Source organism: Clostridioides sp. ES-S-0190-01 (genome assembly GCF_020658275.1).
Taxonomy (GTDB): domain Bacteria; phylum Bacillota; class Clostridia; order Peptostreptococcales; family Peptostreptococcaceae; genus Clostridioides.
Genome location: NZ_JACVWA010000023.1, coordinates 57,672 through 115,342, shown reverse-complemented (window position 1 = coordinate 115,342; position 57,671 = coordinate 57,672). Strand labels below are relative to the sequence as shown.

Genomic DNA, 57,671 nt, shown 5'->3' with positions numbered 1-57,671 from the left:
GAAAATTAACAGTCTTATTTGAAGAACCGTTTTGGATAGGTATATTCGAAAGACAAGATGGTAAAAAATATGAGGTGTGTAGGGTAGTTTTTGGAGCAGAACCTAAGGATGTAGAAGTATATGAATTCATACTTGAAAAGTTCTTTTCATTAAATTTTGGAAGTATCAAATTGGATAAAAATGTATCTAAAGACAATATTGGATATAAAAGGATGCAGAGAAAAGTAAAAAAAGAACAGTCTAAAGAAACTATAGGAACTAAAGCGCAAAATGCTCTTAAGCTTCAACATGAAGAAAGAAAACAAGATAAAAAAATACTAGCTAAGTCTAGAAAAGAAGAAGAAAAAGAAAGACTTTTTACTTTGAAACAAGAAAAAAGAAAAGCCAAACATAAAGGTCATTAATTTAATTGGTTAGATTTTTATGAATTGCTAGATAAGAGGTGTATAAAATTAAAAAATTTATACACCTTAAATTATTAATAAAAATAGAATTATTATATTTAAAAATCACTTTAAAGCATATAAAAATAGAATAATAACAATTGTAGTAATATTATAAATGGTATCCCAAGTGTAAATTTAATATGCTTAGTTTTATGTCTAAAAGAATACATTCCAATGATAGAACCGATGCTACCTCCAATTATTGCTATGGCAAGAAGGGTAGTTTCTTTTATTCTCCATTTATTTTTTATTGCTTTTTTCTTATCAATATACATTGAAGATAAACCAATAATATTAATAATTATAAAATATATAGAAATCAAATTTTTCACAATATTACCTCCATAAGACGTATAATAAAAATATATTATACATTATAAAGCAAGAATATTTTTTTTAAAAGCGTAATCTATAATTACTATATATAAAATATTTCATAAGAACTAATATTGTATTAATTGGAAAATTTAAAAAAATTAAACAATTGCTAAAATAGGGGGTATATTTATAAGACATAAAGTGATAAAATTTACTTAGAAAATAATGTAAAATAACAGGAGGACAAGGCAAAATGAAATTCATAGTAGAAAAAGAAGTATTTGATAAATTAGAAAATGTATGTTTTGGTGTAGTAGTTGCAAAAGGAATAGACAATACTAAAGAAATTGAAAGAATAAATAATCTTTTAGATATAAGCATAGACAGAGTAGAAGAGTACTTTAAAGATAAAAAGGTAAAAGAAGCAGAAGAAATTATACCATACAGAGAAGCATTTAGAAGTTTAGGGATGAATCCAAATAAATTTATGAGTTCGATAGAAGCAATGACAACAAGAGTTGCTAAAAATAAAAAGCTTCCACATATAAATCCTATTGTAGACTTAGGAAACTCTATTTCTTTAAAATATCTACTTCCAATGGGTGCACATGATATGGATTTTAGAGATGATGATGTATTTGTTAGATTTTCAAAAAAAGGGGATAAATTCATTCCATTTGGAGAAACTGAAGTTGAGTTGATGGAAGAAGGAGAATTAATTTATTCTGTTGGAGATATGGTAAAAACTAGAAGATGGATATGGAGACAAGGTGAAGAAGGAAAAATTACAAGTAGTTCAAAAAATATATTTTTCCCTATAGATGGTTTTACTAATGCAAATTTAGATCAAGTAATGAGTGCAAGAGAAGAGTTAGCAAAATTATTAAAAGAAATATTTGATTGTGAAATTAAAGTAGGGTTCATAGATAAAGATAACTTAGAAATGGAGATATAAGAAACTGTATCCAATACTTATTTTAAAGTATTATGTCTATAATTACTTAAGGATATTTAAATAAAGAGAGGTCGTAGTAAATTTGAAAAAAACTATAATAAAGAATATAAATCCATTGGTTGAAAGTAAGTTTATGGGACTTTTTGAAATTGAGTATAAAAATAAGCTAGATGAAGATAAGATATGGATGGTAGCATCAAGAAAAAGCAGTGAACAACTAAAAAGTATTTATCTTGAAAATAAAGAAGATAGTGCAGATGCAGTTGCAATAGTAGGTCTTCATAAAAGTAGTAAAAAATTAATTTTAATAAAACAATTTAGAGTACCCATTAATGGATATATATACGAATTGCCAGCAGGTCTTATCGATAAGGGTGAATCTATAGATATTTCTGTTGAAAGAGAACTTAGAGAAGAAACTGGGCTTACTCTTTTAGAAATTCAAAAAAATAAGAGTAATGAGAAAGTATATCTATCTCCTGGTATGAGTGATGAATCGATTGCATTTGTTTACTGTATATGCGATGGTAATATAACTGATGAATTCTTAGAACCAGATGAAGATATTGAAGCTATTTTAGTTTCACAAGATGAAGCAAAAGAAATTTTACAGAGTAATCATAAGATAGATACAAAAGCATTTTTAATTTTACAAATGTTTGTAAGTTTAGGAACTAAATTATTTGAATAATTATACAAAAAAGAGATTGTATTATGTAAGTGAGTAAAGTATAAAAATTTATTTTATTCATATAATGATATAATCTCTTTTTTGTTTTATTTTTTAAGATGTAAAGTAATCAATACAAAAATTTAAGGGTTATTTTTAGGTAATTTTTAGATGTTTTTGTATTGAGAGATAATCTTTTAATACATATTGTATTTTCAAATATAGATATAGTTTAAAAATTCAAAAAAATGGTGGTGAAATATGTCCCAAGGGACATTGGGCAAAATACGTCCCTCCAGCCTCTTTATATTAAAAAGTATATACTAAATAAGGGTTAAAAGAGATAAAAATGATACACTAATTGTCTTTTGACAATAAAAAAACACAGAATTTAATTATTTAATCTAGAAAAAGTATTGAACAAATGAATTATTTAGTGTACAATAATCATGTAAAAACATAGTAATGGAGGGAGACATTTCATAATGAAAATTAAGGTAGGAATGAACGGATTTGGAAGAATAGGAAGAGCTGTGTTGAGAATAGCTCAAGAAGAATTAGGAGATAATATAGAAATTGTAGCCATAAATGCAAGAGCAACAACAGAGTCTTTGGCACATTTATTTACATATGATTCATGTTACGGAACTTTTAGAGGTGAGGTAGAAGCAAAGGATGAAGATACACTAATAGTAAACTCTAAAGAAATAAAAATACTGAGATACAATGACCCGGAAGAATTACCATGGAAAGAGTTAGGGGTTGATATAGTTATAGAATCAACAGGATTATTTACACAAAGAGAAAAGGCAGAAAAACACATTAAAGCAGGTGCAAAAAAAGTAATAATAACAGCTCCAGGAAAAAATGAAGATATAACTATAGTTGTTGGAGTTAATGAAGAACAATATGATAATGAAAAGCATAATATAATCTCAAATGCATCTTGTACTACAAATTGCCTAGCACCATTTGCTAAAGTATTGGACGAAAAATTTGGTATAGTAAAAGGTTTAATGACTACTGTACATTCATATACTAACGATCAAAGAATATTAGATAAGAGCCACAAAGACCTGAGAAGAGCGAGAGCAGCGGCTGAATCTATAATACCTACCACTACAGGAGCAGCAAAAGCTGTGTCAAGAGTATTACCACAATTAGAAGGAAAATTAAATGGTTTTTCACTTAGAGTGCCAACACCAACAGTTTCACTTGTTGATTTAGTATGTGAACTTAAAGAAAACGTTACAGTTGAGCAAGTGAATTCTGTATTAAAAGAAGCTGCTGAAGGAGAATTAAAGGGTGTTTTAGGATACTGTGACAAACCACTTGTTTCTATAGATTATAGAGGCGATTCAAGATCATCTATCATAGATGCTCTGTCCACAATGGTTATAGAGGATAATATGGTCAAAGTAGTTTCATGGTATGACAATGAATGGGGATATTCCTCAAGAACTGTTGATTTAGTAAAATATATAGCTGAAAAATTAAAATAATATATAACTAAAAAAAAATTTTTGAAAAAAATTTATAAAAATAGAAAAAAAGATTATGAAAAATATTGAAGGAAAAAATTTTTCATAATCTTTTTTGATTAATATAAAAGTTATAAGTTACAACTTGTTATTAGATATTAGGTCGTTAGAGGAGGTTATATCTATTTAGTAAGAAATTGTATCATTTTATATATGAAAGATAATATGTCGAAAACTTGCAGAAATCTGAAAAATTTTTATTATTGGAATACTGGTTTTCATTTTATTTATGATAAAAAAATGACAAATAAAGTTGCAAAGAGTAATATTTATAAGTATAATTAAAAAAGAGAAAAGGTTTTGTTAAGCTTTACAACAAAAGAAAAGAAGGGATGATTCAAAATGGAGAAGTTAACAGACAGGAGACAGGTTAAGGCAGTAAGCATGGAGACATTCGTTTTCATAATATTACTAATAGTTGGATTTGGCTATGTTGGTAGTATTATGGGCGCAGGAATGATGTTTAAAGTAATAATGAGTACAGCACATGCTTTACTATTAGAGACAGTTTTCTTAATTATGGCTATGGCAGTTCTTGCAGGCGCATTAAGCGCACTACTTTCAGAGTTTGGAGTAATAGCATTAATTAATAAAATTTTCGCTATATTTATGAAGCCTTTATACGGATTACCTGGTGCTAGTATAGCAGGGGCTATAACAACTTATTTATCAGATAATCCAGCTATTATACCTTTTGCTAAAGATAAAACATTCACACAGTATTTTAAACAATATCAAGTTCCAGCACTATGTAATTTAGGAACAGCTTTTGGTATGGGACTTATCTTAACAACGTTTATGATATCTCAAGGTACAGAATATGTATTGCCAGCATTGATTGGTAACTTAGGTGCAGTAATAGGTAGTGTTGTAAGTGTTAGAATAATGTTGACATTTACTAAGAAGTTCTATAACTATAATCCAGAAGAAGATAAAGCAGCAGGAACATTAGAGAAAAAAGCTGAATTTAGAGAAATAAGAGAAGGAAATGTGTTCCAAAGAGGCCTAGATGCTATTCTTGAAGGTGGTAAGATGGGTGTAGATATGGGAATGGCTATAATCCCTGGTGTCCTAGTAGTATGTACATTAGTTATGCTATTAACTTTTGGACCATCTACAGACCCTGCTACAGGTCAAGAGGTTTATACAGGAGCTGCATATGAAGGAATAAAATTACTTCCAGTTCTTGGGGATAAGCTTGGATTTATATTAGAGCCATTATTTGGATTTACATCACCAGAAGCAATAGCATTCCCTATAACTTCATTAGGAGCTGTTGGAGCAGCAATGTCTTTAGTTCCAGAATTTATAAAATCAGGAGCTATAACTCCTAATGATATAGCAGTATTTACAGCAATGGGTATGTGTTGGAGTGGATATTTAAGTACACATATTGGTATGATGGATGCATTAAATGCTAGACAATTAGCTGGAAAAGCAATTCTTTCTCATACAATAGGTGGTTTATGTGCAGGAGCAGCAGCTCACTTTATATTTATGCTCGTATCATAAATATGATAAATAGAAGTAATTAAAATAAAAATAATATACAAAAAAATGGTTGTCTATATGCAATAAGGAATTGTGTACTGACAACCATTTTTTTTGAATGAAGATATTTTATAATATACGAACATTAAATTGGTATTAGAGTTAAGTTATATTTATGTAAAAAGTAACAAAAATCTGTAGAAATTTATGACAAAATTTAGTACACTAACTATATGTTCTTATTTAAAATTTAAAGGTATTATTAGAAATTACCTAGTAGAGTAAGCTTGATTAATAAAAGAATCATAAAATAAAAATATTAATCATAAAAATTATAAAATAACTTACTTAAAATAAAGCCATAGAACTTACAAAAATTAAAAAAGCATATAAGTATGGAGGGGTACAATGGACGAATTATTTCATATAGGAATTGATGTAGGTTCTACAACAGTAAAGGTTGTGGTACTTAATAATAACAATATAGTTCATAAAGAATATAAAAGACATTATTCTGATGTGAAGAAATCAGTTAAAGAAGTACTAAATGGAATATACGAAAAATTGGGAGATATAAATGCAACCATTATAATAACTGGTTCAGGAGGAATTGGAATCTCAAAAAAACTTGGGGTAAAATTTGTCCAAGAAGTTATATCTAGTACAAAATCAATAGAATATTTCCATCCGGAAACTGATGTTGTTATAGAACTTGGAGGAGAAGATGCAAAAATAACCTATTTAAGTGGAGGAATAGATCAAAGAATGAATGGTATATGTGCAGGTGGCACTGGAGCATTCATAGACCAAATGGCTTCCCTTTTAAAGACAGATGCTAGTGGTTTAAATGAATTAGCTAAAGGCTACAATGTTATTTACCCAATAGCCTCAAGATGTGGTGTTTTTGCTAAAACAGATATTCAACCTCTTATAAATGATGGAGCTAAGCAGACTGATATAGCAATGAGTATTTTTAATGCAGTTGTCGTACAAACAGTAAGTGTTCTTTCTTGTGGAAGAAAAATAGAAGGCAATGTTGCATTTTTAGGTGGACCATTGTATTTTTTATCTGAACTTAGAGAAGCTTTTAAAAGAGTACTAAATTTAAAAGATGAAAATGTAATTTTCCCAGAAGATGCACAGCTTTATATTGCTATTGGAGCAGGATTATTATCAGTAGATGAAGATAGTATAAAACTTAAATCTCTAATAGAAAAACTAGACAATATAAAAAATATTGAAGATGGAGAAGTAAATTTATTAGAACCTTTATTCAAAGATAAAAACGAGTATGAAGAATTTTTAAGAAGACATGAAAAAGAAAAAATAGATTATGTAGATATAAATTCAATTAAGAAAAATTGTTATCTAGGAATTGATGCAGGTTCTACTACTACTAAGGCTGCGCTTATTGATGAAGATGGGAATCTAGTATATTCTTACTATAATAGTAATGAAGGGAATCCACTAAAAACAACAATCAAGGTCATAAATGAAATATATGATATATTACCAAAAGACGTTAAAATCTTAAGTTCAACTGTAACTGGATATGGAGAGGGACTTATTAAAAAAGCATTAAAAATAGATAATGGAGAAATAGAGACTATAGCACATTATAAAGCTGCTAAATTTTTTAATAAAGATGTAGACTTTATACTTGATATTGGTGGTCAAGATATGAAGTGTTTAAAAATAAAAGAGGGTGTAATTGATAATATAATATTAAATGAAGCTTGTTCATCAGGTTGTGGTTCATTTTTAGAGACATTTGCAAGTTCTTTATCTATGACAATCGAAGAATTTGCACATGAAGGTATCTATTCTCAAAGCCCTGTCGATTTAGGTTCAAGATGTACTGTGTTTATGAATTCGAGAGTAAAACAATCTCAAAAAGAAGGGGCAAGTGTTGGAGATATATCAGCAGGCTTATCTTATTCTGTAATAAAGAATGCTTTATTTAAAGTAATAAAAATCAGAGATTTAAATGAGATTGGAAATAATATTGTTGTACAAGGTGGAACATTTTATAATGATTTAGTACTTAGAAGTTTTGAAAGGTTAATTGGCAAAAATGTAATTAGACCTAATATTTCTGGAATTATGGGTGCTTTTGGTTCAGCTCTTATAGCTAGAGAGAAGTATGAAAGTGGATATCAAACATCTTTATTATCTAAAGAAGAATTGAATAGTATAAAATTAGAATCAAGTGTAATTAGATGTAAAGGATGCTCAAATCATTGTCTTCTTACAATAAACAAATTTTCTGATAATGAAATTTTTATTTCAGGAAACAGATGTGAGAAGGGAGAAGCTATTTATGGCGATAAAAAGATAGGTTTAGAAAAGAAAAACCCCATAAATCTATTTAAGTATAAATATGATAGGATTTTTAAATACAAACCATTAGAAAAAGATAAAGCAAAAAAAGGAGAGATAGGAATACCAAGAGTATTAAATATGTATGAAGATTATCCATTTTGGTTTACATTTTTCAATGATATGGGATTTAGAGTTGTACTTTCAGATAGGTCATCAAAACAATTATATGAAACTGGTATAACTAGCATTGCTTCTGAAACAGTGTGTTATCCTGGGAAATTAGTTCATGGTCATATAGAAAATTTAATTTCAAAAGGAATAAAGAATATATTTTATCCTAGTGTAACCAATGAAAATAAAGAAGATTTAAGTGCAGATAATTATTATAATTGTCCCGTTGTAATATCCTATTCTGAAGTAATAAAAAATAATGTGGAAAATATAAGAAACAAAAATATAAATTACATAAATCCATTTATAAGTCTAAATGATAAGGAAAAGTTGAAAAAGAGACTTCATGAGGAATTATCAAGACGTTTTAATGGTATAAATATAACTAAGGAAGAAATTAATCATGCAGTTGATAAAGCGACTGATGAACAAAATTCATTTAAGATGGAGATGCAAGCAGCAGGTGAAAGAGCACTTAAGGAGATAAAAGAGAGAAACTTAAAGGGAATTGTATTATGTGGTAGACCATATCATATAGATCCAGAAATAAATCATGGAATGCCAGAGCTTATAAATTCTTTAGACATGGCAGTACTTACTGAAGATTCTATATGTCACTTAGCAAATATGCAAAGACCACTTAGAGTTGTAGACCAATGGGTCTATCATTCAAGATTATACAAAGCAGCTAGTTTTGTAAGAGATAAAAATTATTTAGAATTGGTTCAACTTAATTCATTTGGGTGTGGTTTGGATGCAGTAACTACAGACCAAGTTCAAGAAATACTTAATGAAAAATCTAAAATATATACTATTATAAAAATTGATGAAGGTAATAATTTGGGAGCTGCAAAGATAAGAATGAGGTCTTTAAAAGCAGCTATGTTTGAGAGAGAAAGTAAAAATATAGATGTAAAAAATATGAAAGTAGATAGAATACAGTATGCAAAGAATAATCAAATAACGAACAAACATACTATATTAGCACCACAAATGTCACCTATACATTTTCAATTCCTTGAAGAAGCTGTAAATCTGAGTGGATATAAGATAGAAATTTTAAAAGATACAGATAGTAGTGTTATTGAGGAAGGTTTGAAGTATGTAAATAATGATGCTTGTTATCCAGCTATAATAGTAGTAGGTCAATTAATAACAGCATTAAAGTCTGGAAAATATGATTTAAATAATACATCTGTTGCAATAACTCAAACTGGTGGCGGTTGTAGAGCTACAAATTATATTGGATTTTTAAGAAAAGCTATGTATGATGCAGGGTTTAAAGATGTTCCAGTTATTGCACTTAGTGTAAATGGAATAGAAGATAGTGGGATAATGGATAATGTATCTCTAAAATTAATCAATAGACTTTTTATGTCTGTTGTATATGGAGATTTATTGATGAAAGTACTCTATAGAGTGAGACCATATGAGAAAGTTATTGGAAGTACAAATACTCTATATGAAAAATGGGTTGATATATGTAAAAAATCTCTAGTCAAAGCTAAAATTTCTGTATTTACTAAAAACATAAAAGAGATAGTAAATGAGTTTGATAACCTAGAGATATTAGATATTAAAAAACCTAAAGTAGGTTTAGTTGGAGAAATATTAGTTAAATTTCATCCAATTGCAAACAATAATCTAGTGAATATATTAGAGCGAGAAGGTGCTGAAGCAGTTGTACCAGACCTTACAAATTTCTTTTTAAGTTGTGCGTTTAATACTATTTATAAACACACTCATTTAGAAGGAAGTAGAAAAAGTAGAATGATAGGAGAAGCCTTTATATACATAACAAGTATATACCAAAGAGTATATAAAAAAGCACTTGATAAAAGTAAAAGATTTTACGCTCCAGGAAATATAAAAACAGTTGCGAAAAATACAGAACCAGTAGTATCATTAGGAAATCAAACTGGAGAAGGATGGCTTTTAACAGGTGAGATGGTTGAATTGTTGAATGAAGGTGTGGAAAATATCATTTGTATGCAACCTTTTGGATGTTTACCTAATCATATAATTGGTAAAGGTTCTATAAAAGAATTAAAAAGATTATATAGGAATGCAAATATAATTCCTATTGATTATGACCCTTCTGCAAGCGAGGTGAATCAGCTTAACAGGATAAAACTTATGCTTTCTAAAGCTTTTAAAAATATAGAAGATTAATGTTTCACATATTGAAAATTTATAGCTATCTAAATAAATTTCTATTGTATAACAATTATAAAAAGAGTTACTCTATTTTTTAGGGTAACTCTTTATTACTTGAAAAATTATATGTATACTAATATAAAAGGGGGGACGTTATATGAATTTAGTATATGATGTTTATGAGTCTAAAATAGGAAATTTGTACATATTGAGTGAAGATGGTTTTGTAGTTAGTTTAGATATAGGAGATGAAAAATTTAATAATTTAAAAGAAGAATATATTAAAAAAGGAATAGATATAAAAAGAAGTGAAGAAGATTTAAAAGAGGCAATAAATCAGATAGATGATTATTTTAATGGAAAAAGAAAAACATTTGATTTGAAAATACGTGTTGATGGTACTGAATTTCAAAAGTCTGTCTATGAAGAAATGTTAAAAATACCTTATGGAAAAACACTCTCATACTCAGAAATAGCAAAAAATATAAATAATCCAAAGTCTGTTAGAGCAATTGGACAAGCAAGTAAAAGCAACAAAATTCCAATAATAATACCTTGTCACAGAGTTGTTGGTAAAAATAATATTGGTGGATATATGGGGAATCATTCTGACTTAAAAAAAATACTATTAGATTTAGAAGAAAATAGTTAAATTGGTTAAAAGTGATTTTTTTGTTAATATTTGATATAATTATGTTAGAAGAGATTTTTAATTTACATTGATAAGGGGGAGTTTTAATGTGCAATAAAGTTATAGCATCAAAATACCATGAAAAAGGGTTTAATTGTGCAGAGTCAGTTATAAAAGCATATAATGAAGAGTTTAATACAGATATACCAGTTTGTTTAGGTAGTGGATTAGGTTCAGGTTGTGGAGTTGCTAGTTTATGTGGTGCAGTAAATGCCTCAAATATAATAATTGGATATGTAAGAGGTAGAAACCATGAGGGTGAAAGTACTAAAGCTAAAGCATATGCTAAAGATTTGACAACAACAGTAAGAAATGAGTATGGTTCAGAGTTATGTATAGACTTAAAGAAAGATTTAGTTGCTTGTAGAGAGATAATGGATTTTGCATATGATACTTTAAAAGAAACTTTAAAAAAGGAACTATAATAAATATAAGTTATATAATATATTTATTAAGTCTATTTATTATATAACTTATTAGTTACAAATAAAACGCAATGAACTTTAAAAGAATATTAGATTTTTATATTATGAAGACGCTCAGAAAGGAGCGTCTTTTTGCTAGTATAATTTAGAAAAAAATTATATTACTTATTAACAGAATTTAAATGACAATTGAGTATTAACATGCATTGATGTAAATCAGCTTGATTAACAGATAATATTTATATAGGTATCGCAATTATTTCTATTTATTTTTTGTTATGTTATACTCAGCTTAAATAAATATTTGTTACAAAGGAGATGAAAATATTGGAAAATATTGATTTACTTATTAAAGAATTATGTTCAAAAAATCATACTGAAGCATATAAAACTTTTTTATTTCTAGAAAATGAAAGTAAAAAATCAAACATTACATACTGTTTTTTTGATTATTTTCTAGAAATGATTAATAATGAAAGTTCATATATTCGTACAAGAGGATTGTTGTTAATAGTTGCAAATGCTAAGTGGGATACTGATAATAAAATTGAAATGAATATAGATAGTATACTAAGTCACATTGTGGATAAAAAGCCTTCTGTATCGAGAAATTTTATTCAGTCATTACCTAATATCATAAAGTATAAGAAACAACTTATTCATCGTATAAGAGCGGAATTAAGTAATGCAGATATAAATATTTATAATGATAATATGAAGTCATTAGTAGAAAAGGACATAAGAAATACATTATCTAACCTTGAGTAATGATATATTATCCAAATTTTACGGGTTGCCATCATTATTAGTGATTAATTTTTTTTGACAATAGCAAGAAATGTGAAAATAGCTAAGACAGAATTAGGTACAATCATACTAGAAGGTTACTAATTTTTACAGATAAGCCAATTATGGAAATTTCACTATTTGCTGGATATGAAACACAACAATCATTTACAATTGGATTTAAGGCTATGTTTAAATGTAGCCCACAATCATTTAGAAAAAAAGGAGATTTTCATCCTGTACAATTAAAGTTTACTGTTGATGGAAAAGAAACTTTGAGAGGTGATAGAATAATGGAAGTTAAAATGGTTGAAAATGACAAAATTCTTTTAGTAGGCTATAAAGGAAATACACGACTAGGTTTTTCTGTTATAGGTGAATGTGCAAAATATAGTTTTTACCTTTAAAGCAAAGAGAGAAGATAGCTTACAACCTGTTGTAGATTATGCTTATAAAGAATGGTTACCTCAGTCAACATGCCAGTTAAATGAAAATGCTAAATATGATTTTGCGAGATATGGAGAATTAGTTGATAAGGATGGTAAAAGTTTGATTGAATTTTGGGTTCCAATTTTATGAGTGCCATAATATTTTGAATATATATACTAAATAAAAGTAGTAAAAATCGTTGTAATGAGTAAAAGCTTTATATGTTAAAAGAGAATATACATAATCTAATGGTAGTTTTGAAATAACAAATTAAAGCTACCATTTTTATTTTGAAAAATCATTTAATGAAATAGATTTAGTTTATTAAATATATTATTTATAAGATTATAATAATATGTTGTTAAAGAAAATATTTAATAAATTAAATGTTTTCTTTGACAATGTACATATATGAATGATAATATCTAAATGAATAAAAGCTATGGTAATAAAATGATTTCTTAAAATCTATTTTAGGTATTATTAATAAATAAAAAATTATAAAATACATAATGTCTCTAACAAACGATGATACTAGAATGATACTGTTTTTATAAGAAATTATAAAATACATAATTAATAAAAATAATATATTGAATTATATAATAGATTGGGTTTTACTAAATAAAAAAGAAATGAAATCCCCATGTTATTATACAAAAGCAAAGGTGGGAATAAAAATGAAAGAAATTGATGATTCTATAACATCAGAATATTTAAGCTATGGTATCAATGAAGATATTAGTATCTATGAAGGTAGATTTTGTATATATTTAGATAAGAAATATAGATGTAATGGAAAAATTTATTATAAAATGACACCTCCAATATCCATAAGTTTTAAAGCAGATATAGGTTGCATTGAAGATATAGAAAATGAAGATGAGAACTTAGTTTTGGACTATGATAATGCTATTCTTGAAGTCTATGGTTATAAGATTATTTCTATAACAATAAACACTCTAAGTGATTTTGTGATAGAAGGATATATCAATGATGATTGTATAAAATCTAAAAACTCTTATGTTGAACATGTAGATTTTAATATAATAAACTTAGATAAAATACCTGGAAAACTTATAAAATACAATGATAAGGTATATGCAGGTAGAATTGAATTTGATATAAATGATTATGTTGTTACTATAGATAAACGGTATGATTATAGAAAAGAATTGAAGTCAGATTTAAAGTCTAAATCTGGTGCAATAATAACTCATATAGGTAGGATTAGAAGAAAAGATGGTAGAATTTTTAGAACTAATAATACAATAAATCTTTTAGATAGAATAGCAACAGCCTTGAGTTTTATGTGTGGCAGATATGTTGGATTTTGTTTGGCAAAAGGATATAGAAATGGTAATGAAGTTTATAGAATTTGGAATGAAAATCAAATAACACCTTTTAGATATGTACCAACATGGTCAGATACGCTGTCGAATTATCATAATATAGAAAAATATATAAGTCTCATGTGCAAAAAATTAGAAGATTTTTATTATGGTTCTGCGATAAAGAGTGTCGTTGATTGGTATATAGAGTCTCTTGGAAGTGTGACTATGGAAAATAATATAATATCTGTACAGATTGCACTTGAAACTTTGTCATATGTAGTGCTGGTAGAGCAAAATAAGGTGCTTACAGATGAAACTTTTGACCATAATTTGGCATCTAAAAATATCAGACTTCTACTTGATATATGTAAGATACCATATGGTAAATATGAGTTAGACATATTTGATAGCATGATAAAAAAGAAGTTTGATGATGGAATAGATTTAGTTATTTATTTAAGAAATAGTATAGTTCATCCAAGTAGAAAAGCTCATAGAGCTACACTAGAAGTTGAAGACATTTGGAATATCATTTCAATAGGAACAAGATATATTGAGCTTGTTTTGCTTTTTATTTTGGGATATAAAGGAGAGTATTCTAATAGATTGGTAGAACGATGCTATGGTGAGGTAGAAGTTGTACCTTGGAATTAGATTTTTATATTTATTTTAAAATATATATTGACAGATATTGCCTTATGATATAAAATCAATATCATAAATAAGAATTCAAAACAACATTAAATGCGATGAAAAGAAATAGTAAAAGTAGGTAATCTTAAACAGAGAGTTTCCGATTGGTGAGAGGAGCAATAGATTTTACTTTGAACACATCTTTGAGCAGGACTCTGAAAGAGTAAAAATACTTTACTAGGAGTTTCCCGGTATCCTTGCATCCGTTATAGTGCTAGAGTATAATTTTTATTGTACTTAAAGAGGTTAGTGTCGTGAGGCATTAATGAACAGAGGTGGAACCACGAGATTTAACTCCCGTCCTCTAGCAATAGCTAGAGACGGGAGTTTTTTAATATAATTTTTTAAGCGCGCAGAGAATTATATTGCAATAGATACATTTTTTCTGAAATAATCAAAATATTTAAAATTTAAAAATTTAAAAGACGAGGGAGAATATTATGAAAAATATATTAAAAAAATTAGGATTATTTACAATTATGTTAGGTTTAGTAAGTGGAATGGCAGGTTGCTCAAAATCAGATAATGAAAAGGATAAAGATGCTTCAAATGCATCAAAAAAAGAGGTAATTGTAGGATTTGATAATACATTTGTACCAATGGGATTTTTAGATGAAAAAGGAGAAACAGTGGGATTTGATGTTGATTTAGCAAAAGAGACATTTAAGAGACTTGGAATGGAAGTTAAATTTCAACCAATAGATTGGTCAATGAAAGAAACAGAGTTAAATGATTCAAAAACTGTAGATGTATTATGGAATGGATATTCTATAACAGATGAGAGAAAGAAAATAGTATCATATACAGAACCTTATTTACAAAATAAACAAATAATAGTTACTTTAAGTGATTCAAAAGTAAATACAAAAGCTGATTTAAAAGATAAAGAAGTTGGAACTCAACAAGGTTCAACAGCTCTTGATGCAGTAGAAAAAGATAAAGATTTTATGAATAGCTTAAAGGGTGGAGCACCAGTTCTTTATGATACTTACGATAAAGCACTTAGAGACTTAGAGATAGGTAGAACTAGCGCAGTTGTTGGTGATGAAGTTTTAATTAGATACTATATGGGACAAAAAGGTGAAGATAAATATAAAGTATTAAAAGAAGATTTTGGATTAGAAGATTATGTTGTAGCAACATCTAAGGAAAATCCAGAACTTTGTAAAAAAATAAATGAAACATTAAAAGAAATGAAAAAAGATGGAGTTTTTGACAAAATTTATGATAAGTGGTTTAAATAAGAGATAAGTTAGCTGTTAAGAAGGGGGCACTAAAGGCATGTTACAAGGTTTAGAAATAGTTATAGCAATGTTTTGTATAACATTAATAGTATCAATTCCATTGGGGATTGGAGTTGCATTTTTAAGATTATCAAAAAATAAATTAATAAGTGGTATTACACAATGTTATATATTAATAATGAGAGGAACACCTTTACTTTTACAAATGATAGTCATATTCTATGGTTTACCTCTTATAGGAATTGTATTTGACAGATTTACAGCTGGAATAGTAGCTTTCTTCTTAAATTATGCAGCATACTTTGCAGAAATATTTAGAGGTGGAATACAATCAATAGATAGAGGTCAATATGAAGCTTCAAAAGTACTAGGGTTTGACAAATTTACGATGTACAAGAGAATAATATTTCCACAAGTTTTTAAAAGAATACTAGCACCTATTTCAAATGAAGTAATTACATTAGTAAAAGATACATCTTTAGTATATATATTAGGATTAAATGATATTTTAAGAATATCTCAAATAGCAATGAATAGAGAAGCAAGTTTGTTACCACTATTTGAGGCAGGAGCAATATATCTTATATTTGTAGCTATACTTACTAAGGGATTTGAATTACTTGAAAAAAAATATTCTTATTACAGATAAAGCTACAATAATTATAGGAGGAGGTTTTTTATATGTTGAAAATCAGGAATTTAAATAAATCATTTAAAAAAAATAAAGTGCTTAAAGATATTTCTTTTGAACTAGAAGAAGGTCAGATTGGAGTTTTGCTTGGTAAATCTGGTGCAGGGAAGACCACAATATTAAGATGTATAAATGGTCTTGAAGAATTTGATAGTGGAGAAATTATAATAGATAATGAAATAATAAAAAGTAAGAAAGACATGGCAAAAATACGTGGTAAAATAGGTATGGTTTTTCAAAACTTTAATCTATTTCCTCATATGACTGTCCTTGAAAATATAATTGAATCTCCAGTTAATGTTTTTAAAGTCCCTAGAGAGGAAGCTGAAAATAGAGCTAAAGAACTTTTGAGACTAGTTGATTTGGAAGAAAAATTGAACTCATATCCATTTGAGTTGTCAGGAGGACAGCAACAAAGAGTTGCAATAGCTAGGTCTTGTGCATTAATGCCAAAAGTTCTTTGTTTTGATGAGCCTACTTCTGCACTTGATATTGATACTATTCAAAAAGTAGTAAATATAATGAATAGGCTTAAAGATAAAGGCATGACTATACTGATAATTACACATGATGTTGTATTTTCAAATAGTGTTGCTGATAAGATTATAAGTATAAAAGATGGTATAGTTGAGGATATTCAAATAAAAGAAAAAATTGTTTAAATTTTTAAAAACGGAATTTATATTGAAATTTTATAAAAAAATAAGGATTGTTTGTCTGACTTTTACAATGAAAAATATAAATTTTGATATATTAGAGCAGTTAAAATTTAATTTAACTGTGTGGTAAAAAAGTCGTGATATCAAACTGTCACGGCTTTTACATGTATACAAATTCAAAAAATGTATAATGTAAGATTAAAATTATAGAAATACCATACTTCACACCAAAATAGCTAAAGAAAAAGTATGAGGAGGAAGAATTTATCATCAACAGTAGCAATTATAAATTTAATGAAAGCAAATATGGAGATTTTAATATAACTAAGACTGTATCTATTGATGCTAGAAAATTTGAACTGTTCTATCGTATTTATGATAAAACTTGATTATAATATACATATTATGGGTATAAAAATGTAAATATAGAGATAAAAAATTAGAAAGGAAGTTTTACTATAATGATTAAATTATATGGATATACAAAATGTTCTACAGTTAAAAAAGCAAAAAAATGGCTTAAAGAAAATAATTTGGAATTTGAGGATATAGATATGGTTCAAAATCCACCAACTAAAAATGAATTAGAATTAATTTATAATATTAGTGGATATGATATAAAAAAGTTTTTTAATACAAGTGGAATGAAATATAGAGAATTAGGTCTTAAAGATGTAGTAAAGACTGAGTCAGATGATAAACTGCTAGAAATATTAGTAAGTGATGGTATGCTTATTAAAAGACCACTACTATTTGATGGTAAAAATGTACTATTAGGGTTTAAAGAAGATGTATGGAAAGATATTTTATTAAAGGAAGAATAGAAATCAATGGGTGTATTAGTTAAAATTTTTAATTGGTACACCTATAAATTTATGTATTAAATTTACTTTTGTTATACATAAATAATAAGAAATACACGTGAATATACAACTCTAATAAATTTTACAGGTATATTATTCTACTATTTTCTCAATGCAGTTAAAATTTATACATAGTAATTACTGTTAATTACAAGTTAGAAAAGTACATTTCTAGTCTCTATGTAAGTGTTTTTAGTATTGGGATTAAAAGCATATCAATAGAATTATTAGCTATTAGATAGTAGAATCTTGTACTTTCTGAGTTTAATATATTAAATAAATACATATCTTTTCACATAAAAGTACTATTAAATCTAAATCTTGATTTTAATCTATTAATTCTTGCAAACATGCATGTGATTTATTAGAATTTATACTATACATAAAGTCTAATATTATTTATTATTTTGGGGATATTTGTTACTATTAAAAAAATTCACATTGACCTTGTCTCAAATAAATTTAATGTAAATAAATATATCCTTTCTTATACAAATTATATCATTTATTTTATTTAAAATAACATAATATTACAACGAATTATTACAAAATTACTTATTATTAACCATGAACATTTGTTTTGTGATATTATATTTATATGAGGATATTGTCATAAAAACGTTATATTTATACAAAAAATTAAATGAAAATTTATTTAATATGAATGTTTTTTATAAATTATACCTCTACTTATAGTTTTACAAATAATAATAGTATTTAAAAATTTGACAACAAAAAAAGAAAACTTTCAAAAGAATTAAATCTAAAAAGAATAGGAGATAAATATGGGTATTGAAGATTTATATGGTTTTGAATGTGTTCCTGTGAACAATGAGATTGATATTGACAATTTATTGGAGACAATGATAGAAGATGGAAAAGAAAAAGGATATACACCAATTATAATTATCGATGAAAAGGTAGGATTGCTAAAAGAAAACATTGATATTGTCAATAAAGAGTATGGTTCTCTTGAGAACTACAAAGAGCATTGTCTGAAAAAATATAATGAAATTGATGTAAATGAATTTTTCAAGTGTAGGAAGAGTGAAATTTCAGAGGTGGTAAAGGAACTCATAGAGTCAGAAGATATTTTTTGTGATTATAAAAGTTTTAACCCAATTACAAATATAGATATATTTCAAGAAAATAACAAAGTTTACATAGCTAAAGTTCCAACAACTAAACCTTATGAAGTATTTGCATATATACCAATTGGTGGATTTAACGATTGTCCTAGTGATGAAGAGCATATAGCAGTTGCAAAATATTGGTACGAAAATTATGGAGCATACCCAATAGCAATTGGATGTGACACAGTCCAATATTTTTCAAAAAATATACCTAGTGACAATACAATGTTCAATAACCTATGCATAGAGTTAATCTTGTACTGTGAAGATATTATTGTACAAGGATATGAGACATTAAGAGCTCTAAAAGAGGTAATACAAGATTCTACCATATGGCTTTTTTGGTGGGATTGATATAGAGCTCTGTAAACTATAAGTATTAAGTTTTTAAAACATTTTTAATGATAGTATCTTTTTGTAATTTACAATTATATCGATAAGAAGAGTAATTATATGAGAATAAAATCGTGAACTTAGCCATGAAGATAGGCTATTTAGGCTTCATGGCTTTTAAGTATATTACTGTATTACACTGTTTTGTTTTTATATAGTGTAATACAGCAATATGCTTAAATTGTAAAGATATAAATAAAAGTACTTTAATATTATAATTAATATATTTAAAAGTTATTCTAATTTTTTAAATATATACTTTATATGTTATAATCATTAAGTATGTAAAAAATAAGAATAGTTTTAGAGTTCATATTTCATTGATATGGAGGTAGATTTAGTGAAGGAAAGAGAAAAGTTAGAAAAATTAAGAGAAAAATTGATTGGATTAGAAAGTGTGGCAGTTGCTTATTCAGGTGGAGTTGACAGTAATTTCTTACTTAAAGTAGCAAGAGATACATTAGGAGATAATGTTATAGCTGTAACTATTCATGCAATGATGCACTCAAATAGAGAAATAGAAGAAGCAAAACAATATACTAAAAATTTTGGAGTTAAACATATTATATTAAAAATAGAAGATTTTGATTTAAAGGAATTCAAAGAAAATGGTGTTGAAAGATGTTATTATTGTAAAAAATATATATTTACTAAAATAAAAGAGGTCGCAAAGGAACATAATATAAAGTACATAGTGGATGGAACCAATGTAGATGATTTAGGAGACTATAGACCAGGTCTTAAAGCACTAAATGAACTAGAAGTAATTAGTCCATTGAAAGAAAGTGGATTAAAGAAAAATGAAATTAGGTTACTTTCAAGAGATATGAAGTTAGAAACTTTTAACAAACCATCATTTGCATGTCTGGCAAGCAGAATTCCTTATGGTGTTGAAATTACAGATGAAAAGCTTAGGATAATAGAAAAAAGTGAAGAATATTTATCTGATTTGGGCTTTTCTCAATTTAGAGTAAGAATGCATGGAGATATAGCTAGAATAGAAGTTAATCAGGAAGAATTAGGTAAATTTTTTGAAAATAACAATTTTAGTAAAGTTGACACTAAATTAAAAAAATTTGGCTTTAAATATGTTACACTAGATATGTCAGGATATCAAATGGGAAGTATGAATTTAAACATGTAAATAGGTTAAAAAATAAATAATCGTTGTAATTAATATAGGAAACAGGAGGTTTTATGAAAAACTATACATTAATATCGCCATGTTTTTTTGGAATGGAAAAAATGTTGGCTAGAGAAATTACTAATTTGGGATATGAAATAATAAAAACAGAAGATGGAAGAATAACATATAAGACTGATGAATTTGGGATAGCAAAATCAAACATGTGGTTAAGATGTGCAGAAAGAGTACATCTTAAGATTGCTGAGTTTGAAGCAAAAAGCTTTGATGAATTATTTGAAAATACAAAAAGGATAAATTGGTCTAAATATATACCTTATGGAGCTCAATTTCCTATTTCAAAAGCTTCTTCTATAAAATCAAAATTATACAGTACACCAGATGTACAAGCTATAGTAAAAAAAGCTATTGTAGAAAGCTTGAAGAAAAGTTATTTAGAGGATGGTTTGCTTAAAGAAGATAAAGAAAAATACCCTATATTTGTATTTATACACAAAGATAAAGTAACTCTTTCAATAGACACAACAGGAGATGCTTTACATAAAAGAGGATATAGAGAAAAAGCAAATAAAGCTCCGATAAGAGAAACTTTAGCTTCTGGACTTATCTACTTAACTCCTTGGAAAGCAGGTAGGACTTTAGTAGACCCTATGTGTGGTTCTGGTACTATATTAATTGAAGCAGCTATGATAGGTATAAATATGGCACCTGGATTAAATAGAGAATTTATATCAGAAAAATGGAGAACGCTTGATAAAAAGATTTGGTGGGATGTAAGAAAAGATGCTTTTAATAAAATAGACAATGAATCTAAATTTAAAATTTATGGATATGATATAGATGCAGAATGTATAGATATAGCTCGAGAAAATGCAGAAATAGCAGGTGTAGATGAATATATAGAATTCAATGTAGGAGATGCAACTGAGTTTGAGAGTGAAGAAGAATTTGGATTTATAGTTACCAATCCTCCTTATGGAGAACGATTGGAAGATAAGGATAGTGTTAAACAATTATATAAAGAGCTTGGTTATGCATTTAGAAAGTTAAAAAATTGGTCATATTATCTGATAACTTCCTATGAAGAATTTGAATATGAATTTGGACAAAAAGCAGCTAAAAAGAGAAAATTATATAATGGTATGCTAAAAACTAACTTTTTCCAATATCCAGGGCCTAAACCTCCTAGAAATAATAATTAGATTTTATATTTATCATAAGTTTTATCAAAATATAAAGTTTTGTTAAAATAAGTAAAACCTTATGAGGATTTGAAACGTCTAACTATTGTGAGGAGATTTTTGCGAGAAAAAAGAAAAATTTAAGATTGTAGGATTAGGAGGGGTTAAATGAAGTTATTAAAGCTTATTATTGTATCAGGCTTAATGATGTTATTTGTTACTGGATGTAATGTTAAAACTGAATCTCCAGAACAATTGGCAAAGATACCTAACTATGATGATACAAAAAAAGTATTGTACGATGGTATAGATCAGCTACTAAAACCAGACTCATCTATGATATTGCCTTCTAATACAAAAGAGGTAGGAAAAATAAATAAGGTAGATTTAAATAGTGATGGAGTTGATGAATTAGTAGTATTTGAGCAAAAAGAAGATTTAAGTAATAATGTTAATAAAGTAGGTTTTGTAACTTTAAGTTACAATGGTGAAAAATATGTACTAGGAGACCATTATTTAGAAAATGGAGAATCAATAGAATATGCTAATTTCTATGATTTGGATTCAGATGGATATAAGGAAGTTATTTTACTTGTTAAATCCAAAGATAAAACTAATATGCATATATACAAAGTAAGGGATAATGAAATCACAAAAGTATACGATTTAGATGCTTCTTGGATTCAAAATAAAGAAGATTTTAACGATATGAAGGTAAAGATTGGTTATATAGATGGAGATGACAAGATAGATATATTAATGCTTCATTTGAATAATAAAACTAATGAGATGTTTGCAACTGTTGCAAATTTTGATGGAACTATGAAGGTTAAGGATTATGTCAAATTTGAAAATGTAAAAAATCTAAATGAGTTATATATAACTCTAGGTAATGTTGCTTCATCTGTTGGAAATTCAGCTGCATCCATCAAAGGTGTTGTACTAGATATTCCCATGTTAAAAGAAAATAATTATATCACACAGATATTATATATGAAAAATGATAAAATTCAAAAAGTGTTTAGTGATTATGATAAAACTATTACTAAACCTTATTACATACCTGTTGATGATGTTGATAAAGATAAAATTATAGAGATACCTATAGTTGCTGGAGGGAATAGAAATACTTATACCTCTAAAGCATCTGCTAATATAAGTTGGTACAGATGGAATGGGAAAGAAGATTCTAATTCAAAATTAATATTTATAAGCCAGATATACTATAATTATAAATACAATTTTAGATTATTTATGCAAAATAATTTAGTAGATAAAATAATTGTTGAACAAGAATTTGTTGGGGAAAAAGCTGTATTTAAATTTTACTATTTTGATTATTCAGAACGTAAGAATTTATTTAATATAATAGTAGAGAGTAAAAATAAACTTGAAGATAGAAAAAGTGCAAATACACAAAATTCTATTGTACTTCAAGAAAGCGATGAATATACTTTTTTACTAACTATAAATGATGCAAATGAAATGGATAAGTTAGATATTACGATAGACGCATTAAAAGAGTATTTCTCATTAATATATGGTTAATATTACACTCAATTGGAGGTTTTATTTTATGAAGGAAAAAATACTTATACTAGAAGATGAAATTGGAATTAGAAGTTTTGTCAGTATAAACTTAAAAAGAGAAGGCTATGAAATAGTTGAAGCAGGTACTGGTAGAGAAGCTATAGAAAAAATGACAACAGAAAGTGATATTACAATAGCTCTTTTAGATGTAATGCTTCCAGATATAAGTGGGATAGAGGTTTGTAAGTTTATAAGGGAAAATTTTGATCAAGTTGGGATAATAATGCTTACTGCAAAAGCTCAAGAAGATGATAAAATAGAAGGATTTATTTCAGGAGCAGATGATTACATCATAAAACCATTTAGTATAAAGGAACTTTTAGTTAGGGTTTCTGCTCTTATCAGAAGAGTTGCAAAAGATGATTCAAATGTTAAGTCAAGTGAGATAGTCTCGCCACCATTTATACTTGATATAGATAAAAGAAAATTATTTAAGAATGGTAAAGAGATTGAACTTACTCCAACAGAATTTTCAATAGTAAAATATTTGATATCAAATGCTAAACAATCATTAAGTAGAGATCAGATATTAGATGAGGTATGGGGAACTAATTATTTGTATGATTTTAAAATAGTAGATGTAAATATAAGAAGGATAAGAAATAAAATAGAAGATGACCCATCAAAACCAAAATATATACAAACTATTTGGGGTTATGGATACTGTTTTAGAAAGGAAGAATAATAGTGTTACATTTTGAAGGTCTGAGAAAAAAAGTAATAAAAAACTATTTTATAATAATTATTATAATGGTAACTCTGTTTGAAGGGCTATTCATGTTTTATATACAAAACTATTACTATGATTCTGTTAAACAGTTACTTGAATCTGAAATAAAATACGCTGATGAATATAATGCTATTACAATGGAAACTACAAGCTTTGAGAAAAAAGTTAAAAATATTTTTGATAAACAGCCATTAACAAAGAATTCAGAATTTGGGATTTCGATAATAGATAAGAATAAAAATGTTATATTGGACCAATATGGATTTAAAAGTAAAGAAAAAGCAAATTATGAAGATGTAGATAATGCATTAAGAGATGTAAAGACTAAAAATTTAACACCATATACTTATAAAATACCAGATACAGGAGAGCATGTCATGAGCATCTCCTTACCACTCAAAGTAAATAATATTATAGAAGGTGTTGTTAGATATACTGTTTCATTAGATGGAATTGATAACGCCATATTAAAGCAAGCTACATGGCTTATATTGGCGGGAATATTTATACTTATTATAGCTATATTAATAAGTCTCAAATTTGCTGAGACTCTTATAAAACCATTGAGAGAGCTAAAGAAGTTTGCAAACGAATTAGCTGTAGGAAACTACAATATAAAATTGGAAAATATGAAGATTGTAGATGATGAAATTGGTGATTTAGCACAGACATTTGAACATATGGCACATGAAATTGATAAGAGTGAAAAATTGAAAGAAGAATTTATATCTTCTGTATCTCATGAGTTGAGAACCCCTCTTACATCTATAAAGGGATGGAGTGAAACATTAGGATATGAAAGTATAACTAGAGAAGAGTTAGATTTAGGTCTAGGTATTATACAAGATGAGACAGAAAGACTTATAAAGTTGGTAGAAGAATTATTGGATTTCTCAAGGCTTTCTTCTGATAGGATAAAGCTTCATATTGATATAGTTGATGTTGAAGGATTAGTTGTTGGGGTTGTAAATCAGTTGAAAGTTAAAGCAGCTGAAAAAGATATATCACTTTTATTTGAATTTGAAAATGAATTCATAGAAAATATCCAAGGAGATAAAAATAGACTAAGACAAGTTCTTATAAATTTAATACAAAATTCATTTAAATTCACTAGTCAGGGTGGTTACATAAAAGTTGTAGCTTCTCAGGATGAAGATATAACAACTATATCAGTTGAAGATAATGGTTCAGGTATAGAAAAGCAAAATTTAAATAAAGTTTTAGATAAATTTTTCCAAGAGGATTACAACAAGGCTGGCAGTGGATTAGGTCTTGCAATTAGTAATGAAATTGTAAAACTTCATGGTGGAGTAATGAAAATAGAAAGTGAAAAGAATGTTGGAACAAAAATAACTTTTAATATAAAAAATAAATTTGCTAAACAGGCATAAATTCTTAGAAAGAGGATTAAGATGAGAAATATAAAAATGATAGTAGCATATGATGGTTCAAGATACAAAGGTTATCAAAAATTAGGCGATAATGACATGACTATACAAGAAAAGCTTGAGTCTGTCTTAAGTAAAATGGCCAATGAAACTATTGAGATAATTGGTTCTGGGAGAACTGATATGGGAGCACATGCAAGAGGTCAAGTTATAAACTTTAAAACAAATTGTATGGATTCAGTAGATAAAATTCAAAAATATCTATATGAATATTTGCCAGAGGATATAGTTGTAAAAACTGTTGAGGAAGTTGATGAAAGATTTCATTCAAGATACAATGTAAAATCAAAAACTTATTTATATAAGATTGATAATAATAAATATCACAGTCCTTTTATGAGAAAGTATGCTGCACACATAAGTAAAAAATTAGATTTAGATAGAATGAGAAAAGCAAGTGAGTATTTAATAGGAGAACATGATTTTACTAGCTTTGCTTCTTCTAAGTCTAAGAAAAAATCTAATGTAAGAGAAATTTACTCAATAAATATAAAAGAAAATGATGATATTGTAGAAATATATATAGAGGGAAATGGATTTTTATATAATATGGTAAGAATAATAGTAGGAGCATTAATAGATGTTGGCCTTAAAAGAAAAGCACCACAAGATGTTAAGCATATGCTTGAGTCGAAAGACAGAAGCAAGTCATCAGACACCGCACCAGCTAAAGGACTATGCCTTTGGAAAGTAAAATATGAGTAAGCTTAAAGAGAAAATATTTTAAAAAGAAAATAAATTATATAGTTGACATAAATGGAAAAATAAACTATTATATATTCTATAAGAGATGTCTAAAAAATTTGATATTTAAATCCGATGAAAAAGAGAGTAACTTTTATGTATTTTATAGAGAGCTGAGGATGGTGGAAGCTTAGCAAATAAGTATTAGTGAAAAGAACTTTGGAGGATGCTAATTGAATTTAGTATGTTAGTAGGTAATCTCGCCTTAAGAGAAAGAGTGGATAAGTTTATCTTATCAATTAGAGTGGTAACGCGGATATATTTCGTCTCTTGGTTTTTCCAAGAGGCGTTTTTTAATATATTTATTTACTAATATGTATTTAGTAGTTATACATTTACTGATTGATTAGCTAAGTTTATCAATAAGAGTGGTACCGCGGATATTTCGCCTCTTAGTATTTAAAAATACTGAGGGGTTTTTTTAGTATTAAAATGATTTTATAAGAATCTATATTTTTAAAGTCATTAAATATTAAGAGTTTCTATTAAAAAATAAAAAATATAAAATTATAATTTAAAATTGGGAGGAATTAACAATGAAGGAAAAAGTAGTATTAGCATATTCAGGAGGACTTGATACATCAATTATAATACCTTGGTTAAAGGAAAATTATGAAGATATAGAAGTTATAGCTGTTTGTGGAAATGTAGGTCAAGAAGATAAAATGGAAGATGTTTATGAAAAAGCTTTACAAAGTGGAGCATCAAAAGCCTATGTAGATGATATAAGTGAAGAGTTTGTGACGGAAACTATATTTAAAGCTGTAAAAGCAGAAGCAAAATATGAAGGAAAATACTTATTAGGAACTTCTTTAGCAAGACCTATAATAGCTAAAAAATTAGTTGAAGTTGCTCATAAAGAAGGAGCAAAATATATATGCCATGGATGTACAGGAAAAGGTAATGACCAAGTTAGATTTGAAGCTACAATTGCAGCCCTTGACCCAACTATAAAAGTTATAGCTCCTTGGAGAATATGGGATATAAAATCAAGAGAAGATGCTATAGATTATGCTGAGAAACACAACATAAAAGTAACAGCAACTAAAGCTAAAATATATTCAGTAGATGCTAACCTTTGGCATGTATCAACAGAAGGTGGAGACATAGAACATTTACAAAATGAACATAAAAAGGATGTATATAAACAATGTGTAGACCCTGAGGATGCATGTGATGTAGCTGAATATGTAGAGGTTTATTTTGAAAAAGGTGAGCCTAAAAAGATAAATGGTGAAGAATTATCTCCAGTGGCATTAATTCATAAATTAAATGAGTTAGGTTGTAAGCATGGAATTGGAGTTATAGATATAGTTGAGAATAGACTTGTTGGTATGAAATCAAGAGGTATATATGAAACTCCAGGAGGAACAATTCTTTATGAAGCACACAATATTTTAGAAAGTGCTACTTTAGATAAAGACACACTACACTTTAAGCAAATGATATCTTACAAATATGGAGAGCTTATTTATAATGGATTATGGTACTGTAAATTAAGAGAATCTATAGATGCATTTATGGAACAAACTCAAGATAATGTTACAGGGACAGTAAAAGTTAAACTTTACAAAGGTAATATAAAACCTGCTGGAATATTTACTGAAAATGCACTTTATGATGAAGGAATATCTTCTTTTGGAGATAGTGAACTTTATGACCATAAAGATGCAGAAGGATTTATTAATTTATTTACTTTACCACTAAAAATTAGAGCTATGAAGGCTGGGAAATAATAGAATATAGTAAATTAAAATTATTAGAGTATATAAGAAACGTTTTTTAGTTTTTTATATACTCTTTTTTATATAAAATTATTATATTATTTGTAATAATTTATTTGATTACAATACAAGAAATTTTAAAACTTATTTTTCTCAAGATTTTCTACTTATTTACAAGCATTAAAAGTCTAATTTTATTATAAGTTACACAATATGAATACTTATTTTTGAATTTTGCCATTGACTCTCACATTATAGGAGGGTTTATACTAGGTTTAATTAAAAATATACATGAAAAAGCTACTAATCGTAGAAGGCAATAACCATATCATTTGAAATTATAAAGATATAATTTATGAAAACACTATTAATTCCATAATGAAATTATTTATAAATGGAGGTAAATTAAATGAGGAAAATAATTGAAATAAAGCACCATTTACATGATTATGAATGTATGTGGAATGGTATAGAAGATATATATATGAATAAAATGGGTGAATCTCTGCCAAATGATTTTTTCTTTTTATTATCAGGTTTTGGCTCGTTTTGTTATCTAAAAACAAATAAAAAAGAATTAAAGAGAATGGTTGCTTTGGGGGATGGAAGAACCAAAAAAATGTATGAATTTTTAGCACCTATTGTTGGTTTTGAATATAAACACTATGAGTTTAAAAAGTATGAACAAGCTTTAAAAAAAGCAAAATCAGAAATTGATTCTGGTTATCCAGTTGTTTTAGGAGCCTTAGATATGTATTATCTGCCATATTATGAAAAATTATATCATAAAGAGCATATTCCTTTTCATTATGTGCTTATGGTAGGGTATGATGATATAGAAGAAAGAATATATTTATATGATTGTGGGATAACTGATTTAATCTCTATTTCTTATGATGAACTATGTGAATGTATGAATTGTAGTTATCCTGGATTAAGCAAAGCGAATACAATTTGTACAGTTAGAATGAATAGTTCAAAGAATAAATATCAGATTGCTCAAGAAGCACTCGCTATAAAGCGTGATATGTTTTTAAATCCACCTACAGGGTTTTTAGGATATAAAGGTTTTGAAAAGTTTATCAAAGAATTGTCACAATGGAAACATGAACTGGAAAAAGATGACTATGATAGGATTTTAGCTAATATGGTTATGTTTTTTGGAACAGTACCAACTATTCCAAATGCAATCAAAGGAATTGAAGAACCAGATAGTGTCGAATTTAAAGGTGGTTTTGATAAAATGAGCAAGATGCTTAAATCTATTGGAACTGAATACAAAAATGACTGTTGGGTAGAAGTAGCAGAGATTTTTGAAGAAAGCGCAATTATAATTGAAAAAATATCTAATATAATAATAGATTATTTATTGAATAAGGCTGATGAAACTGAAAAACTTCCTTTACTATTTTCCGAAATTTTGAAACAAATGAAATCTGGATACTTAATGTTAGGTATATGAATATAGAACAAGATTTCTTTTTAATAAAAAGTATATTAACTAGATAATCAAAATTTAAATATGAAATGAGTTCAAAAAATCAAATTATATATTTATAAAGTGTTGACTCTAACACCACGTTATATTGTAATATGAAAACATAGTTTGAAAATATTAATAAATACTGATAGGTATATAAATATTTATTAATATTCGTAGCTGTAAAATAAAATTTTGAGGTGAGGCAATGAGAACAGTAAAACAAGTTTCAGATTTGACAGGAATAAGTGTGCGCACATTACATTACTATGACGAGATAGGTTTATTAAAACCAAGTGAAATTACAGAAGCAGGGTACAGGTTTTATGATGATGAAGCTATTAAAACGCTTCAACAAATTTTATTTTTTAAAGAGCTTGAGATACCTTTAAAAGAAGTTAAAGATATAATGTTAAGCCCATACTTTGATAAAATGCATGCTCTAGAAAGTCAAAGAAAGCTACTTATTATAAAACGTAAAAGATTGGATAGTCTAATAGAAATTATAGACAAAACGTTAAAAGGAGAAAATGTAGTAAACTTCAAAGAATTTGATATGAGTGAATATTTTAAAGTATTAGAGGAATTTAAAATAGAGCATGAAGATAAAGTAATTAAAATTTATGGTAGTGTAGAGAAATATAATGAACATATTGAGAAGTTTAAATCTAAAGAAGATGAAATTGCTAAAATGGCTATAAAAATATATGGAAGTATTGAGAAATATTCTGAGGCTATAAAGAAAAATTTTAATAGTGATATATTGACTTTAGCAGAACAATTTGATGAATTTAAAAAAGACTGTTTGGAAGATAATCATCCAAAATTAAGTGAACTATATAAAATACTTGTAGCAGATTTAAATAAAAATCCTTTATCAAAGGAACTTCAAAAAATTGCTAAAGAGATAACAGATACATCTAAGAAAGATTATGAACTTTTTAATATGGAGTATGGAGATGATAATTGGTATAGCATGGTGCAAAATTATTTACTAAATCCTATATGGATAAAAGAAGTTGATAAAAAGTATGGTAATGGAGCGTGTAAATTTATTGGAGAAGTTTTGAAGAGTTATTTAGGTAATAAACAACCCAAAATAAACATATTATATGAAAAGCTTGTGGCAGACTTAAGTAAAAATCCTTCTTCAGAAGAGATTCAAGATATTGTTGGAGATATAGTATATGAAACTAACCGAATGAATGAATTTTACAAGATAGATGAAGGAGAGAATCATTTAGATTATTTGTCAGAACTTTATTTACAAAATTCTAGCTATATACAGGTGACTGATAAGAAATATGGTAAAGGAGCATCCAAATTCATTGGAGAAGCTCTAAAAATTTATTCTGATAGTAGTAAATTGTAAATAAACAAATAAGGATATAGAATTATTACTTTATCTATATCCTTATTTGTGACTGTTAAAATATATAATTTATATCAAACTTAACACTTTCAACAATATTTCCTAAATATGTTTTTATGCTTTCAACTTCTTCTAAGGATTTTAATTTATTTTCAGTATAAATTGCTTTATCAAGAATATTAAATTTTAGACCTATTTCGTCAAAGTATTCATGATTTAAAACTTTATACCAATGATTTCTTTCTTTAGACCATCTAGTAGATATAGAATCAGCTTCTTTTTGAGCTTTTTCCCATTCTTCATTTTCTATAGATTTCTCTAATATAGACATATTGTTTTTGTAATCTTCCGTAAAATCATATAGTTTATTATTAACATAAAATCCAAATAGCATAAATAAAACAGCCCATAGTATAACAAATGTTGTAGATTTCAATATTAATCACCCTTCTTATTTTGAATAAATATTTTGTCATTTTCATCTAAAACACAAATAAGAACATCTTTAAAAGTTTCTATGTGGTTAGACTTTAAGATACCCATTAACCAGTTAGTATCTTTTTCAGCCATATCAAGATTTTTATTTATTATTTTACCATCCAAAATAAGTGGAATTGGTAAATGGTTAAAAGCTCTTGGAGGAGTACTATTATAACTTGATGCTGGAACCACACTTAAATTACCATCAGTCTCTAAAATAGCATATTGTACATCTTTTATGTTGAAGTAACCTTGAATTCTCAATTGTTCTAACAACTCATCTATACTAACTCTTTCTTTTTTAAGTTCATTATATACAATCTTTCCTTTGTCAATTAAGACAGAAGGTTTACCTGATAAAAATGAACTTAATTTTCTGCTTTTTAAGGATAAAAATGAAATTAGAGTCTGCATAATTACAAGGCCAGTTATTGCTGCAACACCATTTATAATTGGTATATTATTATTTTCCATTGGGACGGATGCAACTTCTGCAATTAAAAGTGTTATGACCAAGTCAAAACAGTTCATTTCAGCGATTTCACCTTTTCCCATGACTCTAAGTGCAATCAACACTGTTATGTATAATATAATACTTCTTATTAATACCACTGTCATATCTATCAATTACTCCTTTAAAAAATATTTATACTAAGTTAGTATATCCTATATAAAAAAAATAATTCAGATTATAAAAAATACCTTAAACAATTGAATTCAATCATTTAAGGTACTCTTGATAATCTCAATATTAAATTTTTTATGGATTTTCTATTACTTTTATTTATCTTAACTACAGATTCAACAAAATTCTTTTTATCACCTAATTTCAATACAAAATCAGGATATTCTTCAAATTCATTGAGCTTTATTAATTTAAAAGAAGAAGATAAGTTTTTGAAGTTGATAATTTTAGAATTATTTACTAATACACTTCTTTTTTTAAAATAAATGTCTTTTTTACTTATATTTAATATATTGAATATTTGTTTAAGATACATTATTATATCTTCTGGAGTCTTATCAAATTTAAGTTCAAAATTTTCATCCTCAAAATAGGGAATATAATATAAAGGATTTTTAATAGGAGGCAGTTTATTGTATAATTCTTCAAGTGTATTAGTATCTTTAGGATAGTTAAGGTAAAAGCATTTACATACATTCATTAAATCCAGAGCATCTGAAAGTGAATTATGTTTAATTTCTCCCTCTACAGAAAAAATCTTTTTCATATTTAGTAAAGATAGTTGCTTAGATAAGACTCTATTTTTATATGTAATATGCTGAGATATAAAAGGTTGAATATCAATCATCATATTGAATAACTCTAAGCAGGTACCCGCATATTTATATACTCTAAAGGAATTTAGAAGACCAGCAATATCAAAATCACCCCAATTATATATTGTAACATCGCTAAATTTTTTAAACCATTTGAAAAAATCATCCATAACATATAAAAGATTAGGAGCATTATTAATTTCTAACTGGTTTAATTTAGTGAGTTTTTTACACTTAAATGAAAGTATTTCATTGTATTTTGGTTTAACTAAAGAATAATAATCATCAACTATATTAAAGTCATTATCTACCAAAACACAACCTATTGAAATCAATTCAGCTCCACTATATTCTAGCTTGTATTTATTATCATCTAATATATTAAATTCAAAGTCTATAAATAACTTGTATTTCATAAATTAAAAGCACATCCTCATAGATATTTATTTAATGAGATTAAGCGTCATAAGAATCAATTGATATAATGATTCTGAACATCAAAGGCTCATTACAACTTTTATTTATTTCGTAATTTAAATCAAAGGAATCTTTTAAGATAGAATTTATAAGTATTCTTTCCCAACCTATTTTTAGATTAACCTTAGCTTCTAACAATTTAGTTTCTATCTTTTTAAATATTTCTATATTCGCGGGTATTATACTGAGTTCAATATTACTTTTAAATGGGTTAGATTTTAAATCAGTTATAAGAATGTTCTTTAATTCTTCTGTAAGTTCAGAGATTAAATTATTGCCTATATATTCTTTAATTATTTCTTCTCTAATTTCTCTTAAATTTAGCAACATTAACACCTACTACTTGTATTATAATATGCAAAGTATAGTAAAATTTGATTAAGTTTTTTTATTATACTTGCAATAGTAGCTTTTTCCTTTCTGTTTATTTTTATATGATTAATCTATATTAGAAAACTACTAATATGCTTATAAAGAATAGTTTGTTGTATGTTAAAAATAAAAACTGTTAGTCTTTCAGAGAATAAAAGCTATGTAAAAGTGAAGATTATAAAATAGAATCATAAATATAAGATGTTTTATTCTCTGAATTTTTTGGTACTAAATTCTTAATTTGTTATTTGCCAATTCCTTTTTCTGATAATTTTTCTAGCATATCCTTAGTCATTTTATCTAAATCATAATTAGCTTTAAAACTCCATTCATTTACAGCACTGCTACTATCTAATGAATTAGGCCAAGAATCAGCTATACTTTGTCTTACAGGGTCTACATCATACTCTATTGTAAAATCGGGTATGTATTTTTTTATAGAATCAGCTATTTCTTCAGGAGCAAAACTCATAGCAGTGATATTAAAAGCATTTCTATGAATAAGTTTTTCAGCTGGAGCTTCTATTAAATCTACTATAGATTGAAGAGCATCAGGCATGTACATCATATCCATTTTTGTACCTTCTGCTATGTAAGACTTATATTTTTTATTTTTTAATGCTTCATAATATATGTCAACTGCATAGTCTGTAGTTCCACCACCAGGAGGAGTAACGTAAGAAATAAGACCAGGAAATCTAACTCCTCTAGTATCCACTCCAAATTTTGAATGATAATAATCACATAGTAATTCACCAGATACTTTAGTTACACCATACATAGTATTAGGTCTTTGTAGTGTATCTTGAGGAGTCATGTTTTTTGGAGAATTTTCACCAAATGCAGCTATTGAACTAGGTGTAAAAAACTTACAATTCAATTCTCTAGCTATTTCAAGACCATTTATCAATCCATCCATATTTAAATTCCAAGCTTCTAAAGGTTTACTTTCTGCAACTGCTGAAAGCAGAGAAGCTAGATGAATTATAGTATCCACATCATATTTTTTTGCGATTTCAAAGAATCGATTTTTATCTGTGACGTCTAATATTTCAAATATACCAGATTCACATACAGGATTTCCTTCTTTTGTTCTTCTTGAGCTAGCAATTACATTTTGTTCTCCATATTCATTTCTTAGCTTGAGTGTTAATTCTGAGCCTATTTGTCCTAATGCACCTGTTATAAGTATTTTTTTCAATTTGCTAACCTCCTTAGAGTTTAATTTGTGTATTATTGCTTATTTTTATTTTAGCAAATCTTTTGTTTAAATACAAAGAATTAAACTACTTAATGCATTACTTAATTTAATAAATTATAATAAATGTTTCAGAGTTTAATGTAATAAATATCAAAATTAAGTATATAGCATATAGGTAAGACATAGTAATAGTAACGTTTATATATATTATTTATGAAATTGTTTTTAAAGATAGGTAAAGTACAAAGAGAGTCAAAGTGGACAGTGGATTAAGTTTAAAAAGTAATATTTATAAGATTACTTTTGTTTAAATTCTAAATTTATTCTAATGTACTTCACATATATCACATATATAAAGTTTAAAATTACTACAAAGATAAGTATTAAGTAAGATTAAAAATTAAATTAATTTGTATAAAAGTTTAAAGGAGATAAATTTATATGTTATATAGAGTTGATAGAGATAAAATATCTAATATTGGAATACTGGAATGTGCTACATTAATAAGAAAATTAGCACAAAAAATAGCTAAGGAAAAGGGCATAAAGGAACAAGAAGCATGGAATGATGCTGTTAGTGTATATAAACAAAAGTATAGGTATTTAGTTTAAAGAATAACTTTGATATATCCTTCCCATAAAATCTGAGAATAAAAATTATATGTTTTTATAAGCGTATTTCTTATTAAATTAAATCTTAATGAGGTATAAATATAGAGTATGTGACTAAGTCACAGAAGTCAAAGTAAATTTAGGATATAATATTAAGATATAACAAAGATGTTTCTACAAATAAAAAAGTATCATAAGTATTGAACTGAGTATAAATGTTGTTTTTAGTTTAGTTGTAACTTATTGTAGTTTTTTGTTAAACATTGTTTTGTAATATTTGAAGTATTAGACAATCAAATGAATAAAATTATGAATTTTTTGAAGTAAATACAATTCTAAGTTTATAGTCATAATAAATATTATATAAAAAGGTTAATAATATTTTATTTATACACTATGAGAACACGTAAACTAAAATAAAAATTGAAAGGAAGTATAAAAATGACAAGACCATCAATATATCATAGCCAAGGATACACTTGTGCAGAAGCATTAATAAAATCTTATAATGAAGAACATGAAACAGATATACCAATTTCAATAGGAAGTGGTATGGGAGTTGGAATTACTGTAGGGAGTGTCTGTGGAGCTGTAAATGCAGCAGTTGTTATAATAGGATATTTAAATGGACGAAATAATAACTTAGATGAAAATATGGCAAGAAAGTATTCAAGAGAATTAATGAATAAAGTAAGGGCTAAATACAGTACAGAAATATGTGCTTCATTGAAAAAAAATAAAGTAAGCTGTGGTGAAATAATAAATTTCACATATGATGCCTTAAATGATATACTAGAAGATCAAAAATAATCTTGAAAAATGAGCATTTCCCATTTAGGGGAGTGCTATTTTTTATTAGATAAATATTATTTTCTTTTAATATAATTTTTAAATCAATTTGATTATATTTTAGCCAATATAATTTAATATAGAAAATATTAATTGACAAGAAAAAATATACTATGCTAAATAAAAATAAATTATTTAACATAAAGAGAGTAGATATAATTATGTCTATAAGATTGTAGAAACTAATAAAAAAATATATTAATTATAAAGAAATATATAAGAAAATAAAAGAGTTAATGAATATAATATAAAGTAAAAAAGTATAAAATTATATAATACTCTTGTAAAATAAAGAAAAAATAGAAATTTCCTATAAAATACATAGATTATGACATAATATGGTATAATTAGTAAAAATATAGAGATTGGAGGAATTAATTTGTTTATAGAGGAAGAATTAGAAGGATATATAATAAAATGTAAAATATCTGAAGACTTTAAAGATAGACCTGAATATAGTGATGAAGAATTTTATGTTACAATCTATAAAGATGAAAGTTCTGACTCTGGGTATTATGCTTTGTTAGAAAATAAGGATGAAAAAGTAACATGGGATGGAAAAGTTGTTGCTAATAATATTTTAAATAGACTTTGGGTTGTAGTAGATAAGGTTAGAGCTGGTTAATCATGTAATTATATAGTATTTATGATATTTTAAATAAATTTTCAGATATAGAGGACTAATATGTAATAAATAAGAAAAGTTATTCAATTGTGGAGGGTTAATTAAATGGAATATAGTTATAGTAAGATGCATCTGCAAAAAGGGGATATTGTAGAAGTAAACTTGGAGAAACAAGCTAATGTGATATTATTAGATCATATAAATTATGTTAAATTTAAAAATCAAAGAAACTATGATTATTATGGTGGATTTGCTAAGAAAACTCTATGTAGAATGAAAGTTCCTAATACAGGAACTTGGTATTTGGTTGTAAATGAAAATGGAAATAGTGGTATAGTAAACTTTTCAATTAATACAATTCAAAATTAATTTAATACTAAAAGGCTTGGATTAATATCTAGGTCTTTTTATTGTATCATGGTTTATATATAAAATTATCTTAATAAATATTAAAAAGAGTGTTGATATATAATTAGAATAAAATAAGTATACAGTTTTGATAAAGAAAGGATTTATAAAGATGCATTAAAAATTTATCTTTATAAATCCTTTGTGTCTATATCTATCTGGCATATGATTACTATATTATTTTTATATAGATTATTTATATACGCTAAATATACTCTTAAAATTTAAATTAAAAATACTCTTATTAACACTGAGCTCCACCTTTAAGATGTAAAGGAGCATCAAGTATAGCTTGCTTTCTTTCCAATACAGAATCTGATAAAAGCATTTCTATAAATTTATCAACACCAATTCGATCAATCGTAATTCCAAAGCGTTCACCTGTTTTACCTTGTTCTCTAAATAAAAGAAGAGTTTTTTCAATTAAAGTCATAAGTTCTTCTTTTGAAAATAGTTTATCAATTTGTGTTCCAGGGCGAACAGATTTGCCCCATTTTCCTCCTATGTATATTTTGTAGCCAGATTCTTTTTCTTCAATACTATCAAAATTACAACTTTCTATACATTTACCACAGTTATTGCACAAATTATTATCTATTTCAAGCTTTCCTTTATTTGTTAATTTAGCGGCTTTGACAGGACAGACTTCCATAACAGAACATTTTTTGCATCCAACACATATTTCAGGGTCATAATCAGGTACACGTTGACCAACAATTCCAAGGTCATTTAAGTCAGGTTTAATACAATTATTAGGGCATCCACCAACACCGATTTTAAATTTATGAGGTAACTTTACATCGTACCATCCTTTATAAAATTCTTGATGAATTTCAGCAGCTAGTGCTTGTGTATCAATCAATCCATGAACACAAACAGTTCCCTTACATGCTACAACAGGACGAACTCTTGAACCTGTTCCACCTGTGATTAAATTTTCACTGGCAATGAATTCACTTAAAGCTTCAATATCTTCAAATTTTACACCAGGTAATTCTACTGTTAATCTAGTAGTAAATGCTACTTGACCATTTCCAAATTTTTCAGCAGCCTCAGCAATCTTTTTCGTTTGTGAGGTATTGATTACTCCATTTACAGTTATTATACGTGCAGCAAAATGTTCTCCATCTCTACTTGGTAAAAAGCCTCTACCTTTTAATTCCTTTTTTTGTTCTGTTGTAATCTTATTCATAATTAATCCTCCATTGCTTTAAGATTTGGATAAAATAGTATTCCACCTTCAAGGACTTTTGTATTTGTATAACCAAATCGTCTTAAACGATTTTGAGCCATGTAGCTGTTTTTACCTTTTGCACATAGAAGAAGAATCTTTTCATCTTTAGAAAGACCTTCAATTTCTCCATTAATTTCACCAACAGGTAAATAACGTAGGTTAGGAATAGAAGGGGCTTTTGAAACATCAAGTTTAGTCCAGCTATCAAAATCTTCAATTTCATCAAGTAAAACACTATCGAGTTCTCCATCAAGTTTATTTTGTAACACGTTTACTGCCACTACAAAAGGATGAATAGCTGTTGAGAAAGGTGGTGCATATGCAAGGTCCATACTTTCTAATGAATAAAGGTCTGCTCCCAAAGTTATTGCAGTGGCAGCTATATCTACTATCTTATCAGTTGCACCAGGGCCCATAACTTGAACACCTAATAACTTTCTAGTATGTTTTTCAGCAACCATTCTTATTATAAAATTAGATGCATCAGGATAATAGTGAGCCTTATCATCAGTAGCTATAGTAACAGAACAAACATCATAACCTTCTTTTTTAGCTGACTCTTTACTTAAACCTGTTTTTCCTACATTAAGTTCTGGCAATTTGACTACAGTTGTTCCAAGAACTCCTTTATAAGTTTTAGATTTTCCAGCTATATTTTGAGCACAAATTCTACCTTCATGATTTGCAGATGAACCCATAGGTGACCATGTAGGTTTATTTGTCAAAGCATTTTTTACACAAGCACAATCTCCAACTACATATATATTTTCATCAGCTGTAAGCATAAATTCATCAGCTATAAGTGTTTTGTTTGGAGCAAATTCTAAATCTGTATCATTTAAAAAGGCTGTATTAGGATGAATTCCAACTGACATAACCACTAAATCTGTTTTAATAACTCTATTTTTGGTACGAAGTTTTTCTACTTTATTTTCACCTTCAATTCCTATAACTTGGTCGCCTGTGAAAATCATAATACCTTTATCAGCTAGGTGATTTTCAACATATTCAGCGAAATCGGTATCAAATCCAGGCATAACATGTTCGGCCATGTCAATAACACTTACACGTATACCCATAGCAGAAAGATTTTCAGCAATTTCAAGACCAATAAAGCCTCCACCAATGACAACAGCTCTCTTGACTCCATTTTCGACAGTATCTCTTAATGCTATTGCATCATTTGGAGTACGCATGAAGAATACTCCAGATAAATCGATTCCAGGTATTGGTGGTTTTATTGGGTCTGCTCCTGTGGCAATTACAAGTTTATCATAACTAATAGTTTCTTCTTCTCCTGTTGAAATTCTTTTCAAAACTACTTGTTTTGATTTTCTATCAATAGATGTAACTTCAACTCCACATCGAACTTCTGCTCCTGTTAGTTTAGAAAAGCTCTCAGGTGTATTTACAATTAAAGATGATTTATCTTCAATAACCTTACCAACATAATATGGTAAGCCACAGCCTGCATAAGAAATATGTTCGCCTTTATTGAGGATTGTAACAGAACAATTGTCACCCATTTCACGTTTTATTTTTGCAGCAGTTTTTGTTCCAGCAGCAACTCCACCTATAATTAATACTTTCACAATATCACACTCCAATCCTTTTTATAACTCTATGCTAAAATTATAGTTCTTGACAATGTATTTGTAAAATACTAAAATGTTAATAAAATCATAAGTATTTACTAATATTTGGTAAGGTCGTGATAATATGACTATTCGTAGCCTTGAGATATTTGTAAGGGTTGCTGAATGTGGCAAAATGAGTGAAGTTGCAAGAAATATGTATATTACACAGTCGTCAGTTAGTCAAGCTATTTCGGAAATAGAAAGAGAGTATGGAGTTAAATTATTTGATAGAATTTCAAAAAAACTATACCTAACTGAAGCAGGAAAAAAGCTTCTAGGATATGGAAAGCATCTTTTATCTATAAATGAAGAGATGATTGATTGTATGAAACATTGTGCTAAAAATATTAGAATAAGAGTTGGAGCAACAGTAACTGTTGGTACTTGTGTGATAAGCCCAATAATATTAGAGTTATATAAAAGAAACCCTTTAGTGGAACCTGAAGTGTTTGTTGAAGATACAAGTCTAATTGTAAAAAAATTACTTAATAGTGAATTAGATATTGCAATTGTAGAAGGAAAGATTAATCATCCAGATATTGTGATAAAAAGCATTATTAAGGACCACCTTGTACTTGTATGTTCCAATAAGCATAAATTTTACAATCGAGATTCAGTAAAAGTTTCAGAACTTTCAAACCAGCCATTAATTATGCGTGAACTGGGAAGTGGAACAAGAGCGCAATTAGAAAATCAATTGAAAGAATTAAAAATACCAATGAATATTAGATGGTCATGTTATAACTCTGAAGCTATTCTAAGAGCAGTTACAGATAATTTTGGTATTGCTGTTATATCTGAACTTCTTGTTGAAGATTACGTAAAGAAAAATCTTTTATGGTCTTGTGATATTGAAGGCATTGACTTATGCAGGACATTTGATATTGCATATCATAAAAATAAGTTTTTTACTGAGAATATAGCATCATTTTTTGATATTTCAGTAGAGTTTGGGAAAAAAGAAATGAGAAAAAAGATTAGGAGGTAGCAACTAAATCAATAAATAACTGCATAAGAGGGCTAATCCATTTATCTTTGTGATGTGCAGACAGCTGTGATAGTTTTACTACTTAAATCTGTTTTAATTTCACATAAATCTCCTGATTTAATTTCACTTTCTATTGTAAATGTGGGGAGATAAGATATACCCATATCATTTTTTACTAAATTTTTAATTGTTGGTATACTCCAAAGTTCAATTGTATGGTCTAAAGTAATATCCTTTTCTCGTAAATATGTCTCAAATATCTGTCTAAAAATGCAGTTTTTCTCATCTATTATGAATGGTATTTTTAATTGTTGATTGTGTGTAATTCAGTTTGTCTGCCGCTTTTGAAAAGTTACCTTCTTCAACAATAGTCTTAAAAGTTTGCAGATATTTAAGATACATGTTTTCCTCCTAGATAGTTAAATAATTTTAAAGTATAACTTTAAATATTTAATTTAAAGAATTATAATATAAAAGAATTGTAATTACAAGTGTTGAGAGAAATTTTATTATATTTTTTACCTTCTAAAAATAAGAAACTTAATTGTTAAGATATTTGTGAGGTTTGTGTATCCAAAATAATAATATTATTGCAAATAGAGGACTAAACCAAAATGCTAGTAAAGTGTAAAGACTAGTATTTAAAGTATTTTTAGTCGAAACTCTATTACAAGCGATTAATAGTATTATAGACAAAATATGAGCAATAATTTCTAATATGTTTGAACTAAAGTCTTTAAAAAAGACTAAAAAAGAAAAAATATAAGAGATACTCATACATATAAAAAAACAATAATTCAGTATTTTAAATTTTAATAGTTGTTTTTTATTATCATTGATTGTCATAAGTATTCCTAAAATTATAGACAGAATGATAAATGTGTTTGATTCTTGCAAATAAGAAAAGACAGTCATAAATTTATTCTCCTAATATTAACTATAAATTGTAAAAAAATAATCTAAATACCTAATAATTGAATAAGCAATGAAATATGTAAATAAATAAAAAAGAAACTTTTTAAATCCATTTAATTTGAAACTTTTTTCTATCTTTTGACAAATGGAATTTATCAGAATGAAAACAAAAATCGCAATTAAAAAAGTTATTAAATACTTTAACATAGGATAATAGTCCATAAATAATTACCTCATAAATTAGTATAACTCTAGAGTAATATGAGTTGTTAATAATAGCAATCAATTTTGCAGAACTGTAAATAAATTGAAATAAATTATTCAAAAGGAAAAGGAGATATGGATTATGGATGAAAATTTAAGTAAAGAAATTAAAATGCTATGAACTATAGAAGTAGAAAAAATAAGATTATTAAATAATTCAGTTATCAATAGTAAGATTATTAATATGTTATATCTCAAAATAAAGGAATTTGAATTACCCATTTTTTCATGAAAAGCTTGAAAATGAGACAATTTAGAAACTATCCTGAGATTTTTTATTGATGATTATGTAAGATAATAATATTGTGGAAATGAAGAATTTTACTATCAAAACTAAATATATACTAGGCTAGAATTAAGAGATTACTCTAGCTTATTGAACTGACTAGGCAGGGTGTGAGGATGCTGTTATTTATTAAAAGAAGCAATGAAGTTAAAGTTAATACCACATAATAAAATTGTATCATTTGAAGATAATTTATCAATAGGTAATATTTCAGATGTAAATAATCAGGAATTAAGAGAAAATAATCCTAAATTATTATTTAACCTAAATTTACTAGAAGATAGAAAATTAGTAAAACATAGAGATATAATAATATGGTATGCAAATAATCCAAGATTTTTCTCTAAAGTCTCAAAGAAATGTTCTGATTTATGTTTAGGTTGTTGTGAAATATTTAGAACTTACATAAAAGATGATACCAATAAGAAGTGGTGTAAAGGTAAAAAATAGATTAAGTCAAAAGGTCACCTTGATAGATGGTCTTTTTTATATAATAAATTAAAAGAAGATGTTAGGGAGATTAAGTTTTTGAACTTATGAAACGAGCAACAAAACTTAATAGAAATTAGCTTTATTCCTTATTGTATGGTATAATATAAAATAGAGATAAGGAAGTGGTTAGTATAGGAATATTAAAAAATGCTGAATTAGTTAGAAAGATAGCACAGAGAATTGCTAGAGAAAAGGGAATAAGAGAGCAAGAGGCATGAAATGATGCTGTTACAGAGTATAAACAAAAACATAGATACTTAGTCTAGAGAATCATCTTGATAGATGGTCTTTTTTTATATAAGAAGTTTGTGTAATAAATTAAAAGTAAATGTAAAAAATATTATACAACTATAATAAGATAAAGTAATGTTTTTAAGGAGAAAAAGATATGCTCAATCAGTTTAATGAATTTCTTGGTAATTATGTAAATATAATTTCTGTAATTGCATCATTTGCAGCAATAGCAGCCTTAATTATATCAATTATGGCTTTTATGGAATCTAATAAACAAGCCAAATTGATATTAAAATATAGAAGAAATAATGAGAATAATATGGCAGGTGATTATTATGAGAATGGTAATGGATATATTAGACTTGATTCAAATAAGTTAGATGATAAAGCTAATATTTATGCTGAAATTCATAGTAATAACTTAGTTGATTTTGTAATAGAAAATAAAAGTACTATTGTTGCAAAAAGCCCCATATTAAGTTTGAAATTTATTAATATGGAAGTAGATATTGGAGAAAATAACAATTTTGAACAGATAAATAAAGAACTTAGATGGCACCCAAAAGATAATACTACAATTCATAAAGGAATAAATTTTAGAATAGAACAATTTAATTTTAAAAATTGTATTATGCTTAAAAAAGAAGCTTATATAGAAGTAGTATTATCAGCTGATAACATGGAAACAAAAGAATTTAGGATACCAATAAAGGCGTATTAAAGAACTCAATAACAGGAGTTCTTTTTTTAATTTAATTAATCTTAGTGGTTCTTATAGAGTTATATATTTCTTCCTAACTAAATAATAAGATACTAGTGTTATAATAGATACTAATATCACTGATATTATTGCAGTATCAAATTTTTTTATTAATAAACCCATTATTATGTATTCTAAACTTATTAAATAGTTAAAAAATAGTTCTAGTTTAATAGCTTTTTCTCTGTCTATATTTCCATATTTCAATTCTAACTTATCTAAATATTTTTTCTTGCAATAATTAGCTTTACCTTTAATTAAGTATCTTATTGTAGTTCCTATTGAGAATATTACTCCTATACTTAAAAGTGTATTGTTCCAAAAATCCATATATCATTATCTCCTTTATAATATACTCTATTAATGCTTTCTGTTTTGTCTTAAATATAAAAATATTATACGTATTAGAGTACCTATAAGCACTCCAGCAAGTAAAAAAATAAATAGTCTAATTGTATAAAAGCTTATTTCTTTTTTAGAAATAAATTCATAAGATATACATATTAACGCACCAATACAAAACCCTAGTATAGTACGAAAAGAATTCTTTAAAATATCTTTCATAAATAATCACCAACTCATATTATATTTACTTTTCTTAATCAAAGTATATCAGTAACATAAGTATAAAGAGTGTCTAAAATATTACAAATATTAACAAAGCACATAAAACTATAGTATAAATTGTAATAAAATGAATGAAAATTATCATCCTAAAACATAAGATATTTTATGGTGGTATTAGAATGAGAGAAAATTGAGTTGTATTTGTTTGGCTTAGCCGAACAATGCACACAGTAGATTATTTATATTTTCCAATATATGAAAGGTAGGCAATATGGAAACAAACCAATACAATAGACCACTATAACAATTACAATAGGGATAGTTGGCTTGTATTAAAGTATGGTTCAGTGAGTTTCTAACTACAATGCATTATATTGAGAAGCATATAATATTCAGGAAATAAGATATATATTTATTATTATCTTTCAAAACTATAGGAGAAAGAATAATTTAAGGGCGATAAAATGGAAGCATTAGAAGAATGAATAAAAAGTCAGCAAGAATAAGAGGAGTAGATTGAAAGGTAGCACTTAAAATAGTAGCTACCTTTTTATTTTAAACTACTTATTAACCTATATTAACACCAAAATTTCCACATAATCCTGCAAGCCCATCTTCAAAACCAGAACCTAAGGCATTGAATTTCCATTCTTCATTATGTTTATATAACTCTGCAACCACTATTGCTGTTTCTATACTAAAATCTTCACCTAACTCATATTTGATAAGCTCTTCACTAGTTTCTTCATTATAAATTCTTATATATGAATTTTCAACTTGTCCAAAGTTTTGTCTTCTTGTAACAGCTTCATTTATAGTAACAGTGAATGATATCTTTGCAATGTTTTGTGGTATTTTAGATAAGTCAACGCTTATTTGCTCATCATCACCATCTCCAACTCCTGTTCTATTATCTCCCATGTATTCAACTGCTCCAGAAGCATGTTTTAAATTATTGTAGAATATGAAATCCCCATCATTTGTTACCTTACCATCAGCTCCAGTTAAAAATGCAGAAGCATCTAAATCAAAATCAAAACCACCATCATATTTATTAGTATCCCATCCTAATCCTACCATTACTTTCTTAAGACCTGGGTTAGTTTTTGTTAAACTTACTTTTTGTCCTTTTGCTAAAGTTATACCCATTTAAAACAACTCCTTTTATAATTTTTTTGTTATAGTTAGTATTAACGATATATATCAGTTAATTCATGAAGCTCTTCATTTTGACCAATTCCTAGGGCATTAAATTTCCATTCGTTATTTCTACGATAAATTTCGCCTGCCAAAACTGTTACTTTACCAGAAAAGTCTTCTTGAAGGTTATATTTAAATAATTCTTGTCTAGAATTTGAATCAACTAGCCTTATAAAAGAATTATTCATCTGGCCAAAATCTTGATTTCTTTTTTTAGCTCTGTATATAGAAACTCCAAAAACTATTTTATGTACATATTCAGGTATATCACATAAATTGACATTTATTTGTTCATCGTCTCCTTCACCTCTTCCAGTTAAGTTATCACCAGTATGTATGATAGATTTAGAAGGATGTTTAAGGTGTCCAAAATAAACTAAGTCTTTTGATGATTTCATTTTATCTTCACTAGTTAATGCTATTGCAAATGCATCTAAATCATAGTTTTTTTTACCTAATTTGTTCATATCCCATCCTAATCCTACAATTAAATTTTTTACAGGATTAGCATCTTTTACTAAACTTACTCTTTGTCCTTTTTGTAAATTAACACTCATTTTAAGTTCTCCTTTTAATATTTTTAGTTTTATTGACAGTGTTAAATATAATCATCATATTATTTTTATTATATACATATTTAGAGCAATTTGGCTATATTTATAAATCATTTTTATATAAATATCTTATAATCTATAAATATAGGTCTTGTGTAATTTTAAAACACTTTATAGTTAGTAATTACATAGGTGTTTAAGTTTATATTTGCTTTAATTGTTAAAAAAATCAATAAATGATATAATGGAGAATAATAATTATAAAAACTTCTAGTTTGCAGATAAGATTATATGCATAGGAATTTATACAAAGTTGGGAGATAATTATAATGTAATTATAGATATTAAACTAATAAATAATGTGAACTTAGAATAATGAGATAAATCTTAAAATAAATCTAAGTAGTGTATTTTTTGACTGTTTATTGTATGAAAAACAGCAAGCACAATTTTCAAATATAAAAATATAAGTTTTTTATATTTGAAATTTATGCTTGCTGTTTGTTTTTGTGATTATTCTATTTTTTTAAATCCATTTCCTAAAGCTTCATGTATATCTGTAATTATTATAAACGCATTAGGGTCGACACTTTTCACTAATTTTTTTAGTTCGACAACTTCTTTTTTTTCAACTACAACTAAAAGCACATTTTTATTTTCTCCAGTATAAGCACCTTCACCTTTTAGAATAGTTGCGCCTCTATCTAAATCTTCCATTATTCTTTTACTTATATCTTTTGACAGGTCAGATATAATAGTAAATGATTTTGAATAATTAAATCCTTCAATAAGTAAGTCACTGACCTTTACTAAAATGTATAGTGCCACAGTTGAATAAAGTGCAATCTCAACTTGCTTATTTACTATTCCCGATAGTACTACTACAACACAGTCAACAATACCCATCAAAACAGGAATACTAAGTGTAGGGAAATATTTATTCAATAGGAGTGCCATCAAATCGGTTCCACCTGTAGAGCCATTTATTCTAAAAATAAGGCCTTGACCAACTCCCATTAAAATAGAACCAGATATAATTGCAAGATACATATCATTTGTAATATCTAGTGTAGTCATATTTGCAGTAACTTTAAGTGCTATAGTAAGAAAAATTATTCCTAAGACTGTTTTAAAACAATCTTTTTTTGAAAGTATTCTGTAAGCAAATATGAATAGAGGTATATTTAAAAGTAAATTGACAATCCAAAGTTGTACACCAAATAATGAATTTAAAACAACTCCAAGACCTGTTATACCACCAGCAGCAATTGCATGTGGATTAAAAAACATGTTAAGAGAAATTGCCATTAATATACAGCCTACAATTAATATTAAAATTTCTGAAAAAGTTATTCTATCTTTTTTCAATAACATCACTCCTTATATATAGATTATAATATATATTATATAGTTTTTCCAATTTTTAATAAAAAAAATAAAAACATATTATAAAAATAATTTGATTGGAATTTTCTGAAAATTAATGCTATAATTAAAAATAAATTTAAAGGGAGGTTATAAAATGGCTAAACTGACTTTAGAGAAGATAAAAGGAAATACATATTATATTCCACTTCCTACAATAGTAGGTGTATATGTAGATGGAAATAATGCAATTTTAATTGACAGTGGAAATAACAAAGATACTGCTAGACAAATTCTTAGACTATTAGAGGAGCATAATTTAAATCCTAAATTAATAATAAACACTCATTCAAATGCAGACCATATAGGAGGGAATGCATATTTGAAAAATCAAACAAAATGTAAGATTGCTACAACTAAAATAGAAGGATACTTTACAGAAAATCCAATATTAGAATCGGCATTTTTGTATGGAGGGTATCCAAGTAAAGCACTAAAAAATAAATTTTTATTAGCAAAAGAGAGTGAAGTTGATTATATTATACCTTCAAATGGAAAAATTTTAGATACAGAACTTGAAGCGATTTCTCTTCCTGGTCATTATTTTGAAATGATTGGTGTTAGAACTCCAGATAATGTTTTGTTTGTTGCAGACAGTCTTACACCAGAAAATATAATTAGTAAATATCATTTCTTTTTTTTGTTAGATATAGATTCACAATTTAAAACGTTAGAAAAAATGAAAACTCTTGATGCAGATTTTTTTGTTCCAAGTCACTCTGTCAAGACTACAAGTATACAAGATTTAATTGATGTAAATAAAGATAAGATGGAAGAAATAATATCTAATATTAAAAAGGTTTGCTGTGAACCAATTATGATTGATGAAGTCATTGAAAAAATGTGTGATGTGTACAATGTTAAATTAGATGCTAATCAATACGTTCTAGTTGGTAGTACAATACGTTCTTATATAACATATTTATATGAACATAATATGGTTGAGTATGTATTTGATGGTGGCAAGATGATGATAAAAGCTGTATAAATATTGAAAAATATCAAACTATGCAATAAAAATATTTTAATATAAGTATATTCTAAAAAATGGGATAGAAATAAAATTTGCTACCAAATTGCCACAATAACAAACAATGGTAGCAAATAATTTTATAATATATTTAAAAGTCTAAGGAACTTAATTTTTTATTAACTTATAATTGTTTTCTATATTTATCTTAATTTATCTTACATATAGTTTATTGCTTTTATAGAAAAAAGCTGTGCTGGAGGTTTTAAATGCAAGAAAAAATAAAATCTTTATACATTTTAGCAAGTGTATCTGTTATTGCTTTTATATTAGTTTTAGCATGCTTAATTTTTGGTTTAACTGGTACAATTGATTTTTGGCAAGGATGGATATTTCTGACTGCCTTTTGTATTCCAACTTGTATAATTACAATTTACTTGATGATTAATGACCCAGTATTACTTGAACGTCGCATCAAATCAAAGGAAACACGTCCACAACAAATACTTGGTCAAAGTATCGCTGGATTTCTTTTCTTATTTGGATTGCTAGGAGTACCAGCTCTAGACAACCGCTTTGCTTGGTCTAGTATTCCAATTATTTTGACAATAATATCAGATGTACTTATTTTAATTGGATTTATAATTGTATTCTTTGTTTTTCGCTACAATTCTTTTACATCAAAAGTTATAGTTGTTATGAGTAATCAAAAAGTAATTACTGATGGACCATATTCAGTTGTGCGACACCCTATGTATCTAGGTGCTATATTAATTATACTTTTTACACCTCTAGCACTGAATTCATGGTGGGGAATGATTGCTGTAATTCCTTTATGCATAATAGTTGTGTTTCGTATATTAGATGAAGAAAAGTTGCTTAGTGCTGAACTTGATGGGTATAAAGAATATTGTCAAAAAACAAAATATCGTATTATACCTTATATTTGGTAGAGTGCAAATTTTTAGTTTATTAATCGGATTAAATAACTTTGGTAAAAAGTCGAACATTTTAAGCTGTATTTCTATTTATTAATTAATAGTCAAGTAATTAATAAATAGAAATACAGCTTTTTTATATTAAATAATTTTAGGTGAATAGATATTTAATTATAAAATTATGCTATAATTTGTAAGTAAAGAGGTAAATTTATAAAAATTAAAAAAATAATTAATTATAATAAGGGGGAAATATTAGGAATTATGAATAAAAAGTTCAAAAAATTCAGTAAAAAAATAGGTATATCAACTTTGGCTTTGACTCTAATTCTTTTTAATAGTTTAACTGCAAGTGCACAAATCAAAGAAGATTCTATAATAGGAACTGATAGATATGAAACAGCAGGGCTTATAGCAGATAGGCAGACTTATGACACTGTAATATTGGTTAATGGAGATAAAAATTTATCTGATGGACTTTCATCAAGTGGACTAGCTGGGGCTATTAACGCGCCAATACTTTTGACTAAAAAGGATGAAATACCAAAAGCCACTTCAAATAGACTAGATAACAAGAATTTGAACGTTGTAAAAAAAGTGTACATAATTGGTGGTTATAATACTATTGAAAGTTCCGTGGAAAAAGATATAAAAAGAAAAGGTATTGAAGTAGAAAGGATAAGTGGAAATAATAGAATTGAAACTAGTTACAATGTAGCAAAAAAAATAAATGAAGTTAGTAAGGTAAAAGATGTCATGTTGACAAATGGGTTTGTAGGAGAGGCTGATGCTATGAGCATAGCACCTGTAGCTGCAAAAAACAAAGGAGCTATAATACTTACAGATGGTAAATCAATTCCATTTAAGATTGAAGGATTAAATATTTATGCTATAGGTGGCAAATCTGCAATAAATGAGGATTTGGTAAGGGAGACTAATGCAACTAGAGTTGGTGGAAATGATAGATTTGAAACCAATAAAAAAGTAATAGAAAAGTTTTATAATGAATCAACTGACTTTTACATAACAAGAGGATATCAATTAGTAGATGCATTAACACTATCTCCTCTAGCAAAAGAAAAGCCAATTGTTTTAGTTGCTGATGGAAGTAATAAAAGTATTTTAAAAGGAGCTAAAAGTATAACAAAAGTTGGAGGAATTGATGCCAATATATATAAACAATGTTTAGATATGGTGGAATATAATAATATGAATATAACTCCAAATATTGTAAAACACTTAACTTCAATTGAAGGAAATGAAGTTTCTGAAGTATATATAGAAACTGATAATTTAGGTGTAGTTGTTGAAAAGACGAATACTGATAAATTTGAGTTTGATTATGTAAGTGTAACTAATGAAAAAAATTGTACTTTTTCTGTGAATAAAGAGACTGCTTCTAATAATGGAAAAAATGGAAAGTTGGTTGTAAGTGCTAAGAAAACAATAGAGAAGAAAGATGGTCCCTTGCAAGATATGAATGGCGATAATATGATAAATGCAAATAAAGATAAGAGAGTAAATGTAATAAAGATTGGAATTCCAGATAAAGTGTATTCTAATTTTAAAGTAGATGTTGAACGAGGCTCAGTAGAACTTTATAATATTAAGGGGGGAGCTAGAGTTGATGTCAATGATGGAATTGCGAAAGTTATCGATAAAAGTGTAACATATCCTTTTAATATAAATACTAATAGTGGGATTTCAGGTGTAACAGCCGAAACTATATCATCTGAGATAAAGTTTAGAGGAAACAATGGAATTGTAAATGTAACAGCTACAAATATAAGTGGCAATATAAGTTTGTTTGGAAAGGACAGCAAAGATACCTTTGATGGCATATTCAAATTAAACTTGAAAAAAGAACCATCAAATTTACACTTGAAGTTGATTGGAAATGGTCTGAATAAATTACCAGAAGGTTGGTCTAAAGATTATATCTTAGGAAATGGACAACCAATTGTCGAAGTTAAAAACAGTGGCATAAATAATATATCAATTGGAGAATAAAAACATATAAAAATAGAGCTTATATAATTTTAAAATTATTATAAGCTCTATTTATATTACCAATACTTTCCATGTAGCATTATGTACTTAACAGTTATCTGCTTTAAATGAATTCTCTAAAATATCATAAATTTGTTTTGCAAATTGACGAGAATGTTCTTCTTTTTCTGTATCCATAAAATTAGGCTTACCTAAATCACGTTCAACAAGCATTCCTATATATTTTAACTGTGAATGTTTGCAATAACGCTTTATACCATCTTCCCAGATATCAGCTCCTTTTTCAGGTCTATATCCACAAGTTGTAATAAGTGCTACTGATTTTCCTGACCATAGTGCTGGTCCTTTTTCATCACCATAGTATTTATTCATACCATATACCAATCTATCGAGCAATGCTTTCATTGGAGAAGTGCAATACCAAGAATAAATTGGAGTTGCAAGAATAATTAAATCACACATAAGAACCTTTTTGAAAATTTTATGAACATCATCTTGACGACAACATCCAAAAGAAGATAAATTTTCTTGACATTTTTTACAGGCAATACAAGGTTCTATTTGATAATCATACAACCATAACATTTCAAGATTTGCATTATAGTTTTCTAGTTCTTCTATAAATGGTTCTAAAATAGAAGCAGTATTACCATTTTTCTTAGGGCTTCCCATAAGAATACATACTTTCATATTAACACCTCCATATTATTTTAAAATAATGTTTAATGATATAGTAATATTTAAATTTTATAAAAACTTTTTAAATATATATTCTATAAAATGAGTTTCATTTCATTTAGTAGTTTAAAACCAACAGCCTAAAGAAGTGATTTTAGAAAACTAGCAATATTAGTAACTATGTAGAATGCTAATAAAATTAAAATCATCCATGTAAAAATATGATTTTTGTATGGATATATCTTATTAATTCTTTTTCCAATACGTACCAGTAAAATATACATTAAAAAATATGCTAAAAAGACCATTAAAAATTTCATATATAACCTCACAATTTTAAAGTTTCATATAAATTTAGGATACTACGAGAATACATTAACAACAATACACTTTTTTAATCTGTAATAAAGTTGAAATAAATCATTCAAAAAATTAGGCAAAAACAATTAAGATTGGATATAAAATATATTCAATATAATAATTTTAAGTTATATTTTTTTATTAGATAGATGAATTTATGGCATAAAAACTTATAAATATTACTATTGAATGTTTACTATATAAAATACTTGAAATGCATACTTTAAGCATATGTATATAGTTAACTATACCAATCTATAGTAAAATATATTATAAACAGTATAGGAACTTAATTAATAAAATCATCTATAACTTTGGAGGTATAAAATATGTATTTAAATCAAGAATATAGTTTTATAAAAGAACATGCACCATGTTATATATATGATGAGATTAATATAATCGAAAGGTGTATGGAGTTAAAAAATAGTATTTTAGGTTTTGATTTTTTATATTCCATCAAAACAAATCCATATAATAAAATTGTAAAAAGCATTGCTAAACAAGGGTTTGGAACAGATGCAGCATCCATGAAAGAAGTATTGATTTCAAAAGAATGTGGAGTGGATAGAGATAATATTTACTATTCTGCACCAGGAAAGCTAGAAGAGGAGCTAGAAGCTGTTTTAGATAAGTGTATAATTATTGCAGATAGTATAACAGAAATAGAACTTATAAATAAAATATCAGAAAAACAAAATAAAAAAATTAAAATAGGCATAAGAATAAATCCTGCTTTTACTATGGATGATGATAGCTCTATATCAAGCAAGTTTGGTATTGATATAGAAGATATAGATAATGTTTTTAAAATACTAAATCTTTGTAACTATATATCTGTGGTTGGAATTCATATACATATTAAATCTCAAGTGTTAGATTTTGAAAAGTTAGGATGTTATTATGAAAAATGTTTTCTCATAGCACTAAATTTAAATAAAAGTGAACATATAAATATTGAATTTATAAATTTTGGTAGTGGTATTGGAGTAGTATATGACAATCTTAAAGAAAGTCCAGTTAATCTTAAAAAGCTTTCAATATTAACTGAAAAGATTGTTTCTACTAATGCAAATACATTAAAGGCTAGACTCTTTATTGAATCAGGTCGTTTTGTAGTTTGCACATCAGGTAATTACTATACTAAAATTGTCGATATTAAGGTATCAAGAGGGATAAAGTATCTTGTTGTAAGAAATGGTCTTAATGGATTTATGAGACCTATTATTTCTAATTTAATTGAGAAAGTAACTTGTGGTGTAGAATTAGAAGGGCAAGAACCATTATATACATCAAATCATGCATTTTATTTTTCAGTATTAAGTAGTTCAGAAGAAGAAGAATATGTAACAATAGTTGGAAATCTTTGTACATCATTAGATGTGTTAGCTAATAATGTTAAATTAAAAAAGGCAGTTATAGGAGATGTGATTTCAATTAATAATGCAGGTAGTTACTCATATTCTCTATCTCCAGTAATGTTTTCAAGCTATGAATTTCCTAAACAATACTATAGAAGAAAAGATGGATGGATTGAGTAAATTTTTATGATATATTAAAACTGGAATACTTTACATTTACTGACTTTTGATAAGTAAAAGTTGAAATATCCTTTGATGGTTAAAAAAGAGATAAATGTAAATTTTATAAAATGTTAGCAAAAGAAATATCAAAAATTTGAAATAAAAAGATTTATAAAGAACATACATAAAATTTAACTTAAGATTTTAATTTCAGTTTTAATAAATAGAAAAGATGAAAAATTAGATGTAAATAAATTAAATGAATTTGAATAGTATTTCATAAATCTAAAATACGATTAAGAATAAATTTGCTGGCAAAATAAATTTGGTAATAAATTTATTTTGCCATTAATTAAAAATTATTGTATAGTGTAGTAGTTTGCTTTAGGATAAACATACTTATAGTATAAAGTTTTATGTAGTTTTGTGAATTATAAACAGTCTACAATTGTTCCTTCAGGAAATAATCTCCTAAAAACAAATCTCACTAAAGGGCCTGCAATTAGTAGTTGCAACGGCAATGCAATGATAAAGTTGTTGAGTATATTAACAGCCCATACAAATAAGGTTGTGCTAGAGAAACCAACTGATTCAATGGCTCCAAATAAAGACATACATATAACCATCCCACATACCATACAACTTGATATAACAATGGCCTTTGCAATTTGTTTACTTTGTGGATTTACAATGCAAAATGCAATTTTTTTAGCAATTTTAGAAACAATAAACCAATCAAAAATCATACCTACTACATAGGCTAGCGGAAACCCCATCCAAGCATTTTTTACAGTTTCTGATGAAAGACCTTCATGTAAAGAGATATTATAGATACTCATAAAAAATACCATAAAAGCACACATAAGCACTGTGAATATCAAACTTTCTTTTTTATTTTGTGGCATACTTATTTACCTCCCAATTTAATTTATTTATATTAGGATTATACATTAAGAAAAATTTTAGTGTAAGTAATTTTTTTTATTTTTCATTTTTTTATTTAATTGAAAATTATTTTGATATAATGAAAAATTAAATTTAAATATAGGATATGATTTTAAGATGATAAGTAATTAGAATAGTTATTATAAATTAAGTTACAGTTTATGAAAATTACTATTTTATATTGTCTAAAATAAGATAGAATAAATCAAAGATTTAAAAAAAACTTTAACTTAAAAATAGACATATTATTGAAATCTAAATTAATCTTAAGAAGAATATTCCAAAAAATTAAATACAAATACACTTTTAGTTTTTTGAAATCATTTCTCTACAAAAATAGGAAATATAAACATGTCTATGATATATATGGTCTCTAATATATGAATCAATAAGAAAATTTAAATTTTTATTTCTTTGATAATCTATATCTTATTTATGTACTTAAATTTATTATGTAGAATAATCATTACTTATGTAATTTGTTATAGAATTATAGCAAGAAATAAATTATGGAAAAAATTGGAAAATATTATTATCGACAAAATCTTTGACTTAAAAACTATATTGCGATAGTATTAATTTAATAAAAGTTTGAGAGGGGCGTAAGGCTATGACAATTTCAAAAATACCACAAGCAGAGTTAAAAGTTATGAAGTTTATTTGGGAGAAAAATGATACAGTAACATCAAAAGAAACTATTGAAGCTATGGAACAAAAATATGGATGGAAACAAACAACAACATTGACACTTTTATCAAGACTTGTTAAAAAGCATTTCTTGAATGCAGAAAAAATAGATAGATATACTCATTATACGATAGTTGTTGGTCACAAAGAATATTTGAATGTTGAGACAAAAGATTTTTTAAGTAATATACATGATAATTCTTTACAAAGTTTACTTTCAGCATTACATGAAGATGAAGTGATTGACAAAGATGCATTAGATTTATTTGAAAATCATTTTAAAAATTTAAAGGATGAATAAATATATGTATTTATATGTTTAAGTTTTTAATAGATAGATATATACAAAAATCTATATTGGTATTATTTAATAAGTTACCAACTATTTATAAATTGATGATTAATAGGCGTAAATTCAATAAAATACCTATTAATAATTAAAGTAAGTGGTATCAAGTTAAATGATACCACCTATTTTAGTTCTCCATGCTTTTAGCTTTAAAAATAATTTTTTAATTCATTACTTTTCCTTAATTCAAGCCGTTATTTTATTTAATCATATCAAACGTCCTTAATTGTTTCTAATTGTTCTTAGAGTCAACTTATATTTTTGAGCATAATTAAAATAAAATGAGGAAATAATTTTTATATTTTCTAATTGTAATGTTAACAATTTAGTGGTTAATATTTCGTTAGTTGATTTTATACTATTACTAAAATCATTAAGTGATAATATCAAATTTAAGTGCCATTTTATGTTATAATTAGTATGTATTTTTAACGGTATATTTTATTGTGAAGATATAAATTAATTATTTTTGGGGAGTTATTATGTTAGACACGTTTATAACAATTGTTTCTTCTATTATAGAGATATGGGCATGCAAGAAAGTTTTTGATTATACAAGTAAAGTAAAAACTAATTTAATGAAGCTAAATATATCTTTCTTATTTTCTATTTTTCTTATTATCTGTTCTTTTTATATAAATGTAGGAGCTAATGATAGAATATGGATATGTATTCTTATAACTTTTATTTTTTATAAGTCTAATTATAAGGTCAATATATATAAATGTTTAGTGGTTTTGTTTTTTTATTGGATGGTGTTAATAGGTATAAATGCATTGAGTATGCTATTAGTAGTTTCAATGAACAATTTAGATAATATGAATATTTTACTTAGTGGAAATTTATACAGGTATGAAGCTATCTTTTTTGGAAAATTGATTTTAATTATATTATTATACATTTATAAAATTTCTTGTACTAATTTTAAAATTAGTAAAAAAGAATTGTATATATGTGTTCCAATGATAGCAAATTTATTATCATTTTTTATACTTTACGATTATATTATTAATCTTATAAAGATTTCTCCTGAAAGAAGAGTTGTCTTTCTAGTAATAGTTTTACTATTGATATTATCCAATATCTCAATATTTGCATTAATACGTATAATTCTTAAAATTAAAGATAAAAAAGATAATATAATAAATTAATTAATACATATAAAAATAGCTTAGTATATATTTCTAATTGATATATTATAGCTTATTTGTCTTAAAAGATTGAAAATTGAATTATCTGGTAAAGTAGATAAAGTTGATTATGCTAAGACTTTCTAAAATGAGCGTATTAGTGATATAAGTAAGATTACATAAATGTATTCTCAAGTTGTATGGTAGAAGAACTGATAATATTTAAAAAATTATCAAGTTTTAGTTTATAGAGCAGTTTATTTTAACATATAGACTGTTTTTTTATGTCTATAACTATACCATGTAACATTTGTAAAATTACTTATAGATTTTTTAATAACTTCAAGAAATGCCTATTTTGTAAGGAGAGATATTAGTAAATATAAAAAAATGTA

Annotated in this window: 54 protein-coding genes, 1 pseudogene and 2 other annotated features (1 of these 57 only partly in view); of the genes and pseudogenes, 39 read left to right on the top strand and 16 right to left on the bottom strand. The window is 26.6% G+C overall.

The window, feature by feature from the left end:
• Positions 1-404 carry the 3' portion of a YjdF family protein gene (locus IC214_RS08055; protein ID WP_227483147.1) on the top strand. Its footprint begins 16 nt before the window's first position, so 404 of the gene's 420 nt are visible here — the last part of the coding sequence; its start codon lies off the left edge, out of view; it ends in the stop codon at positions 402-404.
• Between the two features lie 110 nt (positions 405-514).
• Here the strand turns inward: IC214_RS08055 and IC214_RS08050 are convergent, their stop codons facing one another.
• The gene (locus tag IC214_RS08050) at positions 515-778 is read right to left on the bottom strand and encodes a DUF1294 domain-containing protein (protein WP_255604585.1); all 264 of its coding nucleotides are present in this window, start codon (positions 776-778) and stop codon (positions 515-517) included.
• 239 nt (positions 779-1,017) lie between these two features.
• Between IC214_RS08050 and IC214_RS08045 the strand changes: the two genes are divergently transcribed.
• The 25 genes from IC214_RS08045 (at position 1,018) to IC214_RS07925 (ending at position 30,825) form a co-directional block, all read left to right on the top strand.
• A complete protein-coding gene (locus IC214_RS08045) occupies positions 1,018-1,719 on the top strand; it encodes a B3/4 domain-containing protein (protein ID WP_227435897.1) in 702 nt (233 codons plus the stop codon).
• Between the two features lie 82 nt (positions 1,720-1,801).
• Positions 1,802-2,410 (top strand): NUDIX hydrolase, encoded by a 609-nt coding sequence (locus IC214_RS08040; protein WP_227483146.1) that lies wholly within the window; start codon positions 1,802-1,804, stop codon positions 2,408-2,410.
• A gap of 464 nt (positions 2,411-2,874) precedes the next feature.
• Positions 2,875-3,891 carry a type I glyceraldehyde-3-phosphate dehydrogenase gene (gene gap, locus IC214_RS08035; protein WP_227435901.1) on the top strand — a complete coding sequence of 339 codons (1,017 nt, stop codon included), beginning with the start codon at positions 2,875-2,877 and terminating at the stop codon, positions 3,889-3,891.
• Between the two features lie 381 nt (positions 3,892-4,272).
• Positions 4,273-5,442, top strand: a complete 1,170-nt coding sequence (locus IC214_RS08030) for a hypothetical protein (RefSeq protein WP_227483144.1) — start codon at positions 4,273-4,275, stop codon at positions 5,440-5,442.
• A gap of 387 nt (positions 5,443-5,829) precedes the next feature.
• Positions 5,830-10,086 (top strand): 2-hydroxyacyl-CoA dehydratase, encoded by a 4,257-nt coding sequence (locus IC214_RS08025; protein WP_227866449.1) that lies wholly within the window; start codon positions 5,830-5,832, stop codon positions 10,084-10,086.
• A gap of 142 nt (positions 10,087-10,228) precedes the next feature.
• The gene (locus IC214_RS08020) at positions 10,229-10,723 is read left to right on the top strand and encodes a methylated-DNA--[protein]-cysteine S-methyltransferase (RefSeq protein ID WP_227435913.1); all 495 of its coding nucleotides are present in this window, start codon (positions 10,229-10,231) and stop codon (positions 10,721-10,723) included.
• Positions 10,724-10,809: 86 nt separating this feature from the next.
• Complete coding sequence (locus tag IC214_RS08015) at positions 10,810-11,187, top strand: C-GCAxxG-C-C family (seleno)protein (RefSeq protein ID WP_227435923.1); 378 nt, start codon at positions 10,810-10,812, stop codon at positions 11,185-11,187.
• A 327-nt stretch (positions 11,188-11,514) separates the two neighbouring features.
• Positions 11,515-11,955 (top strand): SufBD protein, encoded by a 441-nt coding sequence (locus IC214_RS08010; RefSeq protein ID WP_227435925.1) that lies wholly within the window; start codon positions 11,515-11,517, stop codon positions 11,953-11,955.
• A 92-nt stretch (positions 11,956-12,047) separates the two neighbouring features.
• Positions 12,048-12,380 carry a helix-turn-helix domain-containing protein gene (locus IC214_RS08005; protein ID WP_227824259.1) on the top strand — a complete coding sequence of 111 codons (333 nt, stop codon included), beginning with the start codon at positions 12,048-12,050 and terminating at the stop codon, positions 12,378-12,380.
• A complete protein-coding gene (locus tag IC214_RS08000; RefSeq protein ID WP_227435928.1) occupies positions 12,355-12,552 on the top strand; it encodes a GyrI-like domain-containing protein in 198 nt (65 codons plus the stop codon). The genes IC214_RS08005 and IC214_RS08000 overlap by 26 nt, the downstream gene beginning before the upstream one ends.
• A gap of 530 nt (positions 12,553-13,082) precedes the next feature.
• The gene (locus IC214_RS07995) at positions 13,083-14,390 is read left to right on the top strand and encodes a hypothetical protein (protein ID WP_227483140.1); all 1,308 of its coding nucleotides are present in this window, start codon (positions 13,083-13,085) and stop codon (positions 14,388-14,390) included.
• An 86-nt stretch (positions 14,391-14,476) separates the two neighbouring features.
• Positions 14,477-14,737 (top strand) — a binding site (T-box leader).
• Between the two features lie 132 nt (positions 14,738-14,869).
• Positions 14,870-15,673, top strand: coding sequence for an amino acid ABC transporter substrate-binding protein (locus tag IC214_RS07990; RefSeq protein WP_227834424.1), 804 nt, complete (start codon positions 14,870-14,872; stop codon positions 15,671-15,673).
• A gap of 37 nt (positions 15,674-15,710) precedes the next feature.
• On the top strand, positions 15,711-16,322 hold the full coding sequence (locus IC214_RS07985; RefSeq protein WP_227435933.1) for an amino acid ABC transporter permease: 612 nt from the start codon (positions 15,711-15,713) through the stop codon (positions 16,320-16,322).
• Positions 16,323-16,354: 32 nt separating this feature from the next.
• Positions 16,355-17,026, top strand: a complete 672-nt coding sequence (locus IC214_RS07980) for an amino acid ABC transporter ATP-binding protein (protein ID WP_227435935.1) — start codon at positions 16,355-16,357, stop codon at positions 17,024-17,026.
• A 458-nt stretch (positions 17,027-17,484) separates the two neighbouring features.
• On the top strand, positions 17,485-17,847 hold the full coding sequence (locus IC214_RS07975; RefSeq protein ID WP_227435937.1) for an arsenate reductase family protein: 363 nt from the start codon (positions 17,485-17,487) through the stop codon (positions 17,845-17,847).
• Between the two features lie 824 nt (positions 17,848-18,671).
• The gene (locus IC214_RS07970; RefSeq protein ID WP_227435938.1) at positions 18,672-19,373 is read left to right on the top strand and encodes a DUF4253 domain-containing protein; all 702 of its coding nucleotides are present in this window, start codon (positions 18,672-18,674) and stop codon (positions 19,371-19,373) included.
• Between the two features lie 364 nt (positions 19,374-19,737).
• Positions 19,738-20,556 carry an ATP-dependent sacrificial sulfur transferase LarE gene (gene larE / locus IC214_RS07965; protein WP_227435940.1) on the top strand — a complete coding sequence of 273 codons (819 nt, stop codon included), beginning with the start codon at positions 19,738-19,740 and terminating at the stop codon, positions 20,554-20,556.
• Between the two features lie 53 nt (positions 20,557-20,609).
• Positions 20,610-21,758, top strand: coding sequence for a THUMP domain-containing class I SAM-dependent RNA methyltransferase (locus tag IC214_RS07960; RefSeq protein ID WP_227483138.1), 1,149 nt, complete (start codon positions 20,610-20,612; stop codon positions 21,756-21,758).
• A gap of 147 nt (positions 21,759-21,905) precedes the next feature.
• Positions 21,906-23,285, top strand: a complete 1,380-nt coding sequence (locus tag IC214_RS07955; protein ID WP_227435946.1) for a hypothetical protein — start codon at positions 21,906-21,908, stop codon at positions 23,283-23,285.
• Positions 23,286-23,313: 28 nt separating this feature from the next.
• Positions 23,314-24,012: a cell wall metabolism DNA-binding response regulator WalR gene (gene walR / locus IC214_RS07950; RefSeq protein WP_227435949.1), complete on the top strand. Its 699-nt coding sequence runs from the start codon at positions 23,314-23,316 to the stop codon at positions 24,010-24,012.
• A gap of 2 nt (positions 24,013-24,014) precedes the next feature.
• Positions 24,015-25,448, top strand: coding sequence for a cell wall metabolism sensor histidine kinase WalK (gene walK / locus IC214_RS07945; RefSeq protein ID WP_227435951.1), 1,434 nt, complete (start codon positions 24,015-24,017; stop codon positions 25,446-25,448).
• A gap of 21 nt (positions 25,449-25,469) precedes the next feature.
• Positions 25,470-26,210 (top strand): tRNA pseudouridine(38-40) synthase TruA, encoded by a 741-nt coding sequence (truA, locus tag IC214_RS07940; RefSeq protein WP_227483137.1) that lies wholly within the window; start codon positions 25,470-25,472, stop codon positions 26,208-26,210.
• A 105-nt stretch (positions 26,211-26,315) separates the two neighbouring features.
• Positions 26,316-26,523 (top strand) — a binding site (T-box leader).
• Between the two features lie 262 nt (positions 26,524-26,785).
• On the top strand, positions 26,786-27,985 hold the full coding sequence (locus tag IC214_RS07935; protein ID WP_227435954.1) for an argininosuccinate synthase: 1,200 nt from the start codon (positions 26,786-26,788) through the stop codon (positions 27,983-27,985).
• A 397-nt stretch (positions 27,986-28,382) separates the two neighbouring features.
• Positions 28,383-29,435: a BtrH N-terminal domain-containing protein gene (locus tag IC214_RS07930; RefSeq protein ID WP_227834423.1), complete on the top strand. Its 1,053-nt coding sequence runs from the start codon at positions 28,383-28,385 to the stop codon at positions 29,433-29,435.
• A 226-nt stretch (positions 29,436-29,661) separates the two neighbouring features.
• Entirely contained in the window at positions 29,662-30,825 is a 1,164-nt protein-coding gene (locus IC214_RS07925) for a MerR family transcriptional regulator (RefSeq protein ID WP_227435959.1), read from the top strand.
• 55 nt (positions 30,826-30,880) lie between these two features.
• Here IC214_RS07925 and IC214_RS07920 read toward each other — a convergent pair whose 3' ends face one another.
• From IC214_RS07920 to IC214_RS07900, 5 genes are all read right to left on the bottom strand, one after another.
• Positions 30,881-31,261 carry a DUF4363 family protein gene (locus IC214_RS07920; RefSeq protein WP_227435961.1) on the bottom strand — a complete coding sequence of 127 codons (381 nt, stop codon included), beginning with the start codon at positions 31,259-31,261 and terminating at the stop codon, positions 30,881-30,883.
• Between the two features lie 2 nt (positions 31,262-31,263).
• Positions 31,264-31,923: a DUF421 domain-containing protein gene (locus tag IC214_RS07915; protein WP_227435963.1), complete on the bottom strand. Its 660-nt coding sequence runs from the start codon at positions 31,921-31,923 to the stop codon at positions 31,264-31,266.
• A gap of 107 nt (positions 31,924-32,030) precedes the next feature.
• Positions 32,031-33,002: a 3'-5' exonuclease gene (locus IC214_RS07910; RefSeq protein WP_227435965.1), complete on the bottom strand. Its 972-nt coding sequence runs from the start codon at positions 33,000-33,002 to the stop codon at positions 32,031-32,033.
• Positions 33,003-33,042: 40 nt separating this feature from the next.
• Positions 33,043-33,393 (bottom strand): hypothetical protein, encoded by a 351-nt coding sequence (locus tag IC214_RS07905; protein WP_227435968.1) that lies wholly within the window; start codon positions 33,391-33,393, stop codon positions 33,043-33,045.
• 286 nt (positions 33,394-33,679) lie between these two features.
• Positions 33,680-34,636, bottom strand: coding sequence for an L-threonine 3-dehydrogenase (locus tag IC214_RS07900; RefSeq protein ID WP_227823858.1), 957 nt, complete (start codon positions 34,634-34,636; stop codon positions 33,680-33,682).
• Positions 34,637-35,077: 441 nt separating this feature from the next.
• Between IC214_RS07900 and IC214_RS07895 the strand changes: the two genes are divergently transcribed.
• The 4 genes from IC214_RS07895 to IC214_RS07880 all read left to right on the top strand — a co-directional run bounded on the left by IC214_RS07895 (position 35,078) and on the right by IC214_RS07880 (position 37,091).
• Complete coding sequence (locus tag IC214_RS07895) at positions 35,078-35,248, top strand: hypothetical protein (RefSeq protein ID WP_227435972.1); 171 nt, start codon at positions 35,078-35,080, stop codon at positions 35,246-35,248.
• A 441-nt stretch (positions 35,249-35,689) separates the two neighbouring features.
• The gene (locus IC214_RS07890) at positions 35,690-36,058 is read left to right on the top strand and encodes a C-GCAxxG-C-C family (seleno)protein (protein WP_227435975.1); all 369 of its coding nucleotides are present in this window, start codon (positions 35,690-35,692) and stop codon (positions 36,056-36,058) included.
• A 418-nt stretch (positions 36,059-36,476) separates the two neighbouring features.
• Positions 36,477-36,722 carry a hypothetical protein gene (locus IC214_RS07885; protein ID WP_227435977.1) on the top strand — a complete coding sequence of 82 codons (246 nt, stop codon included), beginning with the start codon at positions 36,477-36,479 and terminating at the stop codon, positions 36,720-36,722.
• A 105-nt stretch (positions 36,723-36,827) separates the two neighbouring features.
• Positions 36,828-37,091: a DUF1883 domain-containing protein gene (locus IC214_RS07880; RefSeq protein ID WP_227435979.1), complete on the top strand. Its 264-nt coding sequence runs from the start codon at positions 36,828-36,830 to the stop codon at positions 37,089-37,091.
• Positions 37,092-37,374: 283 nt separating this feature from the next.
• Here IC214_RS07880 and IC214_RS07875 read toward each other — a convergent pair whose 3' ends face one another.
• Complete coding sequence (locus IC214_RS07875) at positions 37,375-38,322, bottom strand: 4Fe-4S dicluster domain-containing protein (RefSeq protein WP_227483132.1); 948 nt, start codon at positions 38,320-38,322, stop codon at positions 37,375-37,377.
• 2 nt (positions 38,323-38,324) lie between these two features.
• Entirely contained in the window at positions 38,325-39,956 is a 1,632-nt protein-coding gene (locus IC214_RS07870) for an FAD-dependent oxidoreductase (RefSeq protein ID WP_227483131.1), read from the bottom strand.
• Between the two features lie 127 nt (positions 39,957-40,083).
• Here IC214_RS07870 and IC214_RS07865 point away from each other — a divergent pair, with 127 nt between their 5' ends.
• The gene (locus IC214_RS07865; protein ID WP_227435985.1) at positions 40,084-40,989 is read left to right on the top strand and encodes a LysR family transcriptional regulator; all 906 of its coding nucleotides are present in this window, start codon (positions 40,084-40,086) and stop codon (positions 40,987-40,989) included.
• A gap of 41 nt (positions 40,990-41,030) precedes the next feature.
• Here IC214_RS07865 and IC214_RS07860 read toward each other — a convergent pair whose 3' ends face one another.
• Both IC214_RS07860 and IC214_RS21145 read right to left on the bottom strand, forming a co-directional pair.
• Entirely contained in the window at positions 41,031-41,279 is a 249-nt protein-coding gene (locus tag IC214_RS07860; RefSeq protein WP_227866519.1) for a LysR substrate-binding domain-containing protein, read from the bottom strand.
• Complete coding sequence (locus IC214_RS21145) at positions 41,272-41,391, bottom strand: helix-turn-helix domain-containing protein (protein WP_227866448.1); 120 nt, start codon at positions 41,389-41,391, stop codon at positions 41,272-41,274. Before IC214_RS21145 ends, IC214_RS07860 begins: the two co-directional genes overlap by 8 nt.
• A gap of 1,201 nt (positions 41,392-42,592) precedes the next feature.
• Here IC214_RS21145 and IC214_RS07850 point away from each other — a divergent pair.
• Together IC214_RS07850 and IC214_RS07845 are read left to right on the top strand one after the other, a co-directional pair.
• Positions 42,593-42,904: pseudogene (locus IC214_RS07850) on the top strand (DUF1835 domain-containing protein); the annotation flags it as partial.
• A gap of 430 nt (positions 42,905-43,334) precedes the next feature.
• Positions 43,335-43,901 carry a hypothetical protein gene (locus IC214_RS07845; RefSeq protein ID WP_227435989.1) on the top strand — a complete coding sequence of 189 codons (567 nt, stop codon included), beginning with the start codon at positions 43,335-43,337 and terminating at the stop codon, positions 43,899-43,901.
• A 51-nt stretch (positions 43,902-43,952) separates the two neighbouring features.
• Here the strand turns inward: IC214_RS07845 and IC214_RS07840 are convergent, their stop codons facing one another.
• From IC214_RS07840 to IC214_RS07825, 4 genes are all read right to left on the bottom strand, one after another.
• Complete coding sequence (locus tag IC214_RS07840) at positions 43,953-44,270, bottom strand: hypothetical protein (RefSeq protein ID WP_227435991.1); 318 nt, start codon at positions 44,268-44,270, stop codon at positions 43,953-43,955.
• Between the two features lie 804 nt (positions 44,271-45,074).
• The gene (locus IC214_RS07835; RefSeq protein ID WP_227435993.1) at positions 45,075-45,656 is read right to left on the bottom strand and encodes a TerD family protein; all 582 of its coding nucleotides are present in this window, start codon (positions 45,654-45,656) and stop codon (positions 45,075-45,077) included.
• Between the two features lie 41 nt (positions 45,657-45,697).
• Positions 45,698-46,264 carry a TerD family protein gene (locus IC214_RS07830; protein ID WP_227435995.1) on the bottom strand — a complete coding sequence of 189 codons (567 nt, stop codon included), beginning with the start codon at positions 46,262-46,264 and terminating at the stop codon, positions 45,698-45,700.
• Between the two features lie 510 nt (positions 46,265-46,774).
• Positions 46,775-47,635: a YitT family protein gene (locus tag IC214_RS07825; RefSeq protein WP_227851045.1), complete on the bottom strand. Its 861-nt coding sequence runs from the start codon at positions 47,633-47,635 to the stop codon at positions 46,775-46,777.
• Between the two features lie 148 nt (positions 47,636-47,783).
• On the opposite strand from IC214_RS07825, the gene IC214_RS07820 reads away from it, so the two are divergent.
• The 3 genes from IC214_RS07820 (at position 47,784) to IC214_RS07810 (ending at position 51,604) form a co-directional block, all read left to right on the top strand.
• Positions 47,784-48,674 carry an MBL fold metallo-hydrolase gene (locus IC214_RS07820; protein ID WP_227851044.1) on the top strand — a complete coding sequence of 297 codons (891 nt, stop codon included), beginning with the start codon at positions 47,784-47,786 and terminating at the stop codon, positions 48,672-48,674.
• 251 nt (positions 48,675-48,925) lie between these two features.
• Entirely contained in the window at positions 48,926-49,609 is a 684-nt protein-coding gene (locus tag IC214_RS07815; protein ID WP_227483128.1) for a methyltransferase family protein, read from the top strand.
• A 249-nt stretch (positions 49,610-49,858) separates the two neighbouring features.
• Entirely contained in the window at positions 49,859-51,604 is a 1,746-nt protein-coding gene (locus IC214_RS07810) for a cell wall-binding repeat-containing protein (RefSeq protein ID WP_227851042.1), read from the top strand.
• 87 nt (positions 51,605-51,691) lie between these two features.
• On the opposite strand, the gene IC214_RS07805 is transcribed toward IC214_RS07810, so the two are convergent.
• Positions 51,692-52,294, bottom strand: coding sequence for a flavodoxin family protein (locus IC214_RS07805; protein ID WP_227483126.1), 603 nt, complete (start codon positions 52,292-52,294; stop codon positions 51,692-51,694).
• Between the two features lie 677 nt (positions 52,295-52,971).
• Here IC214_RS07805 and IC214_RS07800 point away from each other — a divergent pair.
• Positions 52,972-54,183: a pyridoxal-dependent decarboxylase gene (locus IC214_RS07800; protein ID WP_227851041.1), complete on the top strand. Its 1,212-nt coding sequence runs from the start codon at positions 52,972-52,974 to the stop codon at positions 54,181-54,183.
• A 413-nt stretch (positions 54,184-54,596) separates the two neighbouring features.
• Here IC214_RS07800 and IC214_RS07795 read toward each other — a convergent pair whose 3' ends face one another.
• Entirely contained in the window at positions 54,597-55,070 is a 474-nt protein-coding gene (locus tag IC214_RS07795; protein WP_227436019.1) for a DUF2798 domain-containing protein, read from the bottom strand.
• A 650-nt stretch (positions 55,071-55,720) separates the two neighbouring features.
• Between IC214_RS07795 and IC214_RS07790 the strand changes: the two genes are divergently transcribed.
• Both IC214_RS07790 and IC214_RS07785 read left to right on the top strand, forming a co-directional pair.
• Positions 55,721-56,098: a BlaI/MecI/CopY family transcriptional regulator gene (locus IC214_RS07790; RefSeq protein ID WP_227436021.1), complete on the top strand. Its 378-nt coding sequence runs from the start codon at positions 55,721-55,723 to the stop codon at positions 56,096-56,098.
• A gap of 530 nt (positions 56,099-56,628) precedes the next feature.
• Positions 56,629-57,297: a histidine kinase gene (locus IC214_RS07785; RefSeq protein WP_227845324.1), complete on the top strand. Its 669-nt coding sequence runs from the start codon at positions 56,629-56,631 to the stop codon at positions 57,295-57,297.
• The last annotated feature ends 374 nt before the right edge of the window (positions 57,298-57,671 follow it).

What these genes read in the sequence shown, in the direction of transcription:
- IC214_RS07815 (WP_227483128.1), top strand. Translation starts at nt 48,926, where the DNA reads ATGCAAGAAAAAATAAAATCTTTATACATTTTAGCAAGTGTATCTGTT.
- gap (WP_227435901.1), top strand. Translation starts at nt 2,875, where the DNA reads ATGAAAATTAAGGTAGGAATGAACGGATTTGGAAGAATAGGAAGAGCT.
- IC214_RS07995 (WP_227483140.1), top strand. Translation starts at nt 13,083, where the DNA reads ATGAAAGAAATTGATGATTCTATAACATCAGAATATTTAAGCTATGGT.
- IC214_RS07975 (WP_227435937.1), top strand. Translation starts at nt 17,485, where the DNA reads ATGATTAAATTATATGGATATACAAAATGTTCTACAGTTAAAAAAGCA.
- IC214_RS07970 (WP_227435938.1), top strand. Translation starts at nt 18,672, where the DNA reads ATGGGTATTGAAGATTTATATGGTTTTGAATGTGTTCCTGTGAACAAT.
- IC214_RS07915 (WP_227435963.1), bottom strand. Translation starts at nt 31,923, where the DNA reads ATGACAGTGGTATTAATAAGAAGTATTATATTATACATAACAGTGTTG.
- IC214_RS07820 (WP_227851044.1), top strand. Translation starts at nt 47,784, where the DNA reads ATGGCTAAACTGACTTTAGAGAAGATAAAAGGAAATACATATTATATT.
- IC214_RS08025 (WP_227866449.1), top strand. Translation starts at nt 5,830, where the DNA reads ATGGACGAATTATTTCATATAGGAATTGATGTAGGTTCTACAACAGTA.
- IC214_RS07980 (WP_227435935.1), top strand. Translation starts at nt 16,355, where the DNA reads ATGTTGAAAATCAGGAATTTAAATAAATCATTTAAAAAAAATAAAGTG.
- larE (WP_227435940.1), top strand. Translation starts at nt 19,738, where the DNA reads ATGGAGGTAGATTTAGTGAAGGAAAGAGAAAAGTTAGAAAAATTAAGA.
- IC214_RS07795 (WP_227436019.1), bottom strand. Translation starts at nt 55,070, where the DNA reads ATGCCACAAAATAAAAAAGAAAGTTTGATATTCACAGTGCTTATGTGT.
- IC214_RS08030 (WP_227483144.1), top strand. Translation starts at nt 4,273, where the DNA reads ATGGAGAAGTTAACAGACAGGAGACAGGTTAAGGCAGTAAGCATGGAG.
- IC214_RS07985 (WP_227435933.1), top strand. Translation starts at nt 15,711, where the DNA reads ATGTTACAAGGTTTAGAAATAGTTATAGCAATGTTTTGTATAACATTA.
- IC214_RS07895 (WP_227435972.1), top strand. Translation starts at nt 35,078, where the DNA reads ATGTTATATAGAGTTGATAGAGATAAAATATCTAATATTGGAATACTG.
- IC214_RS07810 (WP_227851042.1), top strand. Translation starts at nt 49,859, where the DNA reads ATGAATAAAAAGTTCAAAAAATTCAGTAAAAAAATAGGTATATCAACT.
- IC214_RS08020 (WP_227435913.1), top strand. Translation starts at nt 10,229, where the DNA reads ATGAATTTAGTATATGATGTTTATGAGTCTAAAATAGGAAATTTGTAC.
- IC214_RS07890 (WP_227435975.1), top strand. Translation starts at nt 35,690, where the DNA reads ATGACAAGACCATCAATATATCATAGCCAAGGATACACTTGTGCAGAA.
- IC214_RS07935 (WP_227435954.1), top strand. Translation starts at nt 26,786, where the DNA reads ATGAAGGAAAAAGTAGTATTAGCATATTCAGGAGGACTTGATACATCA.
- IC214_RS07925 (WP_227435959.1), top strand. Translation starts at nt 29,662, where the DNA reads ATGAGAACAGTAAAACAAGTTTCAGATTTGACAGGAATAAGTGTGCGC.
- IC214_RS07800 (WP_227851041.1), top strand. Translation starts at nt 52,972, where the DNA reads ATGTATTTAAATCAAGAATATAGTTTTATAAAAGAACATGCACCATGT.
- IC214_RS07930 (WP_227834423.1), top strand. Translation starts at nt 28,383, where the DNA reads ATGAGGAAAATAATTGAAATAAAGCACCATTTACATGATTATGAATGT.
- IC214_RS07805 (WP_227483126.1), bottom strand. Translation starts at nt 52,294, where the DNA reads ATGAAAGTATGTATTCTTATGGGAAGCCCTAAGAAAAATGGTAATACT.
- IC214_RS07790 (WP_227436021.1), top strand. Translation starts at nt 55,721, where the DNA reads ATGACAATTTCAAAAATACCACAAGCAGAGTTAAAAGTTATGAAGTTT.
- walR (WP_227435949.1), top strand. Translation starts at nt 23,314, where the DNA reads ATGAAGGAAAAAATACTTATACTAGAAGATGAAATTGGAATTAGAAGT.
- IC214_RS07840 (WP_227435991.1), bottom strand. Translation starts at nt 44,270, where the DNA reads ATGGATTTTTGGAACAATACACTTTTAAGTATAGGAGTAATATTCTCA.
- IC214_RS07880 (WP_227435979.1), top strand. Translation starts at nt 36,828, where the DNA reads ATGGAATATAGTTATAGTAAGATGCATCTGCAAAAAGGGGATATTGTA.
- IC214_RS21145 (WP_227866448.1), bottom strand. Translation starts at nt 41,391, where the DNA reads ATGTATCTTAAATATCTGCAAACTTTTAAGACTATTGTTGAAGAAGGT.
- IC214_RS07955 (WP_227435946.1), top strand. Translation starts at nt 21,906, where the DNA reads ATGAAGTTATTAAAGCTTATTATTGTATCAGGCTTAATGATGTTATTT.
- IC214_RS07830 (WP_227435995.1), bottom strand. Translation starts at nt 46,264, where the DNA reads ATGAGTGTTAATTTACAAAAAGGACAAAGAGTAAGTTTAGTAAAAGAT.
- IC214_RS07825 (WP_227851045.1), bottom strand. Translation starts at nt 47,635, where the DNA reads ATGTTATTGAAAAAAGATAGAATAACTTTTTCAGAAATTTTAATATTA.
- IC214_RS08015 (WP_227435923.1), top strand. Translation starts at nt 10,810, where the DNA reads ATGTGCAATAAAGTTATAGCATCAAAATACCATGAAAAAGGGTTTAAT.
- IC214_RS07875 (WP_227483132.1), bottom strand. Translation starts at nt 38,322, where the DNA reads ATGAATAAGATTACAACAGAACAAAAAAAGGAATTAAAAGGTAGAGGC.
- truA (WP_227483137.1), top strand. Translation starts at nt 25,470, where the DNA reads ATGAGAAATATAAAAATGATAGTAGCATATGATGGTTCAAGATACAAA.
- IC214_RS07905 (WP_227435968.1), bottom strand. Translation starts at nt 33,393, where the DNA reads ATGTTGCTAAATTTAAGAGAAATTAGAGAAGAAATAATTAAAGAATAT.
- IC214_RS07835 (WP_227435993.1), bottom strand. Translation starts at nt 45,656, where the DNA reads ATGGGTATAACTTTAGCAAAAGGACAAAAAGTAAGTTTAACAAAAACT.
- IC214_RS07960 (WP_227483138.1), top strand. Translation starts at nt 20,610, where the DNA reads ATGAAAAACTATACATTAATATCGCCATGTTTTTTTGGAATGGAAAAA.
- IC214_RS07910 (WP_227435965.1), bottom strand. Translation starts at nt 33,002, where the DNA reads ATGAAATACAAGTTATTTATAGACTTTGAATTTAATATATTAGATGAT.
- IC214_RS07845 (WP_227435989.1), top strand. Translation starts at nt 43,335, where the DNA reads ATGCTCAATCAGTTTAATGAATTTCTTGGTAATTATGTAAATATAATT.
- IC214_RS07785 (WP_227845324.1), top strand. Translation starts at nt 56,629, where the DNA reads ATGTTAGACACGTTTATAACAATTGTTTCTTCTATTATAGAGATATGG.
- IC214_RS08045 (WP_227435897.1), top strand. Translation starts at nt 1,018, where the DNA reads ATGAAATTCATAGTAGAAAAAGAAGTATTTGATAAATTAGAAAATGTA.
- IC214_RS07990 (WP_227834424.1), top strand. Translation starts at nt 14,870, where the DNA reads ATGAAAAATATATTAAAAAAATTAGGATTATTTACAATTATGTTAGGT.
- IC214_RS07865 (WP_227435985.1), top strand. Translation starts at nt 40,084, where the DNA reads ATGACTATTCGTAGCCTTGAGATATTTGTAAGGGTTGCTGAATGTGGC.